General features: G+C 45.2%; 45 protein-coding genes and 1 pseudogene. 30 read left to right on the plus strand and 16 right to left on the minus strand.

The window, feature by feature from the left end:
* Positions 1-264: hypothetical protein (locus AC1DLM_RS24835; RefSeq protein WP_477571473.1), on the plus strand; the 264-nt coding region annotated here is incomplete at its 5' end.
* Positions 265-504: 240 nt separating this feature from the next.
* On the opposite strand, the gene AC1DLM_RS24840 is transcribed toward AC1DLM_RS24835, so the two are convergent.
* The gene (locus AC1DLM_RS24840; protein WP_441991273.1) at positions 505-1,647 is read right to left on the minus strand and encodes a glycosyltransferase family 4 protein; all 1,143 of its coding nucleotides are present in this window, start codon (positions 1,645-1,647) and stop codon (positions 505-507) included.
* A gap of 19 nt (positions 1,648-1,666) precedes the next feature.
* Positions 1,667-3,406 carry a CotS family spore coat protein gene (locus AC1DLM_RS24845; RefSeq protein WP_441991274.1) on the minus strand — a complete coding sequence of 580 codons (1,740 nt, stop codon included), beginning with the start codon at positions 3,404-3,406 and terminating at the stop codon, positions 1,667-1,669.
* 332 nt (positions 3,407-3,738) lie between these two features.
* On the opposite strand from AC1DLM_RS24845, the gene AC1DLM_RS24850 reads away from it, so the two are divergent.
* The 5 genes from AC1DLM_RS24850 to AC1DLM_RS24870 all read left to right on the plus strand — a co-directional run bounded on the left by AC1DLM_RS24850 (position 3,739) and on the right by AC1DLM_RS24870 (position 7,849).
* The gene (locus AC1DLM_RS24850; RefSeq protein ID WP_441991275.1) at positions 3,739-4,185 is read left to right on the plus strand and encodes a DUF1761 domain-containing protein; all 447 of its coding nucleotides are present in this window, start codon (positions 3,739-3,741) and stop codon (positions 4,183-4,185) included.
* Positions 4,186-4,301: 116 nt separating this feature from the next.
* The gene (locus AC1DLM_RS24855; protein ID WP_441991882.1) at positions 4,302-5,033 is read left to right on the plus strand and encodes a phytanoyl-CoA dioxygenase family protein; all 732 of its coding nucleotides are present in this window, start codon (positions 4,302-4,304) and stop codon (positions 5,031-5,033) included.
* Between the two features lie 61 nt (positions 5,034-5,094).
* Positions 5,095-5,931, plus strand: coding sequence for an AraC family transcriptional regulator (locus AC1DLM_RS24860; protein ID WP_441991881.1), 837 nt, complete (start codon positions 5,095-5,097; stop codon positions 5,929-5,931).
* A gap of 67 nt (positions 5,932-5,998) precedes the next feature.
* Complete coding sequence (locus AC1DLM_RS24865) at positions 5,999-6,169, plus strand: hypothetical protein (protein ID WP_171634938.1); 171 nt, start codon at positions 5,999-6,001, stop codon at positions 6,167-6,169.
* A gap of 771 nt (positions 6,170-6,940) precedes the next feature.
* Positions 6,941-7,849, plus strand: a complete 909-nt coding sequence (locus AC1DLM_RS24870; RefSeq protein ID WP_477571474.1) for a phytanoyl-CoA dioxygenase family protein — start codon at positions 6,941-6,943, stop codon at positions 7,847-7,849.
* A 154-nt stretch (positions 7,850-8,003) separates the two neighbouring features.
* Here AC1DLM_RS24870 and AC1DLM_RS24875 read toward each other — a convergent pair whose 3' ends face one another.
* From AC1DLM_RS24875 to AC1DLM_RS24885, 3 genes are all read right to left on the minus strand, one after another.
* Entirely contained in the window at positions 8,004-8,858 is an 855-nt protein-coding gene (locus tag AC1DLM_RS24875) for a helix-turn-helix transcriptional regulator (protein WP_477571475.1), read from the minus strand.
* A 536-nt stretch (positions 8,859-9,394) separates the two neighbouring features.
* On the minus strand, positions 9,395-10,147 hold the full coding sequence (locus AC1DLM_RS24880) for a hypothetical protein (RefSeq protein ID WP_441991878.1): 753 nt from the start codon (positions 10,145-10,147) through the stop codon (positions 9,395-9,397).
* A gap of 37 nt (positions 10,148-10,184) precedes the next feature.
* Positions 10,185-10,442: a hypothetical protein gene (locus AC1DLM_RS24885; protein WP_441991877.1), complete on the minus strand. Its 258-nt coding sequence runs from the start codon at positions 10,440-10,442 to the stop codon at positions 10,185-10,187.
* Positions 10,443-10,615: 173 nt separating this feature from the next.
* Here AC1DLM_RS24885 and AC1DLM_RS24890 point away from each other — a divergent pair, with 173 nt between their 5' ends.
* The 6 genes from AC1DLM_RS24890 to AC1DLM_RS24915 all read left to right on the plus strand — a co-directional run bounded on the left by AC1DLM_RS24890 (position 10,616) and on the right by AC1DLM_RS24915 (position 15,879).
* Positions 10,616-11,710: a glycosyltransferase family 2 protein gene (locus AC1DLM_RS24890; RefSeq protein ID WP_477571476.1), complete on the plus strand. Its 1,095-nt coding sequence runs from the start codon at positions 10,616-10,618 to the stop codon at positions 11,708-11,710.
* The gene (locus AC1DLM_RS24895) at positions 11,707-12,333 is read left to right on the plus strand and encodes a glycerol-3-phosphate acyltransferase (RefSeq protein WP_441991875.1); all 627 of its coding nucleotides are present in this window, start codon (positions 11,707-11,709) and stop codon (positions 12,331-12,333) included. Before AC1DLM_RS24890 ends, AC1DLM_RS24895 begins: the two co-directional genes overlap by 4 nt.
* 169 nt (positions 12,334-12,502) lie before the next feature.
* Entirely contained in the window at positions 12,503-12,688 is a 186-nt protein-coding gene (locus AC1DLM_RS24900) for a hypothetical protein (protein ID WP_477571477.1), read from the plus strand.
* Positions 12,685-13,170: a hypothetical protein gene (locus tag AC1DLM_RS24905; protein WP_441991873.1), complete on the plus strand. Its 486-nt coding sequence runs from the start codon at positions 12,685-12,687 to the stop codon at positions 13,168-13,170. Before AC1DLM_RS24900 ends, AC1DLM_RS24905 begins: the two co-directional genes overlap by 4 nt.
* Before the next feature lie 435 nt (positions 13,171-13,605).
* The gene (gene trhA / locus AC1DLM_RS24910; protein WP_441991872.1) at positions 13,606-14,250 is read left to right on the plus strand and encodes a PAQR family membrane homeostasis protein TrhA; all 645 of its coding nucleotides are present in this window, start codon (positions 13,606-13,608) and stop codon (positions 14,248-14,250) included.
* Positions 14,251-14,445: 195 nt separating this feature from the next.
* Positions 14,446-15,879 (plus strand): HEAT repeat domain-containing protein, encoded by a 1,434-nt coding sequence (locus AC1DLM_RS24915; protein ID WP_441991871.1) that lies wholly within the window; start codon positions 14,446-14,448, stop codon positions 15,877-15,879.
* Positions 15,880-16,451: 572 nt separating this feature from the next.
* Here AC1DLM_RS24915 and AC1DLM_RS24920 read toward each other — a convergent pair.
* Entirely contained in the window at positions 16,452-17,291 is an 840-nt protein-coding gene (locus AC1DLM_RS24920; protein WP_477571478.1) for a helix-turn-helix domain-containing protein, read from the minus strand.
* Between the two features lie 4 nt (positions 17,292-17,295).
* Positions 17,296-17,946, minus strand: a complete 651-nt coding sequence (locus AC1DLM_RS24925) for a TetR/AcrR family transcriptional regulator (protein WP_477571479.1) — start codon at positions 17,944-17,946, stop codon at positions 17,296-17,298.
* A 141-nt stretch (positions 17,947-18,087) separates the two neighbouring features.
* On the opposite strand from AC1DLM_RS24925, the gene AC1DLM_RS24930 reads away from it, so the two are divergent.
* The 7 genes from AC1DLM_RS24930 to AC1DLM_RS24960 all read left to right on the plus strand — a co-directional run bounded on the left by AC1DLM_RS24930 (position 18,088) and on the right by AC1DLM_RS24960 (position 25,570).
* Positions 18,088-19,587, plus strand: coding sequence for a DHA2 family efflux MFS transporter permease subunit (locus AC1DLM_RS24930; protein ID WP_441991868.1), 1,500 nt, complete (start codon positions 18,088-18,090; stop codon positions 19,585-19,587).
* A gap of 289 nt (positions 19,588-19,876) precedes the next feature.
* A complete protein-coding gene (locus tag AC1DLM_RS24935; protein ID WP_477571480.1) occupies positions 19,877-20,587 on the plus strand; it encodes a hypothetical protein in 711 nt (236 codons plus the stop codon).
* Between the two features lie 76 nt (positions 20,588-20,663).
* Positions 20,664-21,467 carry a hypothetical protein gene (locus tag AC1DLM_RS24940; RefSeq protein WP_477571481.1) on the plus strand — a complete coding sequence of 268 codons (804 nt, stop codon included), beginning with the start codon at positions 20,664-20,666 and terminating at the stop codon, positions 21,465-21,467.
* Positions 21,468-21,531: 64 nt separating this feature from the next.
* Positions 21,532-22,932: a class I SAM-dependent methyltransferase gene (locus tag AC1DLM_RS24945; protein ID WP_477571482.1), complete on the plus strand. Its 1,401-nt coding sequence runs from the start codon at positions 21,532-21,534 to the stop codon at positions 22,930-22,932.
* A 29-nt stretch (positions 22,933-22,961) separates the two neighbouring features.
* The gene (locus tag AC1DLM_RS24950) at positions 22,962-23,855 is read left to right on the plus strand and encodes a glycosyltransferase family 2 protein (protein WP_477571483.1); all 894 of its coding nucleotides are present in this window, start codon (positions 22,962-22,964) and stop codon (positions 23,853-23,855) included.
* Positions 23,856-23,889: 34 nt separating this feature from the next.
* Entirely contained in the window at positions 23,890-25,044 is a 1,155-nt protein-coding gene (locus tag AC1DLM_RS24955) for a DegT/DnrJ/EryC1/StrS family aminotransferase (RefSeq protein ID WP_441991863.1), read from the plus strand.
* Positions 25,045-25,069: 25 nt separating this feature from the next.
* A complete protein-coding gene (locus AC1DLM_RS24960; RefSeq protein WP_477571484.1) occupies positions 25,070-25,570 on the plus strand; it encodes a GNAT family N-acetyltransferase in 501 nt (166 codons plus the stop codon).
* Positions 25,571-25,716: 146 nt separating this feature from the next.
* On the opposite strand, the gene AC1DLM_RS24965 is transcribed toward AC1DLM_RS24960, so the two are convergent.
* From AC1DLM_RS24965 to AC1DLM_RS24975, 3 genes are all read right to left on the minus strand, one after another.
* Positions 25,717-27,174 carry a stalk domain-containing protein gene (locus tag AC1DLM_RS24965; RefSeq protein ID WP_477571485.1) on the minus strand — a complete coding sequence of 486 codons (1,458 nt, stop codon included), beginning with the start codon at positions 27,172-27,174 and terminating at the stop codon, positions 25,717-25,719.
* A gap of 460 nt (positions 27,175-27,634) precedes the next feature.
* On the minus strand, positions 27,635-30,598 hold the full coding sequence (locus AC1DLM_RS24970; protein WP_477571486.1) for a DEAD/DEAH box helicase: 2,964 nt from the start codon (positions 30,596-30,598) through the stop codon (positions 27,635-27,637).
* Complete coding sequence (locus tag AC1DLM_RS24975) at positions 30,595-32,151, minus strand: hypothetical protein (protein ID WP_477571487.1); 1,557 nt, start codon at positions 32,149-32,151, stop codon at positions 30,595-30,597. The genes AC1DLM_RS24970 and AC1DLM_RS24975 overlap by 4 nt, the downstream gene beginning before the upstream one ends.
* Positions 32,152-32,262: 111 nt before the next feature.
* On the opposite strand from AC1DLM_RS24975, the gene AC1DLM_RS24980 reads away from it, so the two are divergent.
* On the plus strand, positions 32,263-32,400 hold the full coding sequence (locus tag AC1DLM_RS24980; protein ID WP_477571488.1) for a hypothetical protein: 138 nt from the start codon (positions 32,263-32,265) through the stop codon (positions 32,398-32,400).
* A gap of 66 nt (positions 32,401-32,466) precedes the next feature.
* Positions 32,467-32,841, plus strand: coding sequence for a hypothetical protein (locus AC1DLM_RS24985; protein ID WP_477571489.1), 375 nt, complete (start codon positions 32,467-32,469; stop codon positions 32,839-32,841).
* Between the two features lie 305 nt (positions 32,842-33,146).
* Here the strand turns inward: AC1DLM_RS24985 and AC1DLM_RS24990 are convergent, their stop codons facing one another.
* The 3 genes from AC1DLM_RS24990 to AC1DLM_RS25000 form a co-directional block, all read right to left on the minus strand.
* Positions 33,147-33,953, minus strand: coding sequence for a 3'-5' exonuclease (locus AC1DLM_RS24990; protein WP_441991856.1), 807 nt, complete (start codon positions 33,951-33,953; stop codon positions 33,147-33,149).
* Positions 33,954-33,999: 46 nt separating this feature from the next.
* Positions 34,000-35,151 carry an MFS transporter gene (locus tag AC1DLM_RS24995; RefSeq protein ID WP_171635013.1) on the minus strand — a complete coding sequence of 384 codons (1,152 nt, stop codon included), beginning with the start codon at positions 35,149-35,151 and terminating at the stop codon, positions 34,000-34,002.
* Positions 35,152-35,239: 88 nt separating this feature from the next.
* Positions 35,240-36,037 (minus strand): helix-turn-helix domain-containing protein, encoded by a 798-nt coding sequence (locus tag AC1DLM_RS25000; RefSeq protein WP_477571490.1) that lies wholly within the window; start codon positions 36,035-36,037, stop codon positions 35,240-35,242.
* Between the two features lie 129 nt (positions 36,038-36,166).
* On the opposite strand from AC1DLM_RS25000, the gene AC1DLM_RS25005 reads away from it, so the two are divergent.
* The 3 genes from AC1DLM_RS25005 to AC1DLM_RS25015 all read left to right on the plus strand — a co-directional run bounded on the left by AC1DLM_RS25005 (position 36,167) and on the right by AC1DLM_RS25015 (position 38,976).
* Entirely contained in the window at positions 36,167-37,006 is an 840-nt protein-coding gene (locus AC1DLM_RS25005) for a phytanoyl-CoA dioxygenase family protein (protein ID WP_477571491.1), read from the plus strand.
* A 137-nt stretch (positions 37,007-37,143) separates the two neighbouring features.
* Positions 37,144-37,983 (plus strand): glycosyltransferase family 2 protein, encoded by an 840-nt coding sequence (locus AC1DLM_RS25010; protein ID WP_477571492.1) that lies wholly within the window; start codon positions 37,144-37,146, stop codon positions 37,981-37,983.
* Positions 37,984-38,016: 33 nt separating this feature from the next.
* On the plus strand, positions 38,017-38,976 hold the full coding sequence (locus AC1DLM_RS25015; protein ID WP_441991852.1) for a glycosyltransferase family 4 protein: 960 nt from the start codon (positions 38,017-38,019) through the stop codon (positions 38,974-38,976).
* Positions 38,977-39,034: 58 nt separating this feature from the next.
* Here the strand turns inward: AC1DLM_RS25015 and AC1DLM_RS25020 are convergent, their stop codons facing one another.
* The gene (locus AC1DLM_RS25020) at positions 39,035-40,141 is read right to left on the minus strand and encodes a tetratricopeptide repeat-containing glycosyltransferase family 2 protein (RefSeq protein ID WP_477571493.1); all 1,107 of its coding nucleotides are present in this window, start codon (positions 40,139-40,141) and stop codon (positions 39,035-39,037) included.
* A 141-nt stretch (positions 40,142-40,282) separates the two neighbouring features.
* On the opposite strand from AC1DLM_RS25020, the gene AC1DLM_RS25025 reads away from it, so the two are divergent.
* From AC1DLM_RS25025 to AC1DLM_RS25035, 3 genes are all read left to right on the plus strand, one after another.
* Positions 40,283-40,984 carry a class I SAM-dependent methyltransferase gene (locus AC1DLM_RS25025; protein WP_477571494.1) on the plus strand — a complete coding sequence of 234 codons (702 nt, stop codon included), beginning with the start codon at positions 40,283-40,285 and terminating at the stop codon, positions 40,982-40,984.
* A 341-nt stretch (positions 40,985-41,325) separates the two neighbouring features.
* The gene (locus AC1DLM_RS25030; protein ID WP_477571495.1) at positions 41,326-43,410 is read left to right on the plus strand and encodes a collagen-like triple helix repeat-containing protein; all 2,085 of its coding nucleotides are present in this window, start codon (positions 41,326-41,328) and stop codon (positions 43,408-43,410) included.
* Positions 43,411-44,326: 916 nt separating this feature from the next.
* Entirely contained in the window at positions 44,327-45,718 is a 1,392-nt protein-coding gene (locus AC1DLM_RS25035; protein WP_477571496.1) for an exosporium glycoprotein BclB-related protein, read from the plus strand.
* Between the two features lie 197 nt (positions 45,719-45,915).
* On the opposite strand, the gene AC1DLM_RS25040 is transcribed toward AC1DLM_RS25035, so the two are convergent.
* On the minus strand, positions 45,916-47,643 hold the full coding sequence (locus tag AC1DLM_RS25040; RefSeq protein ID WP_477571497.1) for a sigma-54 interaction domain-containing protein: 1,728 nt from the start codon (positions 47,641-47,643) through the stop codon (positions 45,916-45,918).
* 234 nt (positions 47,644-47,877) lie between these two features.
* Between AC1DLM_RS25040 and AC1DLM_RS25045 the strand changes: the two genes are divergently transcribed.
* A complete protein-coding gene (locus tag AC1DLM_RS25045; protein WP_477571498.1) occupies positions 47,878-48,792 on the plus strand; it encodes a proline dehydrogenase family protein in 915 nt (304 codons plus the stop codon).
* Positions 48,793-48,845: 53 nt separating this feature from the next.
* Positions 48,846-50,417, plus strand: coding sequence for an L-glutamate gamma-semialdehyde dehydrogenase (gene pruA, locus AC1DLM_RS25050; RefSeq protein ID WP_477571499.1), 1,572 nt, complete (start codon positions 48,846-48,848; stop codon positions 50,415-50,417).
* Positions 50,418-50,686: 269 nt separating this feature from the next.
* Here pruA and AC1DLM_RS25055 read toward each other — a convergent pair whose 3' ends face one another.
* Positions 50,687-51,796 (minus strand): CotH kinase family protein, encoded by a 1,110-nt coding sequence (locus AC1DLM_RS25055; RefSeq protein ID WP_441991844.1) that lies wholly within the window; start codon positions 51,794-51,796, stop codon positions 50,687-50,689.
* A 156-nt stretch (positions 51,797-51,952) separates the two neighbouring features.
* Here AC1DLM_RS25055 and AC1DLM_RS25060 point away from each other — a divergent pair.
* Positions 51,953-52,434 (plus strand): annotated as a pseudogene (locus tag AC1DLM_RS25060) (exosporium glycoprotein BclB-related protein); the annotation flags it as partial.

The raw sequence follows: 52,434 nt of genomic DNA on the forward strand, positions 1-52,434 counted from the left end.
ATGAAAGACATCGCTTGGGCAGAAGTTGATGAAGTTGAGATTGAATTAGCTGATGGTTCCAAGATAGCGTTTGGTGAAGAAGAAGAAGAAGAAGAAGAAGAAGAAGAAGAAGAAGAAGAAGAAGAAGAAGATGAAGAAGATGAAGAAGAAGAAGAAGTAACAACATCGGTTGTAAACGCTGAAGAAGAAGAAGAAGAAGATGAAGATGACGATGACGACGACGACGACGACGATGATGAAGATGATGAAGAGGAAGAAGCATAAGTAATCGTATTAAAGTTATCCAATAGATTAGGCAAGTAAGGAAACCTCTTACTCTTGCTATGGCTTCTGCTATTTGGCAGAAGTACCATACTTGTAGAAAGGGGTTTTCCTGCACTTCGGTATCCGTTATTAGCCATACTTGCTCTGAGACTCACTGCACATAAAGTGGGCTGTCCCTAAGTAGAAGTGTCTACTTGTGGGACAGCCAGTTAAGTTAACTAGAAATCTGCAAATGTATACTTATCGTTGTTCCCAGACGGCAAGAATTTCCTGAGCAACGCGTTCCCATGGGAAATATTGTTCTGCCAATCTTCGTCCGTTAAGTCCCATATGTCGTGCATGGTTCATATCAGACAACAAGGAATTTAGTTTCTGTGCGTATTCGCTCGGGTCTTCTGGGTTATTGATGAGTAATCCGTTATTATTCTTAACAATCTCTGGATTGCCGCCTCTAGCTGTTGTTAGGAAGGGTAAGCCAGCGGCCATCGCTTCATAATGTACACGTGCTAACGGCTCCTGCCAAATCGAAGTACATACAAAGACATCTCCTGCACAGAACCAGCGGTGGACATCTTGCGCTTGCACATAGCCGGTTGTTATGACTGGTAGAGGTGAGCGCACGGCAAGTGCTCTGACGTAAGCGACATAGTCACTGACCGAGTTATCGCTGAACCAGGCACCACCGACAACAACGAGTACTGCATCAGGATGGTTGATTTGAGACATTGCTCGCACCAACACATGAGGACCTTTATTGCGAGTTAGCCTCCCCACAAACAAAATGACTTTCTTATTGGAGAGGTTGTGTTCTGCTCTAAGGCTCTCACGAGCGCTCCTTGCCTGTTCGGATTCCAACCATGGAGCAAAGCGATTCAGGTCAACGCCGGAATATATCGGTTTTATTTTACCAGCTGCTTGTGGGTAGTAATCACAGATGGCCGTTCCGATATACTGGCTAATCGTAATAATACGTTCAGTTTGTTCAATAACTTGAGTACCCTCGGTAAGGTTGATCTTAAAAGGATTGAACATATCATTATGCATACTAAGAATAATCCGCGATGTAGGTGCTACTTCCCTAACAGGAAGGACTAGTAAAGGGCGGTTGAAAATTTGAATAATATCAAAGTGCTCCGGCGTATGTTGTAGAAATTGGATAACCCCTGCAGCGTATGATTCAAGTAGACCATGTGATTCCACACGAACATAGTGGATACCATTCGTGACTTCATCGTTTGGCAAATCTGGGTCCGTTCTACCTAAAATAGTAATTCTGTGATGTTTACTTAATAGCGAAGCCACACCGTCAATATAGGTTTGAATAGCTCCCCCTCGAATGTTGGGGACAGGCAGCTTTTCCGTACAAATCATCAGAATGTTCACGAGTTAACAGCTTCCTTTCTCAGGCAGTCCTTTTTCTAGGGGGAATCTGCCTTTTAATCCACGGTGGAGGTACTTTCTTAGTTGTTCGAGGTTGTTGTATTTTTTTCATTGTTGGTTTCACTACACGTTTAATAGGCTTCTTAAGTCCTAGTTTACGTTTCATTGGTTTTTTTCGAGAACGAGATACAGGCTTCATTTTATTCTTAGCAAGCCATTTTTTGTAACTTTTGTATCCGTAAAAGATTCTAACATCCGAGGAACGCTTCCATTTTGTGAGTCTTCTTAATTTTCTGCGTTTCAGATAACGAGTTTTCTTGATGATTCTAGTTTTTCTCATAGCGCGTCGCTTCCTTGGAACGCGAAGTTTAAATTGCTTTTGTCCGCGAGCAGGGAGTTGAATGAGTACTGGCATTGGAGTCTCCTCAACAACTGGTTTCTTGGCGTAAACAGGTTCCTCCGCAACAGGAGACTCAGCATAAACAGGCTCTTGCACAAGTGGGATCGGTAAGATCTCTTCAACAGAAGGCGAAGTTGGTACGATTGGCGTAACGGGCATTTCGGAGTAAATAGGCGTTAACACATCTCCTGGAAGTACAAAAGACGGACGTTGGATAGACGGTTTGACGTATTCCGACGAGTAGTCTCCAGCAGGGTAATTTGCCTTATCTTTTTCGAGCTCGGTTAATGCTTGCCATTTACTTGTTTCCGTTGTCATCACTCTTTGAAGAATCGACGCAAGTTCAGTGTCAAGGAATAATTGAGGATTAAACACGATTTCTTTGACATGCTTATAAAATTCATTAGGAAAAGCCATATCGATCCACAAGATTTCGAAGGTTTCTTGGTCAAGAGGGTTGGCTTTATGATAGGCCTCAATCATGCCGCGAATCCAAGTTATATCCCACACACCCATATCATCCATGGTGCTCGTAATTAATTTCCTTAGATCTCGAATCGGCAAATCGTAGGAAACACCGTCTAAATCGATGACCCAGATACCGCCAGGTCCCATTTGACCGTTCGACCATCCAAAATCTTGATGGGCAAGTCCCCAATGGGGTTCACCTTTTGCAATCATCTGTTGGTAAGGGGAATTCTGGAAACGTTGATACATGTCGTTAGCTTGCTTCTTGAATTCTTCAATAACGGCAAGTAAGTCTGCGCTTGCTGCAGTGTCAGAGTAGGCGAGGGCGATATCCTGAAACCAACCAATTTTGGCAATTATTTTTTCGTAATATTTGCCCCATCCATAGATGCGCGAGGATTTCTCCGAACCGCTAGGAGGGACATAGCCTTTGGAGTTATTATGGAATTCCCCTAAGCCAAAGCACAGCTGAGAAGCGCCTTCCAAGTCGACTTTGGATACGGGCACTAGGGGTTCAATCCAGTCAGTAACGATCCAGAGTTTACCGCCTGCTTCAACGTAGAAATTCCCTTCCCTCGTTGGGATGAAAGATGGAACTCGGTGGCCTAAACCAGACATGTAGGATTGAGCTCCAACACTGAAAAGACTTCTTCTAGGTCGTCTGTGCAAACATTTAATACTGAGATTGCCCTTACTTGTGCTGATTTTCCAAATAGCTCCACCTTTATCTGGCTTTGAAGTAATCAAGAGCATATCATTGACTTGAAAATCATAATGTCCCATGACTTCTCGTGCCAGCATTTCTAACCCAGGAGGAACATACATGTTAGCTACGATTCCTGGCTCTAAGACGTCATCGATCCAGGGAACGATTTGATAATTTTCCACCACCATCACTCCATCACGTATTTTAAAGTGAATTGTACGTTCTAAAATACTTACTTCTGCAGCGAAAATACGCTTGTGTCCACTACAGGTATACCTTTTCATTGCTGTGAATACGAAAGTTCACCTCACATAAACCAGTTTAGGTTTATCTAATTCTATGCATATGTCATTAGGTGAATGGTTGATATGTACAAGAGTGGAACTTCACGAAAAACGATTAGACTTCTGTATACTTTTTACAGAAATAAGGAATTGACATGAAACCAAATGGTTGTATATAATGGAAACGAAACCAAATGGTTTCGCATAACGATATATAGGTGAAGAGGGGATTGGAAATGTTATTTCAAGAAATTAATTATTGGGCCGTATTCGTTACGGGGATTTTATCATTAGTGTTAGGTTTTCTTTGGATGGCTGTTATATGGGCCAAACCTTATCAGAAGCAGATGTACGGCAAGGGAGTGCAAACCGATCTTAACGTAAGTAAAGCGGATAAAATCCAGTCTTTTGTGATTTATATTCTTGTATCTTTCATAACTTCCATTGCATTCGCAGTTTGTTTAGAGCTTTGGAAATCAGGTGGACAAGCATTTGGTTATGATGGCGATAGTCTGAAGAATGCTTTTTGGTTCACTATGCTAGTAGCAGCAGGTTACACGCTTCCGTTTACAGTTGGTAAAAAGGTTTGGCAGTTCAAAAGTTGGCTAGTCGTGGCTGTAGACACCTCTTATGAGATCGTTCGCTTTACGATGCTGTTGCTTGTATTCTGGTTTTGGGTGTAAAAAAGTTAAGAACCTGAAGATATGCTAACTTCTTCTAAGCTTACGATAAGCCTCCGGATCCTATTTCAGGATATAGTTAGTGTGTAGATGAGATTACACTTTCAGGAGGGGCTACAATGAGTAAATTAACACAAGAAGAAGTCGCGTTTTATAAAAAGAATGGGTATTTTCTCTATGAGAAGCAAGTATTCTCCCCAGAGAAATTAACCGAATTAACGGAGCTGTTTGAAGATCAACTGAAGCAAAAAGGCAGCAAGCTCTCAGACGAGTTAGACACCCCGCATTTCCGTGAAGAGCGTCTATTACAGTATCTTTTAGCTGATGAAGTATTGGATCTCGTTGAGCCTATTATCGGACCTAACATTGGTTTGTGGTCTTCTCACTTTATATGTAAGGATCCATTCGTTGGACGAGCGACGCCATGGCATGAGGATTCTGCTTATTGGAAGGGCCGCGTTAGTAACTTCGATAATATTATTACAATATGGTTAGCCATCGATAATAGCACGAAGGAAAATGGCTGCATGCAAGTTATTCCAGGCACACACAGTAATGGGTTCTCTGAGTATGAGAAAGTAGATGGTGCCAAGAATCTCTTCACTACGCAAATCAAGAATATGGATACATCGACTGCCGTTCATTTTGAACTGCAAAGAGGTCAATGTTCCTTGCATGATTCACGAATTATTCATGGTGCGGATCCGAACAAGAGTGAATTCCGTCGCTGCGGATATACGATGCGCTATTTCTCTACGGATACGAAGGTCTACGCGGACAAAAATCCAAATTTCAAAGTATGGCTCGCTCGCGGTAAAGACTTAGCAGGAAATAGTTACGCGAATGTATAATAGAAGAGATTAAGTATTCATTCATTCATTCTAAACGAAATGTGGGATGAGGAGGACTTGGATGAAAAAACAACCGGTAAGACTAACGAATGAACAATTTATTCATCCTGCTTCCTCCTTTCAAATTTACTTTCAGTATATCAATAAGTACCATGAACTACATTGGCACGAATTCTATGAGCTTTGCTTTGTAGTTCGAGGCAGAGGTAAGAATGTTGTGAATGGAACCGAGCATGAGCTGCGGAAAGGCAGCTTGTTTCTACTAACTCCTGCTGATTTCCACGAAATCTATTCGTATCCAAATGAGCCGATGGAACTTTATAATCTAGTGTTTGATGAAGAGTTGCTCGATCAAGAACTGCGGGAATTCATGTTTGGGCAAGTTGCGGAATATATGGTAGATCTGAACGAGACGCATCATGAGATTATAGAGTCCGAGTTTCAACTGATACGTGATGAGGTTCAATTAAAGAAGCCAGGACATGCTATTCTGATCAAAGGGGCTTTCGAGCGGATCCTTTTGAACTTATTTCGAACTTATCACGAACGTAAAGATCAGCCAGAGTTGCAGGTTACACAGTCTCAGTCTTCAACGCTTCAGCGGGCGCTTGTTTATATGCATCATCATTTTCGGGAAGAACTCCGTTTGGAAGATGCTGCTAAGCAAGCTGGATTGGCGCCGAATTATTTTAGTCTCGTTTTTCATAAAATGACAGGTATTTCGTTCCAAAACTACTTGCAAGGGCTACGGTTGCAATTTGCCAAATCACTTCTGCAAGCTTCGGACATTCCGATTACTGAAATCTGCTTCGCCTCAGGCTTCAACACATTAACGCATTTCGAAAGAGCATTCAAGCAGAAATACGGAAGCTCTCCACGAACGTTCCGCACGAACTAAAGGTGTGGGATACGTGCCAGAAGTGTATAATGGATATATCTTATTTACACAAAGGGGACAACATCTCATGATTACTTGCAAATCGTGCTCCAAACCAACAGAACTCCATATGCAGCGTTGTTCGCACTGCGGGGCTTTGTCTCCCTACACGGTTGCTGAGAAATTCGATATGATGGCCGAGTTGGTGGAACAAGCATTGAAGCAGGAGCTCGAAGCGAGAAGAAGATTGAAACATTAGGCGAGTAGAATCACATCATAATGACTGGGACTACCCAGTGTGAAGCACCCGACATGGTCTGGTGTTTTTTTAGTTTTTGGGGGAGCACGTTTCAGCGGCGGATAGATGGATTTGTTTCAGTTGGTGTTGAGAGTGGATCAGGTTTGGAGATGGATAGTGTGATGGTGAGTGGGTAGGGAGTGAAGAGTAAAGATTAGCTAGTATGGGGCTGAGAGTAGAGTAGAGTAGAGTAGAGTAGAGTAGAGTAGAGTAGAGTTTGCACTTTGCGACATCTGCCTTACTCGCCGCGAATAAATGTATTTCCTCCAGTTAATTTCCATGAAATTCCGTCTAATCAGACATTAGATGGATTTCATACAGTTAAATTCAGTCTTTTTTGTCGTAATGGTCAAATTTGAGTAAATTAACTACATAATTTCCATCTAAAACAAATTATCGCGTTAATTCCTCCAGATTAGCTGTAGGTTTTCCAGTTATTTGGCTTGAGCATTCCCAACCCAACCCAACCCAACCCAACCCAACGCGGCTTAATCGACTGCCACTGCAGTACTACCAAGCTCGCGCATCGCAATTTGGTACTTCATATGGTTTGCAAGAGAGCAATGAAATCGAGGTCGGCATCTCCGGAAGGATTGTCCACCCGATCTGGAAGCAAGAATATCAAAGTGGACAGTGTGCTTTTGGCAACCATTATGCCTGTTTAGACTAAAGATTTTCGCTAACCGTTGCAGTAAAGTAAAGGTATCAAAGTTATTTGAGGAGGTTGTTCGCATGAGCCAACAAAAGATTCATATTCCTGAAGCTGATGCTTTACTGCAAGATGAAATTACAAGCGAGCAAGCGCAGTTTTTCTTAGAAAATGGTTTCCTTGTTATTCGGAATGCGGTAGTTGGAGAGGAGCTTCGACTCCTGCAGGAGCAAACGATGAAGGCCGTTGACATTGGAATGGCTGGTAGTGGTGACGAGGATTATCTGTACCGTGTGAGGAAAAATGGTGAACGCAAATACTGGCGGACAGAGTATATTATCGACAAGCAAGAAGCGAATAAGGCTTTGCTTGCGCATCCGTTTATTTTGCGATCAGTTGCGAAGATTCAAGGGATTAACTTCATTCCTACATGGGATTCCCTAGTTGTGAAAATCCCGAATCAGGCGGCTAGCGTGCCTTGGCATCGCGATGCGTTAGTGCCTGAGGGCTGTACAGATCCACGGCCGATCTTCAATGTTGATTTTTATTTGGATGAGGCGGATCTGAAGTCATGCTTGTKGGTTATTCCTGGTTCAAACCATTKGGCAGCTGAGGTTGCCGAGGAACGCTGCGCACTGCCAGGCTTCGATGTCAGCGATGCTGTACCCGTGCCAATGAATCCTGGGGATGTCATTTTCCACAATATTCAGCTGCTGCATGGCTCACCTGAGGGGGATGGCAATGCGCTTCGCCGTACCGTGTACTACGAGTTCCGCCCAGGTGAAATTGAAGCGGAATATGGTCCGCATACGCTAGAGTATCTATCGTTGAAGCAGCATATGCTCGTCGATTGTATCGAAAAGCGCAAAGAAGCGGCCTACACGTCAGGTGAAAAACCATACGAGTATCAGCCGAAAGGCGCATTCGCGATAGGTACGAAGCAAGTACCGAAGACTTACCGGTATACGCATACGGAATATTGGCGTGCATAAGTGAAGATGAGGCTGTTCCTCCAAGTAGATGGATGGGGGACGGCTTTTTTGTTATGTGGGCAATGAGGTGCCAACCAAAGATTTTCCAGTTAATTTGCGTGGGAGGGGGGAGCAGCAATCCAAAGTAGTGCCCGACCAGCCGCGTCCCAACGAGCTAAGAATAGATCAAATTCGAACAAAACTGGGTTAAACTTTGCCCCGTTTTTTTCTTGAACATACGCCCGAAGGTGTGGACATCCGAATAGCCGACACGATCCGCGATCTCACTGAAGGAAAGGCTGCTGTGTATGGCCAACTCCTTGGCCTTGTTAATGCGAATCCACGTCAAGTACTGCATAGGAGACATGCCGACATGTTGGCGGAATAAGGTCAAAATGTAATTTTTGCTCAGGCCCGAAACGTCTTCCAGTTCTTTAATTTGAATTTCGCGGTTGTAGTGCTCGGTGAGATAGTTTTTGATTAAGACGAGTTTGGGCATCGTGATTGCGTCAGTTTTGGCGCGGGTTGTTCCCGTTTCGAAAGCTTGCGCGGCTTCAGCAAGAATACGCATGAGTAAGCTTTGACAGTGCATTTGATGCACAAGTCCTGGTTGGCGATAATGCGAAACAAGCTGGGATAGCATCGTTTCTACCGGATGATCCGCGAAATTACCGAGCAGATGCTTATGTTTAAAGAGTTCCTCGTAAGGGAACGCAGACGTACCAAAATGGAAGACAAGTGAAATACATACATAAGGACTGTGGTCCTCTTTGATAATCGAGTGGCGTTCATTCGGACGATGAAATAAGAGATCCCCGCGGCGCGTCTCATAKGGAATGTCGCCAACGGGATAGTGAGCAAAACCATCGACGACATATTGCAGGATGAACTGCGTCATCTCTCGGTTGCGTATCGCCCATCCCTGAGGGGCATGGAACATATGAGCTAACGTAATATATGGCGGGAAATGATAATCCGCAAGCATGCCGATCGTTTCTGCCGGCTGCATGGTTGTCAGGTTGGGAGCCATCTGATCAGCACCTTTCTTAGTGCTAATTATAGCATGTAGGGGTTGATTTTGGAGTGTGCCTTTGGCAACAGAAAGTGGAGTAGTAGGGAAGGGGGAAACTGAAATAACTCTCGATATATCCCTTTTGGGTCAGATTGAGTTGATTTCAAGAACAAATCTAGCTTCTAGTTGGTGTGTATTTTGTGTCCATGTAGCTCTTTCCCATATGTGTAAGTGTGAATCGTGTATGTTTGGAGGGGATAATGTGTGGAGTAGCTAAGTTTTGAAATATTAAAGTGGAAGAGGATGAGTTTATGCAGTGAGAAAGGTTGTGTAGGCTTTAAAGTACCTGAAACGCCAGGGAAGCGAGCGCAGCCAAGGCAATAGCGCCCTTTTAGGCGCTATTGTGAGTTCGCCGGTCGGCGCGCGAGGAAATAAGGCCCTTTTTGGGCATTATCCCCTCCACAGCATCAGAATTCTAGCCGCGCAATCGGCCCCCGCCCCGCTAACCAAAAAAACTCCAGCCCCCAAAAAGGGGCTGAAGCTCTTCCTTTTCCTTATTCCGTTACTTTCTGCATCTTTCCCGGATTGTTGATCTTATACGGCACCGGGTGCTTACTCAGCTTCTTCGCGACGATTTTGCACTCGAAAGTGACGATGTCGCCGACGGCGAGTTCGAGCTTTTTGAGTGTTGCGCTGTGGCTTGACCACGCAGTGCCGATGTCCAAAGCTGGATCCAGAATGGATACAGTTTCATAGATGATGACTTCATCATCGGTGTCTGAGAAGTTGTTCGGCACGGTCGTAAACTCCATAACCGTTGCCTTCATTTTCACTTTTTCTTCAGGAAGCTCCAGTTTAGGGGCTTTCTCTTTTTTCGTTTTTTCCTTAGCAGGCGCTTTCTCAGCAGGAGCAGCTTGTCCATCTTCAGTTGTAACTTCAGCTTTCGCCGTTTTTGCAGCTTTGGCTGGCTTTTCTTCCGGCTCAGCAGTCTCCAATTCATCCGCAACAGCAGCATCTTCAGCTAGAGCCGCACCACGCTGGCTATAGTTCGCTGCTTGCATTTCCTTCAAGTAGGAAGGATGAATGCAGTGCAACTGCTTCGTATCCAATTCAATGACAGCTGTCATCGGATCTACAAGACCGACGATATTACATGCCACATTAAGGCTATTCCCTTTATAGAAAAAGGCTTTCGCTTTTACCGCTTTTTCAGAAACTAAACCCCATTCTTTACATTGCTCGATCAGCTCGGACTCTTCATCAAAACGAGTAAACGCAGCCGGTTCAATAGCGAACGCATAATCCATATGTAATCGTCCTTTCTATGTGATATAGAGGGAAAACTTATTTCACTTCTTCCTCATTGTCTTCTTCGTTAACCAGATCCACGTCCTCATATTGTACATCATCTTCTTCCAATTCTTCCTCTTCTTCTAAACGGAAATCATCGGTCTTTTCCCCGTCTTCCCAAATTTCCACAAAGAGTGCATCGCAATTTTCAAAATCAGCCGGTTTAAACGCAAGCGCTTTTTCCTCGTCGGGACCGACATAAACATTCTCAAGTGTTTCCCCATCAAAAGAGAGGATGACATAAATTTTCATAAATAAGGATGCCTCCAATAAGGTGATAAGCAATATTATAACATACCGAGTGAATTGTTCGCATGAGAAGCGATTGAACTTTCATATACATCTATATAGCCTGTATTCCCGGATCGAATTAATGTCTCGCTCAGGATCCGTTAACAGTGAGATGTGAAGGAGGAGTTCCAAGGATGACGTTACTAGTCATATGTGTCGTAGGGTGTCTGTCTGGTTTCTTGATCTTCAGAAGACAAGTGATACCGCGCAGCACCGATCAAGCTCTGAATGAAGTTAAGTTGTCTGTTATTATTCCGGCTAGGAATGAAGCGGACAATCTCCCTCACCTTCTTCATGCCCTGAAAATCCAAACCTTGGAACCCTATGAAGTCATCGTGGTGGATGATTTTTCGGAGGATCACACGAAGGAAATCGCTGAAAGTTACGGCGTTACCGTGATTTCTAATCCTCAACTGCCTGACGGATGGACGGGCAAAAACTGGGCAGTATGGAACGGTTATTCCCACGCCACCGGCGATCTTATTGCTTTCCTGGATGCCGATATTCGATTTGCACCTCGAGCATTAGAATGTTTGGTAAAAACACGGAATAAATTAGGTGGAGTCCTGTCGATCGTTCCCTACCATTACACAGAGAATCTAAGAGAGAAACTAGCGCTCATCTTCAATGTGCTCGGTGTATTTGCGTTTACGTCTCCTTTTGAGAAAAATAATAAACAGAAAGGCCTCTATGGGTCTTGTATTTTGACGACTAGGGAAGATTACGAATCGATCAAAGGCCACGAAGGCATCAAATCAGAAATGTTGGACGACCTGAATCTCGGCGCTACGTATGCAAAATCAGGTATTCCGGTGAATAATTTTATCGGCTATGGACAGGTCTCTTTTAGAATGTATCCTCAGGGTCTAAAAAGTCAAATTCAAGGCTTCGGCAAAGGCGCTGTCCTAGGCACGTCTAAACTTAAAGCAGGTACCCTTACGCTAACCGCTATTTGGGTGATTGGGCTGGTTCTCTCAGCAGCATTCCMTTTTTTCCTAGCGACATCATGGGGCATTCCGCTATTCATCGGCTATCTCTTATACATGGCGCAGCTTTTTTATTTTGTAAAATACGTTGGAATTTTCGGCATTGTTACGCCCGGGCTGCACATCGTGTCGACGTTATTTTTCATTATGGTCATGCTGTACTCGATGTATCAGGTCGTATTTCTAGGGCATGTGGCCTGGAAAGGGCGGCATGTCAAAGTAGGAAGCAGGCGAGAGCAATGATCATTGTTTGGACGATTTGTGCTTTTGTATCAGGTGCGCTCATGTTTAGTTACTGGTTAGGTCGGTTAGCTCGCAAAAACCTAAAAACCGTCGGGGACGGCAACCCAGGTGCCCTTAATTTGTGGAAAGCGGCGGGATATCGGCTGGGCATTGCTGGGGTATTGCTTGATTTTATCAAAGGGTATCTGATTATTCGATTGGCGGTGGAAGTTGGAGGGATGTCAGGGTATGGATTGATCCCAATCGCGTTAGCACCGATATTTGGGCATGCATTTTCGCCATTTTTGCGTGGAAAAGGGGGCAAAGCCATCGCTGTCACTTTCGGCGTCTGGAGTGGATTGACACAGTTTGAAGTGTCACTTGCGTTGGCGGTTATTTTGGCTGTCATGCTTGGTGGGATGAAGATGATTAACAAATGGAAGCCGATATCTTCGGAGGCAGATGGTCAGCAGGTTGTGATCGGGATGCTACTGTTAGGTGTTTATCTGTATGTGAGGGATGCGGCGGCGATGCTGCTGTGGATCTGGGTGGGAAATACGCTACTCATCATGTTCAAGCATCATAAAGAGTTGGCTGCCTTGCTGCTTAAAAAGAAGAAGGAACATGAAGGTTCTCAACTTTGAAAAGTACGACATTAAGACGCTGTCTTTCAGGAAGAGAATCAAGTTTGTTTTGCGAAGTGTCCTAGAGTTTGGTATTGTGAAGAAGCAATCATTTAAGCGTGAAGCACACGCCGCTAGCTCCTGTTTGTTGGAGTTGGCGGCGTTTTTATTTTTCTAGGAGGCGGTTGAGTTGTTTGAGAAGAAGTATGAGATCTTTTGGAGTGAGCAAGTTCGAAATGCACAAGGTCAGAGACTGGAAATGCTGCGAAGGGATTTGACGGGAACGAAGAAGCTTTTKGAGGAGGTCGTGTTGCCGGTATTGGGGACGTTTGAGGGTTTGGAACTTGAATTTGAAATGATAAGTTTGTCTGAGTGAAAATATATGGGGACGTGTGTCATCCCAAGCTGCGAATCGTGTTCGAAGAAGACAGTTTTGTCACACACGCTGAGAAAATTACAAGAGATCGCTTCTCATTCGAAAGGGCACGTGCTCGAAGCGTTGCGATGCTCGGGTACACGTATTTCCCATATAGCCGAGACGAGCTCGAGAAAAAAGCGAGTTTCTGCCAAAGAAATCTGTATGAATGGATAGGCAGATTCGGTAATGTCAAGGCGGCAGGGTTGCTCGAGTTGCCGGTGTATGAGCGGGAGGCATTGAGGTTTGCTATGCTATGTAATAAACCTTTTCAAGTGACGGAAGTGAGCCAATGGTTGCAGCTTAAAAGAGATGCATGTGGAAAAATTTTACGAAGGTTAGAAGGTAGAGGACTAGTTCAACCCATTGGAGGCGGGTTAACCAGAAGCCATAAGTTCATGTTTACTGAAAAGGCGGTAGCCCTCTTGCATGGCAAAAACTGAGGCAAACGGTCGGTGAAACCGACTATCTCGGGAGGAGCAGCAGCAATTGGAGGGGAGTTAGTCGGTGAAACCGACTATCTCAGGTGGAGTAGCGGCAATTGGAGGGTAGATAGTCGGTGAAACCGACTAACTCGGGAGAAGCAGCGGCAATTGGAGGGTAGTTAGTCGGTGAAACCGACTAACTCGGGAGGAGCGGCGGCAACTGGAGGGTAGTTAGTCGGTGAAACCGACTATCTCGGGAGAAGCAGCGGCAATTGGAGGGTAGATAGTCGGTGAAACCGACTATCTCGAGAGAAGCAGCGGCAATTGGAGGGTAGATAGTCGGTGAAACCGACTATCTCGGGTGGAGCAGCAGCAACTGCCCCACATTCCATACATACGCGCTACCTCCATGGGAAAAACTAGGACAAACAAGCGAGGGGAGTGTCTTGGCCCATGGAGGAACAACTTGCACGCAAAGAGGAACGCTTAAACACGGTTAGTCATGGGATTGGCGTGTGTTTAAGCGTCTATGGGCTCATACTGCTCTTGCAGCGGTCTGTGCTTTTTGAAGATTGGCTGTACACTGCGAGCAACGCGGTGTTCGGAATTTCCTTTTGCCTACTCTATGTGTCTTCGACGCTCCTGCATGCTGTGCGTTCACCMAAGTGGGGGAAGCGCTTTGAGAAACTGGACCACGCAGCGATATTCATCGCCATGGCGGGTTCCTATACGCCTTTCCTGCTCATTACCTGGCATAGCCGCGTTGCTATTGAGCTGCTCGTTGTCATTTGGGCGCTAGCCTTCGGCGGCGTAAGGTATGTGCACTATATCATTCAACGTTTTATGCCCTGGGGGCTAATAATGTATCTGGGCATGGGAGCTTTCATGATGCTCTTCATTATCCCACTTTATGTGCGACTTCCACATATGGCATTTGCATGGCTGGGGCTCGGTTTGGCGAGCTATCTTGGCGGTGTACCTTTTTTCCTCTGGCACAAATTGCGCTATCATCACACGATCTGGCACCTGTTTGTGCTAGCGGGAAGTACCTGCCACTTTATTGCCGTCTATAGCTACGTTATGCCTGCGCTTTTATAAGGTAGGATCGATGTGATTAATACTGAACGCCTGATTTGCAACAAGATTAAGATCATTGTCGCAAAGTGTAAGGCGGATAATAATACCTTAATTTTGTGCTAGCACGGATTAAGATTGTTTATTTAATGTCCGGTTCATCATTCATATAATAAAAGCATGGTTCACTTATTCCTACATGCCAAGGAGGCAGAGACAATGCAAAGCAACACACCTTTATTATTGACTGATGAGCAAATGAGAACGTTTATTACGAATGGCTGCCTGATTCTTAAAACTGATTTTCCGCGTGAATTCCATGAAAGTTTAGTAGAGCAATTGAACACGGTTTACACCGAAGAAGGCAATCCTGGCAATAATCTTTTACCTCGAATCCGCGAGCTGCGCAAGGTTTTCGATCATCCCGTTGTAACAGGTGCGTTAACGAGTGTACTAGGACCTAATTATATGATGCATGCGCATCGGCATGGGCATTTTAATGCATCTAGCGTAGCTGGTGGTTGGCATAAAGATAGCTATTGGGGTTACAAAAGGGCGCGCAACCATCACCCGCAATGGGCGATGATTATGTATTTCCCACAGGATACACCTGTGGAATTAGGGCCGACTGGCGTACTGCCAGGTACGCAAAACTACGAATCTCGTACTTTTGAAGGGAATGAACCAGAGGGTGAGGTTTTGGCGAGTGGGGAAGCGGGGACTTTTGCGCTGATTCATTATGATATTTGGCACCGCTCCACTCCAAATGTGTTGGGTCAGCCTCGCTATATGTTGAAGTTTGAATTTATGCGGACTGAGCTGCCACAATCGCCAAGCTGGGATAATCAAGAAAGCGGCTGGCGCAAACCTGAGGGGTTACAGCTGCCGATAGGTGAGCACGATTTGATGTGGGAAGAGACGTGGAATTGGCTGTCGGGACAAGTGGGCAGCATCGCTAACACGATTACTTCTGATCCGCAGCGAATCGCGGAATTGAGCGCGGGGTTGAGCAGTTTTGAGCCTAGTGCCATTAATGCAGCTTACGAACTTGCGGCAAGTGGTCAAAGTGGCGTAGACGCATTGCTTCAAGCCCTTCATAGTGAGGATAAAAATGTGTCGCGACTCGCTGCGTATGGCTTATCTGTTGCGGGAAGTGAAGCTGTTAGCGGATTGGTTGCAGCATTGACGGCAGGGGAGAATGAAGCGGCGGAAGCGAATTCTGAGGAAGTCATCGCGAATGCCGTATTCGCGCTGGGTGAATTGAGAGGCCTCACAAGCGAGGCAGTACCTGCACTTGTTAACTTGATGCAGCATCCGTCGGAGACGATCCGCTGCGCTGTCGTTGATGCCCTTGGTCTTATGGAAGCTGGCCACGATCAAGTGGTGGCGTGCTTAGGGGACGCTCTGCAGGATGAAAGTGCACAGGTGCGATTCATGTCCAGCTTGGCGCTGTCCCGTTTAGGGGCAAGTGCAGAAGCAGCGATTCCACAATTGGAAATCGCTCTGGACGATGAGAATCGCTACGTGCGTGCGCATGCGGCGGAATCCTTACGCTATGTTGGCACGGAGCGTGCGAAAGACACGCTCATTAAGTTCCTGCTTAACGCGCGTTGGTGTCCAACGACGACGGCGAAGAATGCTTTTTATCCGTAAGATGCTAGCAACAAGAACCCCCATCGATGTGATGGGGGTTCTTGTTTTATGGGGAAGTGGTACCTCACCGTTGGATCGGTAACGATTACCGCTGAAAGCTCCCTTTATGAACGAATATGCAGGCTAACCGCCACTATTCTGCTATTCATGCTATTTATTCTTTCAAGTAACTAATACTCCCAAGTAATTCTCACTCGCTAACCTAAGCGACCAACTCCCAAGTAACTAACCCCTTGCAAACCAGCCACGCCAACCACGTCCACCAGGCCCACCAACGTCCACCAGGCCCACCACCATTAAATGGAAAACATACATCTAATTTTCTCGAAATCATCTTTAATAATGAAATAAACGGAAAAAGATCAGCTAATCCTGCCATATCAAGCTGTAAATGGCAAATCTCTCGAAAATAGATGGAGGTTATCCATCTATTTCGCTATTTAGCTAGTTTTACAAGAAATTAACTACCTAATTTACAGTTAAATTTGGCGCGGAGGCGTTTGGATACAGGAGCAGGTGTGAGTGTTGCGGTGGATGTGGATGTTGTCTCGCCCTCCAACCGCATCCAAAACTCACCGCGGCCGCAAATCGCGGAACGCCGTTGGTTTAAATCCCGTTTGTTCCTTGAACATGCGGGAGAAATACGATAATTCCATGCCGAAGGAATCGGCAATTTGGGAGACATTCAGCTCCGTTGTCAGGAGCAAATCTTTCGCTTTTTCCGAGCGCAGATGGTTCATATATTGGATCGGGGAGTATCCCGTAAATTGTTTGAACGCATTGATGAAATAATTCGGATGATAATGAGCGAGCTGGGCAAGCGTTTCAATCGAAACCTGATCAGCCATATGCTGCTCCATGTAATTCAGAACTACACTCATTTTCTCGTGGGTTGGCGTAGTAGCCAAATTCAGCTTCACGGCAGCATTGCCATCTATGAAATCCGCGATTAGTTCATGAAGGACGCCTGTCACCCGGAATTCTGCGGATAAAGCATCGCTGTGACGATAAGCAATCAACTTTTCGAACGTTTGCCTAAGGGCTAACGCGTCCTTAACGACAATCGAAGGGCTGGTGTGCAAAATTTGAAAGAGATCCAAATCACCGATTTTCGCAGTGAAATGGCACCAATACTTGCCGAAGGTATCCTCACTAATCGTGCCATAGGCTTGGTCGCTGCCAGCAGGTAGAAGGTAGAGCTCGCCAGGACGAGGATAATAGGTTTGATTGCCTATTTTAACAAAACCTTCACCTTCCATAATAAAATACAGCCGATTGACAGGGCATGCCGGGTTCTCATCGTTCCAACTACGTGATACTTTTGTGTAAGCCGCATAGTCGACATCTATTCTGGCTTTCGCCATATATTTCTTCCAAAAGGTACGTTGGCTCGCATTCATATCTGATTTCATCGATTTATATTCCTTTTACAAAGAGTCGACATATGCCTTCAGTAAATTGCTGCTTCGTATAGCCAAGTACATCTCTATGGTACGTGTACTGTTCTGGAAAAAGGGAAATGAGCAGCGTATTGATCGTCAATGTGACGTCAATATCTTCGATCTCGCCATTTTGAATGGCATTTTGGATGAGTGGAGCTAGGATATTGTGGAGTCTGACAAAAAAAGGCTTTTTGTGAATGCTGTAGTTGCGCTTGTCTGCATGCATGGAAGAGATGACAGACAACAGGCTGACATTCTCGTCAACGAAATCAATGACATCATGGATACAAGCGGATAGCTGCGCTAGTCCTGATTCTRGAGGTCCAGCAATGAGGTACTTCTCCTCCATCATATCAATAAACCGATTAGTCGTAGATTTGATCAAATCGCTGCACACATCGCCTATATGGGTATAGCGGCGGTATAAGGTTCCTTGGCCCACGCCAGATTCCTTCGCAATTTGATGCATCGTGACGGATTCTATTTCATTCGTTTCTAAAAGCGTGCGCGCAGCAGATAGGATGCGTCGGCGATATTCCGTATCACGTTCTCCACGGCGGCTGCTTGATGGAATGGCTTCTTTTATAAGTTCACAGACTCCTTGATGATCATCTGGATGTGTCATATTTTCGTTCCTCCTGGTAGAAAGATCGTCCATAAAAAATTTATTTGACTTTGCGGACAATTGTCCGTAATATGAGGTAGCGGACAATTGTCCCCTATATTGTAACACGTGAAGAGAGAGATTGTCTAAGGAGGAGTTAGGATGAGTCAAACGGCTGTATCCGGTGGAAGTGAGCCGGAATTTAAGATTACGAGCATTCTGGTGCCGTTAATCGCCATTATCACAGGCATATTCATGGTTATCCTCGACACGACAGCAATGAACGTTGCATTGTCGAAGTTAGTGGTTGACTTCAAAACTGATCTACCTACAATTCAATGGGCGGTAACAGGCTATATGCTGGCATCCGCTGCGGTAATTCCATTAGCGGGGTGGTTATCTGACCGTTTTGGAGCGAAAAATGTTTTCCTTACATCCGTATTTTTATTTACGATTGCATCTCTTTTATGTGCGACGCCAAACACAGCTGAAATGTTGATCTTTTTCCGCATTCTGCAAGGCTTAGGCGGAGGCTTCGTGATGCCAGTCGCTATGGCGTATGTATACAGACTTAGTCCGCCTAACAAGATTGGGCAAGTGATGGGTATGCTTGGCGTACCTATTTTATTAGCACCAGCTATTGGGCCAATCTTATCAGGTTGGTTAGTGGAATACCATTCGTGGCACTGGATTTTCCTAATTAATTTGCCTGTCGGTATTTTCAGCTTAATTTTTGGATTATGGAAATTACCTGTTGTGGCGCGTAAAAAAGTTGCCGGATTCGACCTGCCAGGGATGATCCTGGGTCCGATTGCTTTCGCTTCGTTATCTTATGGTATTTCACAAGGTGCTTCAGGGTGGACGTCTGATAAAGCGCTTGGCGGTATCATCGTTGGTGCCGTTGCATTGATTGCCTTCGTCATCGTTGAGCTCAGAACGAAAATTCCATTGCTTGAGCTTCGCGTTTTTAAATCATTCGATTTTTCCTTTAGTATATTCATTCAATGGGTGATCCAATTCTGTATGTTTGGCGCGATTTTCCTTCTTCCGCAATTCCTGCAGCAAGCCCGTGGTTACGGTGCATTCGATACCGGTTTGACCCTGTTCCCGCAAGCGATCGCGTCTGGACTTATGATGCCAATTGGTGGTTATTTATTTGATAGAATCGGTATTCGTTGGTTAGTTGTCATCGGTCTTACCCTGGTGTCAGGGGCGATTTTCCAATATTCTCATTTGGATCTGAGCACACAAAGAACAGATCTCATTCTACCACTAGCGATGGCTGGAGCGGGTATGGGACTCATGATGATGCCAATCAACTCCCATTTGATCAAAAAAGCTCCGCAAGACCTCGTCAGCCGAGTGACTTCGTTGACAAGTGCGATGCAGCAAGTTATTAGCTCCTTCGGTGTTGCTATCGTCGTTACAATTCTGACTTCACGTGTGACAACGTTGATTACCGAGCAGAAGCTTCCAATGAGTTCCCCTGCAGATATGCAAAAGTCGATGCTATCCGTAGCTCCTGATGCATTCGGATATACGTTCACATGTATGATGATTATCGCGATGTGCGGAGTAGTTCTTGGACTCTTCCTGCGCCGCGGCAAGACGGAAGCACATCATGAAACAAGAACAGACGTTGCGCTAGAAGGTTTGCACTAAGCTAGATTGGTTGGATTGGCCATATATTTTAGATATAAAAAGACAGCCTGTAAGTAGATCTTCTACTTACAGGCTGTCTTTTTTATTTCATAGTACTAGCAATAAAAGTTCGTTGGTCGGCGGTAATTAAAGATAAGCCTTTCTTGGGAATTAATGGATGAACAATGATTCTAGCCGTTGCAGGCGGACCTGCCAGGGCATATCTTAGGAGCAAGGTTTTCGTTTTGAACCAGGAGCAGAGAACATGAAGTCCTTCAAAGTAAAGGAGTGTCTGGGAAGGAGGCACTAAATGAACCGGTGGGACGTGACTTTTGAGACGAAGTGCTATGAAAAGGATTGGCGTTACCTTCTTCAGACACCGAGACTGGAAGCTAATCTTCGCTACAATCAGTTTCCGTTCAAGGAAGCAGTTTTATACATCAATAACGTGAACGATCCGGAAGAGGTTAGCTATTATGCCGACAAGTTGGTTCAGAATGGCGTACTCACTTCCTATAAAGTCGTGGATCTTTACGCAAAGGAGGCACTGGACTTCTTTGCAATCGATAAAGACAGTTTTAACGGAGGATATTATTATTCCATTTCCGAACTTGTTGCTATTTACTTGTGCACAACGGATTATTTGCTCCATTTCTCCAGTGACTCGATCTTGGAGAGGCCGCTCGAATGGGTGGAGTCAGCGCTTGAAAATATGGAAGATGACCCCAGGATTAGAGTTGCAAATCCAACATGGAACGCTAGTTACGAATATGCGAAGCAAGAATCTCTGGAAGAGAATGATCGGTTTTATATGGGATATGGCTTTTCGGATCAATGCTATCTGATTCGTACCGAGGATTTCCGAGCGCGCATCTACAATGAAACACATCCGGCATCGCAAAGGTACCCAGCTTACGGTGGTGAATTGTTCGAGAAACGGGTGGACTCCTGGATGAGGAACCATCAATATTTGCGAATAACGTATAAACATGGCAGCTACATTCACCGTAATTTTACTTAAAACATCGGATAGCGACACACGGGTTTCAAACGAATACTCAAGCTGGTTCAAACTATCTTGAAAGATGTGATACTATATGATCTGTTTTACAATATTGGCACATGAGGACGAAAGCGTACTAACTGAGCAAATAAAAAATATTCGACATTACATTCCTAATGTCAAGATTGTCTTATACAACGGAGGTGCAAATAGGGACTTCGGCAGTTGCCAAGGCATTCCCATTTGTCCGTACAGCAGGCCTTTACAATATGGGAAATTAGGCAGATTTCTATATGATGTCATGCATTGGCTTGAAGAAACGAACATTGAATACGATTACCTCATTAACCTGGACTCTGACGTACTTTTTATCAAGCCTGGTTTTGAGTCATTCATCGAAGAGGTAATGGAAGGCTATGACTGCATGGGAGCTCATATGCAAATGCAACGTTCAGCGCATGATAATCCACAATTTTATCCGGGGGTTACGCTGTGGAACGAATGGCATCGCTGGCAACCGTTCTTCCAGACAAACTACTTTGTCCGCTATTTTAATCCAGCACAAGTTTATCGTCGCTCCATAGTTAGGAAAATAGTCGATGAGACCGATTTTAATCAGCTAGAGCAATTATTAGCTGCAACGAATACCTTTGCAATGGAAGAAATGCTCTATGCCACACTCGTTATGAAATATGGAGGAAAGTGCCGGGAGTATCCTTGGGATTATGAAGAAAGCCTGCAATACGTGCGTACTGTAAAACCTATTTCTTTCGATGAAATGAAGGCGGCAAAATTAGAGTCTCACTATTATTGGGTTCATCCGGTTAAAGGAGAAACATTTACATTTATGAGCATGTTATCGAAACAACTGGATCATAAGCAGAAATCAGGACAGTAAGCGATATCCTGTTTCAATTGGAATTGAAGGCAGATAAACTTCAAAGTGAGGGTGGTAGAAAATAATGGTTACAACACCTAAAAGATTTGCGGCACATATTCTCCTTTTTGATTCAAAGAAACTTATTTTAAAGATGTTAGAAAATTGCGATCCATTTGTTGAAAAGATATACGTCGCATACAGCAAAGTCCCGTGGAGTTACAATCCTCAAGCCAGAGATGACATGACTAACACTGCTGATCTTAGTATATTAATGGAATCCAAATATGCTGATAAAATAGAGATCATCCACGGAGTTTGGGACTGGGAGCACGATCAGAGGAACGCTTGTCTGAAAAAAGCCAAAGAAGATGGATTTGATTTCTTACTTGTTCAAGATGCAGATGAATTCTATACAACTGAAGCTTATGGAAGGATGATTGAAGATATCAGCAGCGAACCTGATTATGACTGTTATGAAACCCCTTGGTGCAATTTCTGGAAATCTTGGGATTACATCTTAGTGAACGAAGCAGGATCCAGTGTTCATGGTTATCGTCCTAATGTAGCAATGAACTGCAAGCGAGACATTTGGTTTACTAGCCATCGCGGTCCAGGATACGCTGCGAAAGTCAAAATACTCAATTCGTTATGTTTTCACGGAAGTTATGTGCTTGAAGATGAAGAGGTATACCGCAAAATTAATTCGTGGGGCCATGCTTTAGATTTTGACCGTGAAGCTTGGTACTCTAATAAGTGGCTGAATTGGTCGGAAGGCAGTGAAGATCTTCACCCTACCCACCCTTATGTTTGGAAAAGAGCAGTTAAATTTACTGGCGCGCTGCCAGAAGTTCTCCGAAACGACAATGCAACAACGACCAGCATCCGTAAGGTAGATGAATCAGAATCTCCTAGTATCGATATTCTTAAACATTTGAGCATAAGTTATTGGCTTCATACTATTCAAACGATTGATGGGTGGCTATCCTATATTGAACAAATCGCTTTGCTGCACATTCCACTTATGGTGAATCACTTAGATGGGKCTATTGTAGAAATTGGATCTTATAAAGGAAAAAGCACCGCTTGCCTGGCCATTGGTAGTACTCTCTTTACGGAAAAGAAAAAGAAGGTCTTCGCCATTGATCCATTCGTAATATCCTCGCCGGAAGAATTCCGAAATAATATAGAAAAAATTGAATTGCCGAACACGATTATTTCGATCCCCAAATTCAGCACGGAAGCCTATGAGGATTGCCCTGATTCCATTGCGGCATTATTCATTGATGGGGATCATAGTTACTGGGGTGTCAAACATGATATTGATTACTATGCTGTAAGGGTAGTACCTGGCGGGATTGTAGCATTTCACGATTATACGAATTCCCTGGATGTCAAACAAGCTGTGGATGAAATGTGCAGAAATCCAAATTATCGATATTTATGCGATTACGATAGTATGAGAATTATTCGCAGAATTGGCTAATAACCTTTCATGCTAAATGGAGGAATGATATGGATAATAAGCCGCTTGTCAGTATTCTGATCCCTGCTTATAACAGGCCTCATTATTTGAGGTTAGCGCTAGAAAGTGCTATTAATCAAACCTATCCAAATATTGAAATCATCATTTGTGACGATAGCACGAACATGGGCGTATGGGTTATGATGCAGCCCTATCTAGCACATTACCCGAATATCAAGTATGTTAAAAACGACACCGTGCTATTTGTGAAAAATTGGAACAAGTGTTTTGAACTATCCTCTGGTGAATATGTGAACTATTTAATGGATGATGATTTGTTTCACCCTGAGAAAATTGAGCGAATGATGGCATGCTATTTGGAGATGCCGGATGTCGCGTTAGTTACTTCTTACCGCCAGTTGATCGACGGATCCGGGAACGAAAGATCTGCTGTATATGCAACACGAAGATTGTTCAATGAGACGACGGTGTTGAAAGGAATTGATTTTGGCAATGACATATTGAGTGACGGACATAATGTGATCGGAGAGCCGACAACTGTGCTTTTTCGGAAAAAGGATTTAATAGAACCGTTCGGCATTCTTTGTGGCAGACAGTTTACGACCATCAATGATTTGGCGACATGGCTCTCGCTTCTTGTTCGAGGTAATGCGGTTTATTTACCTGAGACACTCAGTTATTTCCGCATACATCTAGGACAAAATCAAAACTCTCTCGGCATATCTTCATTTGCAGATTGGAGCGAATTGACGATATGTGCAAGAGAGGCAGGTTTTTTACAGAACTMGGACCGGTACAAGGCTGCGCTTGATTTACAATTGAAAAGGCTAGTTGAAAATACTTTGTTACCTTCTTTTTCGGAATATGTTCCGAAAATCAACGAGCAGCGGAAAAAGATCGAAGCTATCATTTCCAATCTGTGAGGAAGTTCTAATGCCGAATAAGGAAGTGTACAACATGAGTATCCAATTATTTGTACCCAAATTTAGAATAGAAGAATGTCTCGAAGAAATTCGGGAGTGTTTAGAAAAAGGTTGGACTGGTTTGGGATATAAAACAATTGAATTTGAAAATAAATGGAAAGATTACACACAGTTGTCTCATGCGCATTTTATTAATTCAGCTACTGCAGGCCTTCATTTAGCTTTAAAAGTATTGAAAATGGAAAATAAGTGGGAAGACGGAGATGAGATTATAACGACTCCATTGACTTTTGTTTCAACCAATCATGCGATCCTGTATGAGAATCTTCATCCTGTTTTTGCAGATGTTGACGACCAGTTATGCTTAGATCCCATAGATGTGGAGAAGAAGATTACGAAAAAGACCAAAGCGGTTCTTTTCGTGGGATTGGGGGGGAATGTCGGTCAATACGAGAAAATTGTTGAGTTATGCAAAGTCCATCGTTTAAAAATTATTTTAGATGCCGCTCATATGGCAGGTACTAGGGTAGATGGCAAAATTCCAGGGCATGAGGCTGACGTGGTCGTTTATTCTTATCAAGCCGTAAAAAATTTACCGACAGCTGATTCTGGCATGATTTGCTTTAAAGAGCAAAAACACGATGAGCTCTGTAGAAAAATGACCTGGCTCGGAATCAATAAAGACACTTATCAACGTACAAGCAGTAAGGGTGCATATAAGTGGAAATACGATGTTGAATTCTTGGGATATAAATATCACGGCAACTCCATTATGGCTGGAATAGGGTTAGTGCAATTGAAATATTTAGATCAGGATAATGCCTATAGGAGACAAATCGCAAGTTGGTATGATCAGCATTTTAAAAAGGTTCCCATGCAAATAAGAACGATTGCCGTATCGCCGAATTGTGAGTCTTCCAGACATTTGTTTGTAATTGAAATCGATCATAGAGATGAAGTGTTATTAGCATTGAACGAAAGCGGTATCTACCCAGGCGTTCATTATAGGGATAATACGGTATACCCTCTTTACCAATATGGACAACATACATGTCCTAACGCCAAAAGATTGAATGAACGGATTCTTTCGTTACCTCTTCATTTAAATTTAACTAAAAAAGACGTAGACTATGTGTCAGAAATGGTGATTCAATATACCAGTCATTCTGGKGGTACTCATGGACCATAATTATGTTGTTAAAAGAGAAGATTTCATGTTAAGACCTCTTGGAATCGAGGACCTAGAGGACCTAAGGAATTGGCGAAATTCAGACACGATCCGCAAGTGGTTTGTTGATCAAAGCTTAATTACGAGCTCGCAACAAACGAACTGGTACACGAACTATCTGAAAAAAGAAAATGATCTATTTTTTATTATTGTTGATTTGAAAATACGTCTGAGACCTGTTGGCGCATTATCTCTGTACAATATTAATTATGAAGGCAGGGAAGCTGAATTCGGGAGATTTATGATCGGGGATCCCGCTGCTAGAGGGATGGGTTTAGGGGGAAAAACATTAGATGCGATCTGTGAGTTCAGCAGAGAGGTTTTAGGTTTAGATTCCATGTATCTTGAAGTTTTGAGTGATAATGAAGCAGCGATTAAAGTCTATGATAGAGTTGGTTTTAAAATCGTAGATGGATTCATATCGATGAACACCATCATGATGTCTAAGCAATTGAATGCTTATACAGATGGGAGTGTTATGGAATGAAAATAGAGTGATGGCTACCATTTGGCGGCCATTGACAATCTAAAGAACTCGATTATTACGATATTATTACGATCCCTAAAATTAAGCTGGTAGTTCAAACATGCTCATGTTTGAACTACCAGTTTTTTTAACATCATAAAATGCAATTAAGGCAAACGCACCGATGCGCGGTACAGTTTGCTGTTCCACTCAACCGAGCTTTTGAGCGATTCAGCGACTAGACGAAGAKGGACATACATTCGGCTATCGCTCATAATTTGCAAGGGAACAGGGACAGAAACGGATTTGCCGTTTACGGTAGCGACAGAACTCCCGTCCTGCAGCTTCAAAGTAACACCAGCATTCGTAATCGTTGCCGTTCGGGTTGACGCATCCCAAGTAAACTTGGCATTCATGGCCGTAATGAAGGGACGAATCGGGACGACCGTCGTTTCTTTATCGATGAAACCGGAAAAATCTGAGATATATTGACCGTTAATATCAATTTGTACTTTAGGCTTTTCCAGCTTGCGGACGACAAATACATTGCTAAGCTTCCGTCCCGGATAAGTCATCATCGTGCTGTTTGCATAAAGGCCGGAGCTTGAACCGCCATCCATATTCATCGCTTCTTTTAATCCAAGTGCAATCGAAATTGAAGCAAGCTCGGATAAGGTAGCGCTAGGTACCGTGCCCATGACTAGTTGATTAGAGCCATCGATCCCAACAAAGCTTCTAGCCGCAGAAGATTGTGTGACTTTTGGATCCGTAAATCCATCTCTACTTACATTGATATCTGAGGCGCCATTCGTTACAAGCTTCGGACCTACGCCGATGGCGGACAGCCAGGTTTTGGCGTCGAGACTGCTTCCGCCTTCCCCTTTGGCAATAATATCCTTCGTAATTCTGTCACCTACGTCCAGTTTGGTCAGTACGTTCTGCTTATTGTTGGCGCTGTTACCAACGAATAAAACATAACCACCTTCCKGAACTGATACGGAATCCTGCGTAATGCGTGTGACCAGTCCATCGCTGATCACCACTTTGGTGCCATTAGGGAAGCCGATCCAGCGGCCAAAATCTGACGTATACCAGACAATCTGGTCGGTGCTCGTGTCTCCGTAATATTTGTTAATACCCCAAGGATTAATGGTGTAGGTACCGCTGCCCTCGCTGGTGCGAATGGCAATATCGAGATTGACAAACTGAATGTCAGGCACCTTATCTTTGTTTAGAAAAAGCGTCTGATTTTCCCCAGAATGCATCGGCTCACCAGACTTCAGCAGCGTCCCGTTGGGGTAGCGGATATAAGGATCAGACTCGTAGGCGTTGAAGAATGTCCCGTTAATCGCTGCGACTCCGTTCTCTCGCTCCACAATGGATTGCATGGCTTCGTCGTGTCCGATACCACCATCGGCTAAGGCCGGAACAAGTTCAAGCGTCGGATCAGTGAGGTCAACCGTTACCGTTTTGACTGTGAAGTTTTTGCCGGCAGCGTACACGAGTTTCGTTGACGCGTTAACGGATGGGGAGTAGGCTGCGGATACGGATGACGCTCCGCCAGTGAGAAGTGCTGCTGTTAGGAGTAAGGCAGTTGCTGGTATGACAAGTTTCGAATGAAACATAAGGTTGGGTCTCCTTTTAATGAATGTGGATGTCGAAATTTGATGAATTATATACGTCTAGTATAACATTCGGAGGAGTTGTGGTGTTTTAGACGCAGGTAGATTGTAAGATAGAAGCGTATCTAGCTAGTGGTGGATAGAGATTCGGTAGCGTGCTCCGCAGATTTTGTGTAGTTGAGTGAAGGTGGAGTGAGGTGAGCTGCTGGCGAAGCCGGCGGAAGAGCAGCAAGCAAAGACAATAGCGCCCTTTTGGGGCGCTATTATCCGTTCGCGAGCCGCCGCGGGTGCCGATAAGGCCCTTTTCGGGCCTTAAGTCAGGCGAAACCGCCGCAGAAGCAGCGGACCAAAGACAATAGCGCCCTTTTGGGGCGCTATTGTCCGTTCGCGCGTCGCCGCGGGAGCCGATAAGGCCCATTTCGGGCCTTAAATCGTCCTTCGCTACCTTCGCTGCCGCTGCTAATCACCAAGATTTACGCAGCGTAAACAAATCCTGCAGCTCATCATTGGAAAGCTCGGTAATCCATCCTTCGGAGGAGGAGATGACGTTGTCGCTGAGGCTCATTTTGCTCTCGAGCATCTCGTCGATCCGCTCTTCCAGAGTGCCGAGCGAGATGAACTTGTGGACCTGCACGTTCCGTGTTTGGCCCATGCGATACGCGCGGTCGGTCGCTTGGTTCTCGACCGCGGGATTCCACCAGCGGTCGAAGTGGAACACGTGGTTCGCCGCGGTCAAGTTCAACCCGACGCCGCCGGCTTTCAGCGAAAGCACGAAAATACTCGGTCCCTCGCCATCAGCGGCTTGGAACCGCTCAATCATGCGGTCGCGCTCCTGCTTCGGCGTGCTCCCGTTGAGGTAGAACACCGGCTCTCCGCGCTGCGCGGAGAGCACACTCGCCAGCATGCGGCCCATGCCCACATACTGCGTGAAGATCAAGCACGAATCGCCCTCGTCGCGGAGCTCATCGACCATGGCAACGAGCCGCTCCAGCTTCGCGGAGCGCAACACCAACTMAGCGCGGCTTTCCTCGCTCTGAGCCATTTCCTCAGCCAGCTCCGCTTCCTTCGTAAGTAGCATCGGATGATCACACAGCTGCTTCAGCTGTGTCAAAGCGCCAAGGATCGCGCCTTTGCGCTCCATACCCTCGAGCTTCTTCATGCGCTCCATCAGATCCTTGACGGTCTGCTCATACATCGCGCCTTGCTCGGCCGTCAAGTTGATGTAGACCTTCATTTCCAGCTTATCCGGCAAATCGAGCTGGATGGCAGGATCTTTCTTTTTGCGCCGCAGCATAAAAGGTTTTACCAACTGTTGAAGCTGCGCAGTCCGTTCAGTATCCTGATGTTTCTCGATTGGATTCGCGAAGCGAACTTGAAAACCGCGCTGATTCCCGAGATAACCTGGATTCAGGAAATCATAGATGGACCACAGCTCTGATAATCGATTCTCAATTGGCGTACCCGTGAGAGCGATGCGATGAACAGCGTTCAATGAGCGGATGGCGGMGGACTGCTTGTTTTGGGCATTTTTAATATTTTGAGCTTCATCCAAACAGAGGGAGCTCCACATATACGGCTGAAGTGTTTCTTGATCCATAAGTGCTGTCGTGTAGGAAGTCAGGACGATATCGACTCCTTGCAAAGCATCATCCAGTGCAGCTCCGCCCAAACGACCTTTCCCGTAATGCAGCATCACATTCAGTTCAGGTGCGAAGCGCGCAAGCTCCTTCTGCCAGTTCCCCAGTACAGAAGTAGGGCAAATGAGTAACGCAGGCTGCTCAGAAACCGGCTTGTGATGCAGTAAATAGGTGATGAATTGGACGGTTTTACCGAGTCCCATATCATCTGCCAAGCACGCACCGAGGCCGAACTTTCGCAAATAGGTTAACCACGTAAACCCTTGGTGCTGATAACCGCGCAACTCGGCGCGAAGCCCTTGCGGTACGGGGATAAGCTCGAGATCGGATGGCTGTCCTAGCTGCCGAACCAACTTAAGCAGATGTCCGTTCAACTCCACTTCAAGTTGTAAACGAGCTTCTTCTTCAGGATCGACCTCATCGAGATGATCGCCATCCCATGAAGAGGATTTCACCTTATCTCGCTCTAGCTCACTCAACAGGTGCAGCTGGAAAATATCTTGCAGCGACAAGCCCTCAGCGGGATCGATGCTATCCATGAGTCTGCGAATTTGTTCTAAGAAGGCAGGGTCCAAATAAATCCACTGCCCGCGGAAACGAACTAACCGTTCGTTGCGCGTTAGCAGGCTGTTGAATTCCGCTTCGCTTAGCTCGGAATCACCAATGGCGATACGCCAATCGAAATTGACGAGCGAGTTCATGCCGAATAAGGACTCGGTTTTGCCACCGCCGCCGGCTCCGCTGCCTGCTTCTGCAGCAACTTTGGCACTCAGGCGAGGCTTCCGCTTCGCCGCGGCTTCCCACCAAGCCGGCAACATGACGTTCCAGCCGTCTTCCAGCAAAATCCGGCTGTCCTTGGTCAGGAACGTCCAAGCCGAATCATCGCTCATCGGATGAGCGAGTAGTTCCCCGTCATCGGCCATACGGGGAAGTGCTTCTAACAAGCGCGTTACCCAGCCGGGTGCACGCTCCACCACATGCGGCGTCCACTCCGACGCCCATTGGCCTGAAGCTGTTCCATCCACGTGCAGTCGAATCGGAGTGAGCAGGGTGCTGTCGTGCTTGTCCTGCAGGACGAGTCGCAACCGCCAGTCTTCTTCAAGCTCATCAGGCTCAAGCAGTTGCAGTGCAGGGCGGAAAGGCGCTAAATCTGGTCGCCAACCCATGGCTGAGAGCCATTCATTTTCCGTAAAAGCAGCGGGGGAATCGTCCGCTGTGTTAGCTTTCCGATTCGTCGCAAATAAAGCCGGATAATCGCGACGTAAATCGGCCATTGCAGTCGCATCCGCATAATGTGCTTCTACCACTGCAGCCGAAAAGGCAGCGCGTAAACCAGTCTCGCCAAGGTCATCGATGCTCTCGAGCATTCGCGAATCCACGTCCGCAAGTTCATCCGCATTCCGATCCCAAGTCCATACTAACTGACCTTTGCGGAAATCCTCATAGCTTGGTATATAGTGCCCTTTCTGAGCAGCTTGATAGAGAAGTGGAGCAAGATGCAACATCGTCTTTGAAGACTCTGTACCCATTTCCCAACTGACAATATCCATGAAATTCGGCTCGGCAAAGAAGGCAAGAACATGCTCAGCAGGGAGAATCGTCACGACAAGCTCGCCAGCTTGCTGCGTTTCTAATAAAGTGCCATAGAGCGAAGGCTCATGCCATGTGAATAAGAGCTTGCGGAAGTGGTCACCAGAGACATCTCGGCCATCTTTGAAACCCCAGAGCAAGGCATCTCCACTATCTGTTAGGGACATACATAGCGACATTTCGTGCAGTTTGGTGCTCATTCTAGCAGCTTCCCTTTCTTCAATTCTTCCTGCAATGCGCGCAGCCTGCTAAACCGACTGACGAATCGGGTGAAGAATGCTTCCCATCGTTCGGGTTGCTTCATTTTTTTATAAACCTTTTCCAATCGTTTCAGGAGCCGTACTGCCGATTTGTAGTCATGTCGGTTTTTGAGCCGAATATAGTGCTCCACCGCTTGGTGATAATAAGGTAGTAGTAGCTCAGGAGACTCCTTCTCAATGGGTTGCAGCACATGAACGCGATGTGTAAAAGGGTCGTAGCCCTGGGCAATTTGCATCTCAATCCACGGCTTCCATTGGCGCTTCTCATAGTAGAGGTCTTCAATTATGCGGTATGTTGTTGGCAAAAGCTCTCCTAACGACTGCCACATGTCAGCTTCGGCTTCAGGCCGTTCAGCGACGACGAGCTTCCAATAGGAGACGTAGACGTCAACTTCGAGATGTCTTTTTCCTTGATAGAAAGAACTCAATCTACGCAGCCAATGAACCATCTCTTGCCAATCCTGAGCGTGCTTCATGAAGTCAAGGAACGGTACGAACAGAAGCGTTGGCGCTTCCTTGAATGTTGCGTGTGAGACTAATGTATCCCAGGCCTGACGTGAGTTCCCTTGACGAAGATACAGATACGCTCGTCCTGCACATAGGGAAAAGGAGAGATCTGCCGCTTCCATTTCTTCGAAAGCTGTTATCTCCGAAGCGATGAGGCTTGCCTCAACGGGGACATGATAAGCCCAGAACGTCGTAAACACCCTGAAGTGATGCAGCTTCTTCGGTGATTCGATCGCCATTTGCGCTCKAAGATAAGCGGAAGTCTGAGTTAATCTCTGCTCATGCTGYCCAACATTCAACGTCTTGGCCGTTTCTTTCAACCACTCATCCAGCTCATCACTCAAATGATAGACGGTTGCAGCCGTGAAAAAGGTGACACCAGCTTGGGCGTTCTGCTCTACGATTTTGCGTAAAATGAACAATCGCTGATGGAATTCGAAATAAAACAGGTCCGCTTCAGAGAACGGAATCGGTCTACGCTTGAGATTCGCGAATTGCCCCCTAAGCAATTCAACATAGTTCCATTGATCATAGGAGGGCTTGAGGTGAAAGGTGTAGTGCTCCATGAACTTGTGCCAACCATCCACAGTCATCCCTGGAAGTTGCTCCAAATTTGATGCGTTGGAGGATTGCGCAGCTACGCGTTTCAACGCCATTTTGGCATTCATGATTTGGGAGGCTGGATAGCCTTGGCGATCAGCCAGCTCCATTAAGGTTGCCGCCACATGTTTGCAGGATGTCTTAACAGGGCAGGTGCAAGAGCTGGCTTTCAATTGATTCAGGTCAATCGCAACCTGACATTTCTCGCCAAACTCCTCCACGACGGCGTTAACCTTCCTTAGTTCTGTAGTGATATTCAATGACGTTACCATTTGCTGTTTATAAAAATGAAAGCCCCGACTTAACGTAACTTCGTTGTACGTTTCGGCCACATATTCAAGCAATTTCGACCATTGGTCATCATTCAAAATAGGTGTAGAAGACATGAATTAACTCCTTTTGGTTCGTACGATAAGAACACATGTCTCTATTATAAAATGTCAGAACTAACTTGTAAATTTAATAGGGGTCAAACGATTGTTTCAGCTGTGATTTTGATGCCATTTGTTTGGATGTTGACGACATCGCTCAAGGATCAGACACTACCGATTGCCATGAAGTTATTCACCGATACAGCAGGTAYGGATTGGCACTTGTCAATGGCAGCATCCATGATGGCCACTGTACCTACTTGACAATTCATACTGTAATTATTATAATTACAGTATGAATTAACATTTCGAGTGAAGGTGGCGAGGCGTATGTTGAATGTTGCAATTGGTGATTGGGTAGTCGCAACAACAAGTGAAGATGAAATGGTTCATGGGTATGTGGGAGCGATCGCTTGGCAGCATGGTGTCGCCTTCGTTCATGTCATTGCTTCGGATCAAGATGACATTATTGGACATCAAATTGAAGTGAAACTCTCCAGTGTGAAGACACTACCAATAAGCGGACTTGATTCAGAAGATGGCGTACGCAGTATGATTGACATTGCTCTTGGCATCAAGGATGAGATGTGGTTTATGGAGCTAACCGATACGTTACTTTCCTTACAGTCTAATGGATCCAAGACGACCCAAGACAATGTGATCACCGGTTTCTATGCGAACCGTTTGGGCGTGGATCAGCTGTAATGGTTGGAGAAAGCTCAATATGTAAATAAAAGGAGCTAAGCTGCTTTATGCGCTTAGCTCCTTATTTGTGACCATGAAAATGAACCGATGAAGGGGAACGTAGGTGTGCTATTTTACGGGAATCGTTCGATACGGGCTCCAAGGGGAACGTAGATGCACTATCTAGCTTATTTTTGAGATTAATAATGCTTTTCGGAGAAATAAGGCACTGTAGTTCCCCTTCGATGACGATTTAACTGATTTTCTTACAAATAGTGAACCCTCGTTCCCTCCCTGTAGGGATGGGGTTGAGACAACACAGTGCACTATTGCGATGCTGTGTTCTCCTTAGCGGCCGTATTGACCGCGGACTTCGCGGCTGGCACACCTTTCGCGACTTCGGCTGCGAATAGCGTCTGCATTTCGTCGACTTTTTTAGCGTCGGCTGCTTCTATTTTATCCGCGAAGTATTTCTCGACGAAAAGCTCCCAGGTCGGAACGACCTTTTGCATATGGATGGTTTTTACGGCTGTTTTGATCAGCCTGCGTTCCTTGGCATTCGTGTACATGTCCACATACTGTTGCTTGCGGTCAAAATCCAGTTCGGAGAAGATCGAGCGGAATACTTCCGCTGTCATCTTCGCATCGTCTAACGCTCTGTGAGCCGTGCCCTCAGCGGCGATGTTCAAATCAACAAGCGCGGCTTCGACGCTGACGTCATTCGTTACTTTTTTGAAGCGGGTGAACCCTTTCAATAAGTCGAAATAGTGAGCCGCCATCCAATACGCATCATCTAACTTATGCATTCGTGTATCAAACACGATTCGCTTGAGATCTTCGCCGCCCCAAGTGACCAGCAACAATTCTTCACTCCGTCCAAGCCAAGCTAAGAAGTCGGTAATCACTTTGCGGAAACCAGCCGCTTCGTCAATATCTTCTTGGGGAATCCCGGTTTTCTTTTTAATAAATGCATTCAATTTAGAGAAATATACTGGTTTAATCAAGGCTGAGAATTCATCTACTTGCTGAAGAGAAGCATCTAAACGAACTGCACCGATCTCAATTACTTCCATAGGTAAATCACTGGCAAACTTGCGGCCGTTAAATTCGATATCTAATATAATGTAATCCATGATGTGCCCCCGTTTCTTCCTATCCTATCATTTTAGCAGAAAAAGCTTAGGTTGCCAGCTTCTGTTTACGATAGACCGCACGCAGCACCAGACTTAACAAGAATCCAGAGAATGACAAGACCGACACCCAGATAAATAACGTGTGTACACCAAAGGTCTGATAAAACCATCCACCAAGATAAGAAGCGACGATACCCGAGACCCCGAAGAAGATGATTGCTAGCACGGTTTGTCCCGTTGCACGCCACTCCTCAGGGACGATCTGATACAAGTACTGAATCGCAGCTGAGTAAAAAATAGGGAATGTGAACGTTTGGAGAAGCTGAATCGCAACAAGCACATGTGGATCCGTTACCCAAGCGCTGATGAAGAAGCGCAAGAAGTAGAAGAACGCAGCGAATGAAATAAGCGCTAATTCTTTGCCTTTTCGAAGCCACCAGAAGCTTATAGCGAATACTAGAATTTCACTCCCAGCTGCTAAGAAAAAGGCAATGCCAACCAAATGATTACTGCCGCCTAATTCACGGATATAGACACCAAGAAATGTATCGTTAATCCGCTGCGGGACTGCACAAATGAAGATTAAAACCATAAACCAAATGGTTTCTTTATTACTTAGAAAATTTCGCAGACTGCGCAGTGAGATGGGCTTCCCAGTCACAGGCGCATCAGGCAGCGCGAAGCATATGATCAAGCTCAATATACCAATGCCGCCAAACAGGTAGGCCAAGCTATGGATACCGAAATACTGCGCCGCATAGCCTACAATTAACGACATCACAGCGTAGCCGACTGCACCGAATGTACGGATGGAACCATAACTCGTGCCAAGCCGTTCCGCGGTCTGGAAGTTTAGGCTTTCTGTCAAAGGATCCAGCGGCATTAAGAAAAAGTAAAGCAGCATCGTAAATAGAAGCAGCACGATAAAGCTCTTGGAATCGTACAGCAAGTACCCGATGATGGTGGAACAGAAGAGAAGAAGTAACATGATTTTTTTGATCGTTTTCGTGCGATCGCTGATCATGCCCCATAGAGGCTGTGAAAAGATGGCGATGAAACCACCAGTTCCGATGATGAGACCAATTCGGGATGTGGAAAGTCCCTGCGCGTCCAAATAGACGGGTAGAAAAGAGACGAAGAGGGCAAGTAATGCGAAATACATAAAGTTAAACGATCGCAATAAATTGGATGAATGCATGATGACCTAACCTTYCTTGATGTACTAGCACGATGCTGTCGTGAATGTACATTTTATCACGCTCAGCCAAAGTTGCAAAAAAAATGTATCAGGTGCGAAGCTGAGAGGGGTTCGTTCCTGTCACTTTTTTGAATTGGCGGCTAAAGAAATAAATACTTCGATAACCAAGCGCCTCAGCGACTTCACTGACATTCATCCCAAGCTTAAGCAAATAGGAGGCACGTTCAATTCTGGACTGAATGAGATACGATTCAATCGTCTGGCCCATGATTTCTTTGAATTTTAGGGAGAAATATCGTGGAGATAGATGAGCTTCTTTGGCTAAATCTTGAATGCTATGCTGCCGCCCGGGATCTTGCCGAATGTGAGCCGCGATATCCAACATGACTCGATTCATTGAGCGCGACGCTGGATCACCCTGAGGTTGATGGTCAGGTGCTTGACGTTCAAAAAGCAAAAGAATGAGTTTGAGCAACGTTTTCGCTTCTTCTTCATGCCCATACGCTTTGGTATGTCGTACTTGTACGAAACGATCTAGATAGCTCTCGTGGAACTCAGCGGGATCGAAATGGACGAAAGATGGCAGAGACATTGGGTACGAATGATCCCCTTCAGCAGAGAAATGGATATACGTAACGGTCAGAGGACGWTCGGGATTATGCTTCGCACTGGACAAGTCCCCTGGCTTAAACAAGAAACAATCACCGCTACTCACGTGGTAACGTTTGCTATTTAAGGTGACCTCACCTTCACCATCCCATACATACCAGAAATCGAAGTCTTGGAAAGGCTCATGCTCACGGCTGCTCCATTTCCAATTCACCTCACAAATGGTCTTACCGAAATAGCTATTGAGCTCTAGCACCTGGGATGAGAAAACTGACATGCAAGATCACTGCCCCTCTATGTAAAATAGTGCAAATTGTATGGTGTTTGAATGCATTTATTTTACTATGTTCTATTCATATAATAAAGATATGAATCGTTAAATTATTTAAACGGAGGGGTTACCGTTATGCCTAGAACTGAACCAACCGATCAATCTCCTGAAGAAATTTCGGCAAAGCTTTACCGTTACGACCGTATTGCAGATAAAATTGAGGGTGGTAACAATTGGAATGAGTCTCATCTCGCCGATTATTGGAGAAATGGCTTCGCGGCGGTCGAACATGTACTAGATGAAGAAGAAATTCAGAATTCGAAAGAAGCTTTGTATGACCTTATTTTTAAAGATAATAAAGGGGCACTCATCCAATTCTCAAAACCGAAGAGTGAATTGAAAACAGACGAAGAGAGGGAACTATCGGTTAGGAAGGTACACGAGTTCGTTCAGGTGGACGAACGCTTGCGAGGGATTGCGGAGCATCCTGCGATCCTTGCCATCGTTCAAGATATTCTAGGAGAAACACCGCGGCTTGTTCAGGATATGGCATTGCTTAAACCTCCGCATGGTGGAGGGGAGAAGCCGTGGCATCAAGATATGGCCTATGGGAATTTGGCATATGAGAAACCTGTGGTTGGTGTGTGGATCGCACTAGATGAAGCAGCGCTTGATAATGGTTGTATGCATGTTATCCCTGGTTCGCATGCCGATGGGGCAACACCACATTATGCAATTAGAGATTGGCAGCTGTGTGATGCCCATGTACAAGTAGAGAGGGATGTTGCTGTGCCATTATTACCTGGAGGCATCCTATTGTTCCACGGGTTACTCAAGCACGGTACGCCTTATAATCTATCTACGAAGAAACGTCGTGCGTTGCAGTTCCATTATGTAGGCGAATCAGCCATTAAACTTACACCGAAAGAGTATAAACGATTTTTTACCAATGAGATGAGCGGCGCTGAATGCTAGGATAAGTGAGTCCTCTTTCCGATAGTAGGAAAGGGGGCTTTTTTTTCATGTTCMAACGAGCCTGCACMATATGAAAATCAAATGAATACTTATATTATGGTCATTTTAAAAGGGGTGAGTTGAAAGGGGGAAATGGGATGCCTTCACTTATTTCAATCGTCATGCTGACATGGAATGGATTGAGATTTACGAAAGAATGCGTTGAAAGTATTTTGCGACATGCCGATGACAACATAGTGATTCAATTCGTGTTTGTAGACAATGGATCGACGGATGGTACTGTGGAGTACTTACAAACAATCCCTTCCTCTAAGCTCATATGTAATCAGGATAATAAAGGGTTTGCAGCTGGAAACAACCAAGGGATCGCAGAAGCTGACGGTGACTACATTTGTTTGCTGAATAACGATACCGTTGTTACCGAAGGTTGGTTGATTCGTTTACTGGGATGCCTTCAAAAGAATCCAAACATCGCTATCGTTGGGCCCCGTTCTAATAATGTCGCTTGGTCGCAGCTCGTCTATAATGTTCCCTATAAGTCCTCTGCTGAGATGGAGGTTTTTGCCTCCCATTGGTCGCTGATGCATAAAGATCAAGGCTTCTTCCCTCATAAATTAATCGGGCATTGCATGCTTTTTCATAAAGATCTTATTCGAACAATAGGTGGGCTGGACGAAAGGTTTTTCCCAGGCAATTATGAAGATGACGATTTCTGTTTACGAGCCCGTGTCAGCGGTCAAATTCTGTGGGTAGCGAATGATGTTTACATTCATCACTATGGAGGAAGTACGTTCCAATCGAACAAAACGAATTATTCAGGGAGCGCCTACTCGAATGCAGAACGATTTGCCAGAAAGTGGTCGTTAGGCATAACGGGTTTAGAGCTGGATCAATTCGGCTACAATCCCTCAGAGCTTGTAGAGAGAGAGAAGCCTTTTCGAATAGAACGACATTATATACCTATTAGTAAGAAGTAGTATCTCATTGGGAATCTTGTAGGAGGAAAAGGAATGAGGATTGCACTGATAAGTCCCGATTATCTTCCTGTCCCACCCGTAAAATACGGCGGCATAGAGCGAGTTGTTTATACGCTGGCAGAGGAGCTAGTAGATCGGGGGCATGAAGTTATTCTTTATGCTCCCTTTGGAAGTCAGGTTCGAGGAAAGTTAATGCCTTATTTGCACGAGGGGCATGACATGTGGCGAATTCCTGGCTTTGTCAAGCTAACATTGCCACCAGGGGTTGATATCATTCATGACCACACGCAGCTCTCCGTTGTAGGGCAAAAGAAACTCGCGGTACCAACGGTTTGTACGATTCATAATCCATTAACCAATCCGGTTAAACATGCCGTCTATTTAAGTAAAAGACATCGGGACTTGTTCGGCACCCCACATGATCACGTCGTTTATAACGGATTAAACCCGGATGAATTTCAATTCTCCGATCAAAAAGATGATTATCTGCTGTTCATTGGAGCTATTATTCCTTATAAAGGCGTCCATCATGCGATTGAAGCGGCAGAGCGAGCGGGCCAAAGGTTAATTATAGCTGGACCGGTCTATGATCATGACTATTTCCATAAAGAGATTCTCTCCAAGACCTTGTCGAATCCATCTATTCAATATGTCGGTGAAGTCGGAGGGCAAGCTCGACAAGATTTATTGAAGCATGCCAGATGCATGTTATTTCCGACACTGGTTGAGGAGCCATTTGGTCTCGTCATGACGGAAGCTATGGCCTGTGGAACACCTGTCTTGGCCTTGCCAAATGGATCTGTTCCTGAAGTAATGAGCGGGTTTCCTCAATTGATATGCCGCTCTGTCGAAGAGATGACGAATAAATTGATCCATGAGACACTTCCGGATCCATATGAGCTCCGCGAATATGTCCTCGAGCATTTTACAACAAGTGCGATGACCGACAAATATCTCGAGATTTACCAATGCATTATTGATGAAGAAAGTTGATGTAAACGATAAACAGCGGCTGTGCCTCGTATCATAAGGCGCAGCCGCTGTTTCTTTCTCATTCTGTGGATTCAGAGTTCTCCGATATTTGCAGAACGGACTCAAGATACTTTTTATTATGGAGGATATTTCGATCTTTGGGTCTGAAGGTGCGGGCAATTTCATTGTGCTTATAAGCATTTGCGTGTTCTCCTAGTTGGTCATAACAGACACAGAGCTGTAAATGTGGCAGCCAAGTTGAAAACTTAGGATTAGAAAATCCCCAATTGTGTGCAGGAACCTGTAGTTCTGTTGCTAATTTGTACCAAAACACGGCAGAATCGTATTGCTTTCGAGTTAAAAAATAATAGCCTAGACGACAACAGAACTCAGCACGCGGGCTGTCATATTGAAAGGATCGGAATACGGACTGTAGTTCCATTTCACTGTTGCCAAGGTGCTGGTAACAATCCGCTAGATTGCTGCAGGAGGAGATTTGATCCTCCACMCAGCCGTTTCCATTCGCAAGAAATTTATTGTAATAAATAATAGCTTTTGCGTACTTGTTATGATCTTTTAATTCATTCGCGTAGTAATATAAATCCCGAGGTGTGAAAGTCTCACCACGCAGCAGCCTGTTCTGAAATATTTTGAGATTCCTGTCGCTCTTTGTATGGATTCTGCAATGCGTAACGGTAATGTCAGAGTCCACAATATTTCCGTGAACCTCTAAATATTCGTGGATCGCGCCTATCCATTTGAACTGATTCTCCCGTTTCACCAACCGATTTCGCTTAAATCTGAAAGTCGGGGTGCCAAATTCATCAAAGGCATAATTATAAAACATCGTGACCGAATCGACGGAAGGCTCCAGATCTGCTTTTAACTTTATAAGCTTGTTACAATCTTCTTCTTTCAAAATATCATCCGCGTCCAGCCATAGAATGTAGTCTTTCGTGGCTCGCCGGAAAGCAAAGTTACGTGCTGCCGAGAAATCATCTATCCATTTAAAATCATAGATGTGATCCGTAAAGGAGCTTGCTATCGATTTCGTTTGGTCGGTAGAACCGGTATCTACGATGATGATCTCGTCAACTGCTTTGGCAACGGAAGATAAACAAGGCTGAAGTGTTTTCTCCTCATTTTTAACGATCATGCAAAGACTTATGGTAATCAACGTGTTCACTCGCTTTCTGTGTAGAGATAAAATCCAACCTGGTCTTTCTAAACTATTCATAGTTTCATGTTGAGGGCACGGCTTGTAAATGAAGTTATAGGGAACCAAATATCCTTTGGAAGAATATGGTGATCAAAAAGGAGTTGTGGCATGGAACGGTTTTTTGAAAAAATAATTAAACMTATTCTAATCAAATATGAGCCTTCTCACATTGTAGAAATTGGTGTCTTTTTAGCAGGTCGTTCAACGATTAAATTACTTGAGTTCTGTAAAATGATGAACAGTAAGCTAACAGTCATTGATCCTGCACCGGGATTTAATACTTATGCTTATGAAGCAGTATTTTCTGAGGAATTAGTCCTTCATAAAAAGCACAGTCTGGAAGTATTATCAGATCTCGAAACTGCTGATCTGGTTCTCATAGACGGAGACCACAATTGGTATACCGTATATCATGAATTAATGGCAATTGAGCAAATGGCAACTAGATCAGGTAAATTTCCGATTGTCATTCTTCATGATACGGAGTGGCCATACGGAAGACGTGATTCTTACTACTTTCCGAATACCATTCCTATCCAATATCGAAAACCGCATGCCCAAAAAKGGGTGAAAGCCGGCTCCAGTGATCTAGTTGAATCAGGGGGCATTAATGAAACCCAGTTCAATGCGATGAATGAATATGGGGAAGAAAACGGCGTGTTGACAGCAATAGAAGATTTTCTAAAGGTAACGGCTTTTTCTCTAAGCTTCCATCGCGTTTATACGAATAATGGATTAGGTATTCTTGTACCGAGTGATAATAGGGTAGATACGGTGATGCAGTATATTATGGATACATCAGGTTTATAAAAAAAGCGACTGCTCCCTATAAATTTGGGCGCAGCCGCTTCTTTTTGCGGTACATATGACTTGAAATCTATCAACTATGACATGTTCGAAATGTGTTTAGAAGTGCGTTGGGAGGTTCTAGTTCGAACTTTAGTACCTAATTCAATCAAGTATTTACAAAAAATGTTTTTTTTCATCATTTGTCCTCTCTCATTCGTCCATGCACTGAAAGTTTGTACACATATAATATACGAGGAAACTAGAGTAGTTTCATTTTAAGTAAGGGAGGTATGTCTCATTAAAAGAAACCGTATCTCGATTGCAGGTTACTAGCATTAAAATAATATGGAGGTGAAAGTACGTTGAGTAAACTTATTCAGTTAATGAATTTAATAGGAATCGTGGGAATAATGAACATCAAAAAAATTGAAATTGAGTATTTTAATGAGACTGAATTCAAATTGAAATTCGACATAGGCGATGGCACTATTCAAAGAATGTCTGAACTTAACAATTTTTTAGCACTCATTGATTGGATTCAGGTCGAGGAAATTGAAATTGAATTGTACAATGGAGGAAAAATTGAAATTGAATTTCCTTATGTAGGTGGTGTTACAGGAGCAACAGGCGCAACAGGAGCAGCAGGGGCAACTGGAGCTACKGGTTCGACAGGAGTAACTGGAGCAACAGGTGCGACAGGAGCTACAGGAGCTACAGGTGCAACGGGAACTACAGGTGCAACCGGAGCAACGGGACCAGCTGGTGGTCCACCGGGACCAACAGGAGCAACAGGTGGCACAGGAGCGACCGGAGCAACCGGAGCAACGGGTGCAACAGGAGCAGTTGGAGCGACCGGAGCAACGGGAGCAACAGGAGCAACAGGAGCAACAGGAGCAACAGGTGACACAGGAGCAACAGGGGCAACCGGAGCAACGGGTGCAACAGGAGCAGTTGGAGCGACCGGAGCAACAGGAGCAACAGGTGACACAGGAGCAACAGGTGCAACCGGAACAACGGGTGCAACAGGTGACACAGGAGTAACCGGAGCAACGGGACCAGCTGGTGGTCCACCGGGACCAACAGGAGCAACGGGCGCAACAGGAGCAGTTGGAGCGACCGGAGCAACAGGAGCAACAGGTGACGCAGGAGCGACCGGGGCAACCGGAGCAACAGGAGCAACAGGTGACGCAGGAGCGACCGGGGCAACCGGAGCAACGGGCGCAACAGGAGCAGTTGGAGCGACTGGAGCAACAGGAGCAACAGGTGACACAGGAGCGACCGGAGCAACAGGTGACACAGGAGCGACCGGAGCAACCGGAGCAACCGGAGCAACGGGTGCAACAGGTGACACAGGAGCGACAGGGGCAACCGGAGCAACGGGCGCAACAGGAGCAGTTGGAGCGACCGGAGCAACCGGAGCAACGGGTGACACAGGAGCGACAGGGGCAACCGGAGCAACCGGAGCAACGGGCGTAACAGGAGCAGTTGGAGCGACTGGAGCAACAGGAGCAACAGGAGCAGTTGGAGCGACCGGAGCAACAGGAGCAACAGGTGACACAGGAGCAACAGGTGACACAGGAGCAACCGGAGCAACTGGACCAGCTGGTGGTCCACCGGGACCAACAGGAGCGACCGGAGCAACTGGTGACACAGGAGCTGTTGGAGCAACGGGAGCAACAGGAGCAACTGGTGCAACAGGTGACATAGGAGCAACCGGAGCAACGGGACCAATAGGTTCGATTCAACCCAACCCATTTGAAGTATTTGTTCAAGCAGGGGCAGTTGGAGGAGATGGTACACAGGCTAGTCCATTTGGTACAATACAACAAGGTGTGACAGCTGTTTCCCCAACAGGAATAGTTCATATATTAGGTGGCACTTATCCTCTTGTTTCACAAATAGTAATTAATAAAGCTGGGGTAACATTAAGAGGATATCCTAATACATTAATATCGTTACAAGCTGCCGTAATTCCTTTTCTTGTTACGGGAAATGGTGTAACAATAGACGGATTGACAATTACCAGTGATGTTCCTTATGCGACTGAGTTTATTCAACTAGCCGGAACAAATCATATGCTTACTAATAATATTATTTATGGACCGCCTCAAGCAGGACCATCAACAGGTTGGGTAGTAAATCGTGGATTTGTAACGCAATCTAATGTGATAGATCTAATTGTTCAAAATAATATTTTTTATTCACTAAGGCAACCAGCTTATTTAAATCCAAATTCAACTGGTCAAATCATTAGTAATGTAGTTTATAATACTCGCGGATTTGTAGTTGATCAGGCGATCTTTGTCTTTTCAGGCAACTCATGGGGAATTCCAATAAATGCAGTTGATATTGCATTGTTATCTGGAACAATAGCTGGTACGCCTTACGATCCTTTGACAGTGTTATCATCCAATAATAGCAATGCTACAATTAGTGATCAAAGGTAAATTGAGCAGGGTATCCGCAGTTTTGCGGATGCCTTTTTTACGTCCAGAGAGAGGCTTACTGAGCAACGGGAGAAACAGGTGCATCAGGACCTACTGGTCCAAAAGGACCGACAGGAGAGAGAGGGGAAAGAGGACATTGTGGAGTGCATTATTCCAGCTCMAGTTCAAGTTCAGATATCGATGATGAAGATTAACGTATTTAATTACTTTATCTCCTGAATTTAAGATAAGATCCTCCTTTCATAATGCGAAAGGGGATCTTATCTGCTTGAAACCATAATAACTGGAAGTGGTGCAGATGGTTAAGGGATTCTAGCAGCCGTTGAAAACTTGCAGCAGTGGATCTGTGCCGTGCCATATCGTCTGACAAGCATAGACAAGACGGTTAGATTGGCCCAATTACTTGGTGAAATCCATTCTCTTTCAAAAGGTTATTAACCTTCTTTTGGGCCTTTTTATTACGGAGCAGTGAAGTGGGAGCAAGAGTACGAAGAAGCTCTTGGTTACTTAGAGAGCTGGAAGATCGGCAAGCTAAAAGATGATGCGTGCCTATCTTAACCAGAATAGGCTCTTAGATCAAAAAAAGAAGTTAATGTATCTAGCTTTGGATTTTCCTCACAATTTTTGCCGGAACCTGATTTGGGGTAAATTCACACGAATGTGTTGGCACATCATAATACCGTTGATCCGAATGTACTACATTAATAATAGCTAGCTCCTTTCAAATTGATAACAGGTCTGTAGCGAATTCCATACTGCCTTGCAACCACGTTTAATCCTATCATTATTTCAGAAACACATTTTCATTACATATAGTCATATGCATATTTTGTAATGGACAACCATCTATTGCCAAAAAGTACAGACAAACCTCTGGGATAATCCGTATGATGAAGCATCACAGGAGGTGTTGTAGTTGAGTCTCTTAGTTGGCAAAAAGAAAAGTACCATGACAGTGAAAAAGCGTACAATTATTAAAAAAGGTGGAGCAAAGCTCCATAAAGTAAGTGGATGCGGTTGTCAGAAACGTAAGAAAAAAGTGAGAAAACACTGCCGCAAGATTGTCATCGTAAAGATCAAGCGGAGATGCTGTAAAAGAGGTCCTAAAGGAAATCGCGGTCCCCGAGGTTTCAGAGGCTTTACTGGAGCAGCTGGAGCAGCTGGTGCAATTGGAGCAACTGGAGCAAATGGTGCAATAGGAGCAACAGGTGCAACTGGAGCAACTGGAGCAATAGGAGCAACAGGTGCAACTGGAACAATAGGTGCAACAGGAGCAACGGGGCAAAGAGGGGAAAAAGGGAAAAAAGGTGAAGATGGCGATAGAGGCAAGAGAGGCCATACAGGACCAACGGGGTCACAGGGTGCGGCAGGAGCTACTGGAGCAACAGGACCATACGGAATTGGGGGCACTGGACCAACCGGGGCACCAGGATCAGCAGGTGCAATGGGACCAGTGGGACCAATGGGGCCGATGGGTCCAATGGGTATAGGTGCAACGGGAGCAACCGGAGCAATAGGTCCGATAGGACCAACGGGTCCAGGGGTAGGAGAAACAGGAGCTACTGGAGCAACAGGTGCGCCAGGAGTAGCAGGAGCAACAGGAGCCACGGGTGCAGCAGGAGCAACCGGAGCCACCGGAGCCACCGGTGCAGCAGGAGTAGTAGGAGCAACCGGAGCCACGGGAGCAGCAGGAGCAGCAGGAGCAGCAGGAGTAGTAGGAGCAACCGGAGCCACGGGAGCAGCAGGAGCAGCAGGAGCAGCAGGAGTAGTAGGAGCAACCGGAGCAACTGGAGCAGCTGGACCGGGTGCAATTATTCCGTTTGCATCAGGCACTCCAGTAGCATTAGCCTCTGTTTTAGGTGGCTTACTCAGCACGGGTGGCCTTATCGGATTCGGAAGTTCAATCGATAATGTTGTTGTTGGTGGGACAACTATTAATCTCTCAGCCAGTGGAGGACTTCTGGACTTCGCATTCTCGGTGCCTCGCGCCGGAACAGTCACATCCTTATCAGCATTCTTCAGTGTTACTGCTGGCGTCACGTTGGTAAGCCCAGTTACAATTACTGCAACCTTGTATAGAGCACCTGCTGGCAGCAACATATTCTCGCCGACAGCTGCTGTAGTTCCTTTAACACCGTCACTAGGCGGCTTGGTTACTATAGGTACTACAAGGAATGCAATGCTTCCGTTTAATCTAGCAGTTGCCGCACAAGATCGCCTCTTAATGGTATTCTCACTCGATACAGGCGGACTGGACCTTTTGGAAACTGTAGTCGGCTTTGCTAGTGCAGGTATAACGATTAACTGATGTTTATTTAAATAGAGTTTATTTATTACAGAGCTCAATGTCACTATTATTCACTACCTATGACTATTGCTAGGTATGACTGATAGTAACTTGAGCTTTTTCGTGAGGTACTGGACTGATCTACAAATTGTATAGCGAGTTTTCATACTATTAAAAAAGGGCTACCATAATTGGTGAGCCCTCTTTCCATTGATAAATTACTCCATTTCGAATTCCTTCATTTTATTATAAAGCGTTCCACGCGAAATCCCGAGCAGCTTGGCTGCAGCACTCTTATTCCCAGCGGTTTTGGCTAATGCCTCTTCAATCAAAGTAATTTCATCAATCTCGCTAACGGTTTCTTTTAACRTCATCGTGGATGTTTCAGTGTCTTGAACTAAACTCGGCTGTTGCTCCTGAAGAGCGGTAGGCAGTTGGTCTATTGTAATAACATCATCTTCATTTAAAATAATGCAACGCTCGATCACATTTTTCAATTCCTGAATATTTCCCGGCCAATCGTATTGCGTCAATGCTAGTATGACTTCTGGCGCTAATGTAGGAACTGGTTTCTGGTAATGCATCGAAAACTGTTTGAGATACATATGAACCATCGCAGGAATATCCTCGACACGCTCGCGAAGAGGCGGAATTCGAATGGACACGACATTCAGAGCGTAATAGAGATCAGTTCGAAATTCATGAGAAGCAAGTTTGCTGGCCAAATCTTGTGTCGTTGCAATAATGATGCGCGTCCTTACATGAATTGGCTGGTTCCCGCCAGAGCGGACAAGCGTTTGCTGGGTGATGTAGCGATACAGCTTGGCTTGGAGCTCGAGGGACATTTTCTCAATATCGTTAATAAACAGTGTACCCTCTTTGGCCAATTCTAATTTACCGGGCTGACCACTTTCACTTCCACTGAAAGCCCCACCTTGATAACCGAATAGTTCGGTTTCCAAAATCCCCGCAGGCACAACACCACAATGTACGGTTACAAAAGGCTGCGCCGAGCGCGAGCTGGACTGATGTATGATTTGCGCCAGCTGCTCTTTACCAACCCCCGATTCACCAATTAACAGGACGGGAGTTTCGGTGGCTGCGACTTTTTTGGCCCATTGGATGACCTTGCCGATAGCCGGTCCTTTTCCTTTGATAAGGGCAAACGGATCTTCCTGCGACGCTTCAAAAGGGAGCCCTACGGACTCGACTGTTGTTAATTGTTCATTCAATCGCACCAATTGTGTAATATCTTGTTCTGTTGCAATGCCACCGATGATCGTACCCGCGGCATCTTTGATTGGGGAAGCATTAATGAGGACATGTGTTTCTGGCCTCGGACGATGATACGTATTGCGGATGAGCCGGCCTTCATCTAACATTTTCAAAACCATCAAGGTTTCCACGTCAAAATGTTCCCCGATCCGCTTGCCAACAATGTCTGCACGCGGTAGCCCATAGAGCTCTTCTGCAACTGGGTTCCAGCAAATCACGGCACCATCCCGATCAACCACAGTGACGGCATCTGTCACTGTATCTGCAAGCGCAGTAAAGTAAGCGTGCCACTTCTGCCGCTCTTTCAAAGCGTAATTCGCATACGCATGTAAGGTGAGATAGCCTGTGATTGTGCCTGTGTCATCCGTGCATAGGATGTGTCTTTTCGTTCCTTGTGGAAGCTCTAGATCTGTTGTTGGTGTGGTTAGTTTCGCTAGGGGATGCTGCTGTGTGTTGAAATAAGATGTCATTAGAAGTAACTCAGCCACTTTGACAGCGGTAAAGGCATGCATAAGTTCAGCATCCTCAGGTGTAAATAGCGCAACCGTGTGATTATTATGAACGAGTACGGCAGTGCCACTGTGCAGAACCGTAATAACTTCAGTAAGTTTCGTGTCTAATGGAAGTGTTTGAATTTGTGTGTTTAATGAAAAGTGTTCAGGCATGAACATGTTAACCCTCTTTTAGCCACCATATTTGGTTTTAATTTACCATGAAAAGGTAGGTGATTCAACACATCTTGGCCCTTAGGTGAATATTGTACAGATATGGATGGGGTTTAGGCCTTTTTGTACAAGTTAAAAAAAATATTTTTGAACAAAGAGTGTTCAAATTTGAAAATTAAGTGTATAATTCGATTATAAATTAAACATAAGTGTACATTTTCTTCTTGGAGGCAACCACAGATGGAACTCATGATGCGTAATATGTTTCAATCCCTTGGCAAAAGTCGTGCAGCCAATCGCTTAGCGAAGAAATATGGACTCCGATTTGGTGCTGCGCGCTTTGTAGCAGGTGAGACGATTCAGCAATCGATCAACGCCGTGCGTGGTTTGAATCAAGATGGGCGCTTGGCGACGTTGGACCATTTAGGCGAGTTTGTTTTTAACGAGGAAGAAGCGTTAGAATCGGCTGCGATGTGTATCCAAACCCTCGACGCGATAGCGGAGTCGGGTGTTCGCTCCAATTTATCGTTGAAAATGACATCTTTAGGGCTTGATATTAGCCGAGAACTTTGCGTAAGCAGCATGAAACGGATTCTAGATCGTGCGCGGATGCATGGTAATTTTGTCCGGATTGATATGGAGGATTATGCGCATTGTCAGGTTTCATTAGATATTTATCGTGAGCTGCGTGAAGAATACAACAATGTCGGGATTGTGATTCAGGCTTATCTGTTCCGCACCCAGAAGGATATCGATGATTTGCATGAGCTTGGCGCGAATTTGCGATTGGTGAAGGGAGCCTATAAGGAGTCTCCTGAGGTTRCATTTCCAGAGAAAAGTGCTGTCGATGAGAATTACAAAGTGATTATTCAGAAGCATCTGTTGAACGGACATTATACAGCTGTCGCAAGTCATGATGAGGCAATTATCAATTTCACGAAACAATTCGTGAGCACTCATAACATCGGGAAAGATCAATTCGAGTTCCAAATGCTTTATGGGATCTGTGAAGATTTGCAAAAGCAACTAGTGAAAGAGGGTTACCGCGTTCGTATTTATGTGCCGTATGGCGTGGATTGGTTCGGTTATTTCATGAGAAGGTTAGCAGAGCGGCCAGCCAATGTCTGGTTTGTGCTTAAAAATATGTTCAAATAAACACGGGTAAATACATTTAAAATAGCTTTCTATTCGGAGAGGAGCCATTATACATGACTACATTATCAACTAAGGTTATTCCTTACGCGAATGAACCGTTTACGAATTTTGCACTAGAGGACAATGTGAAGGCAATGCAAGCGGCGATCGCGAAGGTGAAAGGCGAGCTTGGACGCGAGTACCCGCTATATATTGGTGCTGAGAAGGTCATGACTGAAGCGAAAATTACATCGATCAATCCAGGTAATGTGGATGAAGTGATCGGGTACGTGAGTAAGGCTGATCAGGCTTTGGCTGAAAAAGCAATGAACACCGCACTCGAAACGTTCGTGTCCTGGAAAAGAGTACCTGCAAGAGAGCGTGCGGAATATTTGTTCAAAGCGGCTGCTCTTATGCGTGAGCGCAAGCATGAATTCTCAGCTCTAATGATCTTGGAGTCCGGCAAAAACTACGTAGAAGCCGATGTCGATACCGCGGAAGCGATCGATTTCATCGAGTTCTATGCGCGTGAAATGATCCGTTTGAGTGGGATCAATGAGACACAACCTTTGGTGAGAATTCCCGGTGAGAACAACCAGATTTCCTACATCCCACTTGGTGTTGGCGTTGTGATTCCACCTTGGAATTTCCCGCTTGCAATCTGTGTAGGTATGACGGTATCTGCTGTTGTTTCGGGGAATACGGTGCTGTTGAAGCCAGCATCTACGACTCCTGTTATCGCACATAAATTCGTAGCTTTGATGGAGGAAGTAGGTCTGCCAGCGGGCGTGATCAACTTTATCCCTGGCAGCGGTGCTGAAGTTGGCGACTACTTGACGACGCATCCGAAGACACGTTTCATTTCCTTCACGGGGTCGAAAGAAATTGGCTTACGGATTAACCGTTTGGCTGCTGATGTAGCCCCGGGACAAATTTGGATTAAGCGAGTCATCGCTGAAATGGGTGGAAAAGACGGCATCGTCGTCGACGAAACGGCGGATTTGGATGCAGCTGCGGCTGCGATTGTGGCTTCGGCTTTTGGCTTCCAAGGACAGAAATGCTCCGCGGGTTCCCGCGCCATCATCGTAGAGTCGGTTTACGATGAAGTGGTCGAGAAGGTTGTCGCCTACACGAACAGACTACAAAGCGGTCTGCCGGAGTTAAACTTCGCGGCAGGTCCGGTGATTGAYAAAGCATCGTATGAGCGGATTTTGGACTACATCGAAGTTGGCAAAAGCGAGGGCACGCTGCTAGTTGGCGGCGGCAAAGCGGAAGGTAACGGCTATTATATTCAGCCAACCGTGTTCGGGGATGTGAGCGGCAAGGCGCGCTTGATGCAGGAAGAGATCTTCGGGCCTGTGCTCGCGATTGCGAAAGCAAAGGATTGGAAGGAAGCAATTGCGATGTACAACGATACGGAGTTCGGGTTGACGGGGTCGTACTTCTCCACGGACGAAGATCGCATCGCAAAAGCGTTGGAGACCGTGCATTGCGGTAACTTGTACATCAACCGCAAATGTACAGGAGCGCTTGTCGGCGTACATCCCTTCGGCGGGTTCAACATGTCCGGTACGGATTCCAAAGCAGGCGGTTACGATTACTTGATGTTGCTGACGCAAGCGAAGTTGACTTCCCGTAAGGTGTAGGAATTAATTGCCGGCTGAATAGCAGGCGACAATATTTATAGGCAGCCCCACTTCGGATGAAGTGGGGTTTTTATGTTTTAGCGTGCCTATCAAAGCTAAGCACAACTAAATTTATGAAATTTAAAACGAGGTAAGAGAACAAGTCGCTTCGTAGCTAACAGGCAACTGGTGGAGAGATCTTAAGGTTGAAGCCCACGCTCGTCCGATATGTGGACGATCTGGTTATCCTTCGAAGAACCAAAGAGAAAACTTGAAGAGCTTTGCTTACCTTATTTTTTTGGTGCTTGAAATGACTCTATACTCTCCATCAAAAATGTCCTCCGCTTCTCGATAAAAGAAAGAATGAATCCTCGCTCGCCTAAAAATATGCCATCGCCGTCTTTTTTATTAGGATCGAGATGGATAAATGGATGAAGCAATTGCTGCAGTGAAATAATTTCAGGCTCCAGTGCCGTCTCTGTAAAATGCTCGCGAAAAATGGCATGCAAAAGACTACAATATGATAAGCGAAATGAAGACACATCCAAGATACGCGCAGTGAGTGTATTAAACCCCTCTATCGGAAGATACGTATGCTTCAGTACGTGTCCGTTCACATTTCTTCCCCAGGTTGCGTCGTAATCCCACGGAATGATAGTAAACCGTTCTGTTTCTCTATTGCGGTATAAAGCGTAATTATGAATAAAGCCGTCGAAGTTTTGAGTGCATACGGCWCCTGCTAACCAGCGAAGGTAACTATCGACATCCAACAGTTTTTCAATTTCGGATTCAAATTGAGCGACTGTGGTTGTGTTGATTTTATAAATAAACGTGCGTAAATCGGCATCGTCTGCAGTCGTTCCGCACTTTCTCATATACCCTTCTTCAAGGGAGTCTTTAACTTCAGAGGTTTTAGGATTAAGAAGCGAGAAATTGGCCTTCGAATTTATGGCGTAATAAATCGGCCCGTCGGGCAATTCTCTTGTTTGTAAAAAAAGATCATCTACAGATTCAAGCTTCAAATATATACCGGCAAATTGTTCATTGATGTACAGCAGCACATGGTAGGTTTGTGGTGATAGGGTTCCGATACGGGTAAAAAAGTCAAAGGAAAGTTTGTTTCGTATGAATGAGGGGTCTGCATATTCGGCATTAAGATGAAATTCTTGTTCTCCCTTGTAAACCATTGGTGAAATGAACTTGACCTGGAACGATTTTTTTGGAAATTTACGGGTATGTGAGCCACGATAGGCCAGCTTTATTTGATATTCATCTTGATTAAGGCGAAGGACTGCCGGGATCCATAGCTCTAAGTAGATGTTCTTGTTTAATTTTTCTAGCTGCTCGGGAATAGCAGTAATGTGAAAATGTGGGATAGAAAGATTATCGTTGATGCTCATTCTGCCACCTCTTGTAAGTAGTATTTTTACATAATATAGTATTAAGATTTCATGCGATATGTCACTCTACTAGGGGAATGATTGTTTTCTCATCCAGCCCTCGCAAAATATATTCTAGCTCATAAACTATTAAAACAATGGGAAGAGGTGGAATATTTGGAGCGATTAAATAAAGAGGAAATTAAACAAGTCCTCGATTCGATTGAACCAGAGTTACAAATTTATATGAGTAATAATCCGAAAAAATCGAGTTCACATTGTTGTTGTACGACAACGTCTACGACAACAACTACGACAACAACTACGACCTCAAAGTGTTGTAAGAGAGGGAAGAGAGGAGCAACAGGAGCAGCAGGAGCAACTGGAGGTACAGGAGCAACAGGAGCAGCAGGAGCAACTGGAGGTACAGGAGCAACAGGAGCAGCAGGAGCGACTGGAGGTACAGGAGCAGCAGGAGCAACCGGAGCAGCGGGAGCAACTGGAGCAGCAGGAGCAACAGGAGCAACCGGAGCAGCAGGAGCAACTGGAGGTACAGGAGCAACTGGTGCAACAGGACCGACTGGGCCGACTGGAGCAACTGGAGGAACAGGAGCAACTGGAGCAACAGGAGCAACAGGAGCAACTGGAGGTACAGGAGC

Source organism: Paenibacillus sp. 01T442, from assembly GCF_056398345.1.

Bases quoted from the DNA above. Each gene is read 5' to 3' on its own strand.
- AC1DLM_RS24845 (WP_441991274.1), bottom strand. From the start codon at position 3,406: ATGGTGGTGGAAAATTATCAAATCGTTCCCTGGATCGATGACGTCTTA.
- AC1DLM_RS24850 (WP_441991275.1), top strand. From the start codon at position 3,739: ATGTTATTTCAAGAAATTAATTATTGGGCCGTATTCGTTACGGGGATT.
- AC1DLM_RS24855 (WP_441991882.1), top strand. From the start codon at position 4,302: ATGAGTAAATTAACACAAGAAGAAGTCGCGTTTTATAAAAAGAATGGG.
- AC1DLM_RS24860 (WP_441991881.1), top strand. From the start codon at position 5,095: ATGAAAAAACAACCGGTAAGACTAACGAATGAACAATTTATTCATCCT.
- AC1DLM_RS24865 (WP_171634938.1), top strand. From the start codon at position 5,999: ATGATTACTTGCAAATCGTGCTCCAAACCAACAGAACTCCATATGCAG.
- AC1DLM_RS24880 (WP_441991878.1), bottom strand. From the start codon at position 10,147: ATGGATTATGCGTTCGCTATTGAACCGGCTGCGTTTACTCGTTTTGAT.
- AC1DLM_RS24885 (WP_441991877.1), bottom strand. From the start codon at position 10,442: ATGAAAATTTATGTCATCCTCTCTTTTGATGGGGAAACACTTGAGAAT.
- AC1DLM_RS24895 (WP_441991875.1), top strand. From the start codon at position 11,707: ATGATCATTGTTTGGACGATTTGTGCTTTTGTATCAGGTGCGCTCATG.
- AC1DLM_RS24915 (WP_441991871.1), top strand. From the start codon at position 14,446: ATGCAAAGCAACACACCTTTATTATTGACTGATGAGCAAATGAGAACG.
- AC1DLM_RS24920 (WP_477571478.1), bottom strand. From the start codon at position 17,291: ATGAAATCAGATATGAATGCGAGCCAACGTACCTTTTGGAAGAAATAT.
- AC1DLM_RS24930 (WP_441991868.1), top strand. From the start codon at position 18,088: ATGAGTCAAACGGCTGTATCCGGTGGAAGTGAGCCGGAATTTAAGATT.
- AC1DLM_RS24935 (WP_477571480.1), top strand. From the start codon at position 19,877: ATGAACCGGTGGGACGTGACTTTTGAGACGAAGTGCTATGAAAAGGAT.
- AC1DLM_RS24940 (WP_477571481.1), top strand. From the start codon at position 20,664: ATGATCTGTTTTACAATATTGGCACATGAGGACGAAAGCGTACTAACT.
- AC1DLM_RS24960 (WP_477571484.1), top strand. From the start codon at position 25,070: ATGTTAAGACCTCTTGGAATCGAGGACCTAGAGGACCTAAGGAATTGG.
- AC1DLM_RS24985 (WP_477571489.1), top strand. From the start codon at position 32,467: ATGTTGAATGTTGCAATTGGTGATTGGGTAGTCGCAACAACAAGTGAA.
- AC1DLM_RS24990 (WP_441991856.1), bottom strand. From the start codon at position 33,953: ATGGATTACATTATATTAGATATCGAATTTAACGGCCGCAAGTTTGCC.
- AC1DLM_RS24995 (WP_171635013.1), bottom strand. From the start codon at position 35,151: ATGCATTCATCCAATTTATTGCGATCGTTTAACTTTATGTATTTCGCA.
- AC1DLM_RS25005 (WP_477571491.1), top strand. From the start codon at position 36,167: ATGCCTAGAACTGAACCAACCGATCAATCTCCTGAAGAAATTTCGGCA.
- AC1DLM_RS25010 (WP_477571492.1), top strand. From the start codon at position 37,144: ATGCCTTCACTTATTTCAATCGTCATGCTGACATGGAATGGATTGAGA.
- AC1DLM_RS25015 (WP_441991852.1), top strand. From the start codon at position 38,017: ATGAGGATTGCACTGATAAGTCCCGATTATCTTCCTGTCCCACCCGTA.